Source organism: Pseudoalteromonas sp. T1lg76, assembly GCF_002964725.1.
Classification (GTDB): domain Bacteria; phylum Pseudomonadota; class Gammaproteobacteria; order Enterobacterales; family Alteromonadaceae; genus Pseudoalteromonas.
In genome coordinates this window covers 1-57,671 of record NZ_PQCE01000023.1, presented here as the reverse complement: position 1 = coordinate 57,671, position 57,671 = coordinate 1, and the positions used below count along the sequence as shown (strand labels likewise).

Genomic DNA, 57,671 nt, shown 5'->3' with positions numbered 1-57,671 from the left:
TTTATCACTTCTGTAATACCTTCTACAGCTTTGAAAGCACTTACTCACCTTTTCCGTTAAAACTCCCCACAGCTCTCTGTGGTGCGATCTTGTCGCGTTGGCGACCCAACGAGATCTCCAATCTCAGCCTTTTTGGGTTCGCCGTGACGAGCATTTTCACATTGATTTTAAAGCGTCTTATCAGTGAATGTCGTCGAAATAGAGCAAATTTGAATGTCTACTTAAAAGCGATGCTGTCACCTAAAGTTAATGTTTTCTTTATTTTCACACGACAGCATTTTAATGGAGTGCATCGCCGATGCAGTTTGGAGCAAATTTGAATGTCTAAGTGGAATTAAGTATGTCGTCTAAATTGTATGAATCTCCAATTTTGGCTGGACATTCAAATTTACTCATCCACGTTGTGTTTTAAATCATAAATTCGGTAAGAGCTTAATAAAATTGACTAAACAGCCACTTAGCGCCAATCTAACGAGATTGTCCCCGACGTTAAAACGCTTATGCCTGAGCTGAAGATCCCCACGAATATTCCCCGTACCCATAGTCGCTTTGGCCGTTGGCTGGGTACCAAGGTGCTGAACTGGTTTGGTTGGCAGGTGGTGGGGGAGTTTCCCGAGCATGGCAAGTTTGTCGCCGCGGTGGCGCCTCACACCTCAAACTGGGATTTTGTTATCGCCATCGCGGTGAAAATGCACTTGCAGGTGCGGATCCGCTTTTTAGGTAAGCACAGTATTTTTGTCTGGCCTTTGGCGCCCTTGTTACGAAAGTGGGGTGGTATTCCTGTCGACAGACGCTCTTCCCATGGCGTGGTGGCCCAGGTGAAGACTCTGTTTGATAACAGCGACGCGCTGATCCTCGGCTTGGCGCCTGAGGGCACCCGCAAATATACGCCGCAATGGAAAAGTGGTTTTCTGCATATCGCCAAGGCGGCAAAGGTTCCCGTGGTGCCCATGGCGCTGGATTACAGTAAAAAGCAGTTTGTGATCATGGCACCGTTAGAGGTTGGAGAAGATATAGATACAACCCTGGCTCAGGTAAAGGCCCTGTTTCCCGCCGAGATGGCGAAATATCCCCAGCAGGTATCGGGCATCAAGTAACACTAAAGTCAGTGGTGTTTTTACATACAGCAAGCGCTATGATGATGAGAAAATAATAATAAATTAGCCCGTTATGTTCTCGATTGGTGTGATAAGCCTGATTGCCCTGGCCTACCTTGGGGTCTTGTTCGCCGTGGCCTGGTATGCGGATAAATTCAAGCACCGCGCCAGTGCTTGGGTTTATGGTCTGTCGCTCGGGGTGTATTGTACCTCCTGGGCGTTTTACGGCACCACGGCGCAGGCCGCCAATAACGGTTGGTGGCTGGCTCCCACCTATACCGGCACCATCTTACTCTTTATATTTGGCTGGCAAATCTATACCCGCATCGCCACCATCTGTCGCCAGCAGCAACTGACCTCCATGGCCGACTTTATTGCCACCCGTTATGGTCAGTCATCCAGTTTGTCGGGCCTGGTGTCACTGATTTCGGTGATCGCCATAGTGCCCTATATCGCTCTGCAGCTAAATGCCACCAGTGCCAGTATCACTATGCTCACCGAGGTGGAGCGCGGGCAAAACGACTATTTCTATCAGGACAGTACCTTTTATATCACCCTGACCCTGGCGCTGTTTGCCATTTTATTCGGAGCGCGAAGGGTACGTCCCAGTGAGCACAATCCGGGCTTGATGGCCTCCATCGCCTTTGAGTCCGTGGTCAAGTTGCTGGCCTTCGTCGGTGTGGGTTTATTTATTTGCTTTGGGTTATTTGACTCGCCTCAGGCCATTTTTGCGGCGGCGCAACAGCAAGAGATAGCGGCGCAGATGCAAACCACCGCCAGTCCGGGTTATGTGTATTGGGTGCATGTGTTGCTCGGCTTATTGGCGACCTTGTGTTTACCACGCCAGTTTCATACCGCTTTTATTGAGCATGATAATGAGCAGCAACTGGCTACCTCGCGCTGGCTGTTCCCCCTTTATCTGTTGCTGATTAACCTCTTTATTTTGCCCATCGCCTATGCGGGCTTGGTGTATTTTCAGGGTCAGGATGTGGGCTACGACATCTTTGTGCTGGCCCTGCCCATTGCCGCCGAGGCACCCTGGGTGTCGCTGTTGGCCTTCTTGGGGGGCTTTTCTGCGGCGACCAGCATGGTGATCGTCTCCACCATAGTCTTGTCTATCATGATCACCAACGACTTTATTAACCAGTTTTTGCTGCGCCGCTCACAGCTGAGTTCGTCCCACCGCGGCCTCTCCAAGTTTAAATTACTACAGGCGCGTCGGGTGGTGATCGTGGTGATCCTGCTACTCAGTTATGCCAGCCACCGGGTACTGGCCGAGGGTAATACCCTGGCCAATATGGGTCTGATGTCTTTTACCCTGGTGGCCCAATTTGCCCCGGCTATGATCATCGGCCTGTGGTGGTCTAAGGCCTCGTGTCGCGGCGCCCAGCTGGGTATTTTAAGCGGCTCGGCGATTTGGTTTTACACCCTGCTGTTGCCAAGCGTGTATAGCGCCCTGTATGGCGAGGCCGTCTGGCTGAACGAGGGGCCTTGGCAGATTTCCTGGTTGGCGCCCAACGATCTGTTTTCCTTGGGTCTGGAGCCTTTAACCCAGGCCGTGCTGCTGTCTTTGGGTGTGAACACATTTGTGTATTTGCTGGTGCCCTTTATCAGCGCGGCGCAGCTGGCCGAGCGCCTGCAAAGCAATAAGTTTATTCTGCGTGGCGTTGAAGAGCGTGACGCCAATATCGCCCTTAGCTATCAAGAGCTGGCGCTGCTATTACAACGTTTTAGCGAGCCGGAACGGGCCGCCGAGCTGGTAGAAAAATACTTCCCCGCCGCCCGCAATCTTTGGAAGGAGCAGGCGCCCACCACGGTGGAAGAGCGGGTCGAGCGGGAAATGTCGGCCCTGGTCGGTGGTGCCTCGGCGCGGCTGATCCTCGATGTGGCTAAGGATGAAAAACGCCAGCCCTTTGAGCAGGTGGCGGAGTTTGTCGATGAGGCCTCCCAGGTACTGCGCTTTAACCGGGATCTATTGCAGGCCACCATAGAAAACATAGAGCAGGGTATTAGTGTGGTCGACAGCGACCTCAAACTTGTGGCCTGGAATCAGGGCTATCAGGAGATGTTTGCCTATCCAAAAGACATGCTGGCGGTAGGGCGACCCGTGGCCGAGCTGATCCGCTTTAATGCCGAGCGTGGCCTGTTTGAATGCCAGCAAATCGAGGCGGAGGTAAGCAAACGCATAGCCCACCTGCGCCGTGGCAGTGCCTATAAATATCGCCGTGAGCACAATGATGGCCGGGTCTTCGAGATGCAGGGTAACCCCTTGCCCGGCGGCGGTTTTGTTACTACTTACACAGATATCAGCGACTTTGTGCAACAGCAACGTGAGTTAGAGCTGGCCAACCTGAATCTGGAAGAGAAAATAGCCGCTCGTACCAGTGAGTTGGTGGCCACTAACTATGCCCTGGTAGCGGCCAAGCGTGAGGCGGAATCGGCTACGGAAAGTAAGACCCGATTTTTCGCCGCCGCCAGTCATGATCTGTTACAGCCCTTTAATGCCGCTAGTTTATTTTGCTCGCTGATGAGCGAAAAGGCGCAGGGCTCGGAATTGGCCGAGCTGGCGCAGAATATTCGCAACTCCCTGGCCAGTGCGGAGGACCTGCTGTCGAGCATCTTACAGCTCACCAAGCTGGAGTCCGGCTCCTTTAAAATCAATAATACAGACTTCTCCCTGACCAGCCTGTTACAACCCCTTGCCAATGAATACGGGGCCCTGGCCAAAGACAAGGGCCTGGCATTTCGCCTGCAGGGCGCCGAGGTAATGCTGAAAACGGACAAGGCGCTGCTCAAGCGGGTGCTGAGCAACCTGTTGAGTAACGCCATTCGCTATACCGAGCGGGGCGAAATCCGAGTGCTGTGCGAGTGTCATGGTCAGCAGTTATCCATTATGGTGGAGGACACGGGAGCCGGTATAGCCAAGCAAGATCAGGAACTGATTTTTGAGGAATTTAAACAGTTGCAGGGTAAGGAGCAGGCTCAGGGCCTGGGTTTGGGACTGGCCATTAGCAAGCGTATTTGTGCCGCTCTGGATATTAATATGACGCTGGGTTCACAGCTCGGCAAGGGCACTCAGTTTACCCTCAACCTGCCATGCTCTAGCCAGGTGCAAAACATAGCGCCAGAGTTCAATGAGCTCAAAGGGCAGGATAATCAACTGGCGGGTCTGCGCATCTGGCTGCTCGATAATGATGACAACGTGTTACAGGCGCTGTCTCAGGTGCTCCAGAATTGGGGATGCAGCGTGGCGCTGGCCAATGATCAGGCGCAGTTGGCGGAGTTGGTCAATGGCGGTGACGCGGATATTCTGATTGCCGACTACCAGCTCGATGATGGCGTCACCGGCTTGCAGGTGATCCAGGCTTTAGGCTTGGAGGAGATGGCAATCGTGATCAACACCGCCAACCATGACGAGGCCATTCGTGAGCGCGTCAGTGATTGCGGTTATCCGCTACTTTATAAACCACTAAAAACGCCCGCGCTCAAGCGTATGCTTAAGCGTTTAAAGCCGAAATAATCTAAATGAGGCGGGCCGAGAGTTACAACTCTTGGCTCATACAGGCTTCGTCATCCGCATCACACATCAGGCCAAAGGTGGCGATGTCACTGGCATCTGGTTCTTTACCTAGTAAGTGTGCAGCGAAGGTTAAAAACAAATCGTTTTGTAGCAGGGTGACCATTTCCATATGATTCAGCCCCGGATATTCATGAAGTCGCCAAGCTTTTGATTTAATGCCCTGCCAATTTTGTGCGGGCGTTACTGTATCGCTAGACGAAATATAAATATGAGCAGGCGTCGCTGAGTTAGTTGCAGCACGTGTGATATCAATGTCTTGTGGCGAGAGTTGTGCTCTTTGATGCACAAGCCCAACCGCTTCTTTCAACGTCTCTTGTGAAACAAAGAATCTGTAGTACGAGTCTCGTGCCAAAACGTTCCACACACCCAAAGCCGATTGCTCAAAGTTAGTCATGGGCGCCACAAGGTGCAGTTCGGCATTCTCTACGTGCTGTGCAACTGCATGTGCAGCCACCGCACCCATTGAAAAACCGATCAGTTTTACATTTTTAGGCTGTTCACGATTAATCATAGAAATAATTGGTGAGACGCTATCTAGGCCAAATTGAAAATGTTCGGATTTTTCGGCACTTTCAATAATAAGCACATCTGCTCCCGACTCTAGATAAAGCCATTCAGCCATGATGGCGAGAATTTCACTAGGTTGTCCGTAACCAGGGAAGATAATCGCCACTTCATTAGCTGGGCTTTTTTGTGTGCCATATTCATTTTTTTTGCGCACATATCGCCAAACTTTATGATTTTCATTCACCTTGACTACATATTTCAGCGAGGTAGAAGTTGCAGTCGTAGAGGGAGCCAAAGTAAATACACCAACACAGTGGCCTTGTTCATCACAAATGGATTTGGATTGAGTGAGCTCATCCAAATTACCTGGTATCGACGGAGCTTTTAAACTTGTAATTTCGTCAGCAACATAAGAAGCGCAACCGCTCAAGCACAAGAGGGCGAGCGGGAGCGAAAGCTTTATCCATAACGGCATGATCTAATTCCATTTATTTTTTTGTCTGTTTTTAGTACAGCTCAGATTAGCGTATCGATAAAGAAGCACACAAGCGCTTTTTGCGGGAGCGCAGTGAGAAAGCAAGAAGCCTAACAGCATAAGCTCCATTGAATGACGAGAATGATTCCTGCTGTATTGCAATGGACGGCAAAGGTCATGAGTCATTTTGGCTTTTTTTGATGAGCGAGATACAGGCATGCTTTTGCACCCCCAAACAGGTGGTGAAAACGCAGTTAACTATATTATTTAGATGAGGAAGTTAGCCTTGCTCGCTTTCGGCCACTGTGGCCATTTGCTTGAATAAAATGCCCGCCTGAGTGCGGTTGTAGACATTGAGCTTTTTCAAAATGGCCGAGACATGCTGCTTAATGGTGGTTTCCTGAATCGACATGGCATAGGCAATTTGCTTATTGAGCATGCCATCGGCGATCATGCTCAGTACCCGATACTGCTGTGGGGTGAGCTTTTCCAGGTTACGGGCAAACTGGGCCTGCTCACTGTTGTCGTCGGTGCAAATTTCCGTTTGTGGCGGTAACCAGTTTTCCCCTTCGATAACCTGGGCTATGGCTTCACTGATCACATCCAGGGATGAAGACTTGGGAATATAGGCACTGGCACCGAGCGCCATGGCTTGTTCAATTATGCTGGGATGTTCATTGGCGGAGACCATGATCACCAGAATATCCGGGTATTGATTGCGCAGTCGCGCTAAGCCTTCCAGGCCTTGAGCACCGGGAATGGTGAGATCTAAAAACACCAGTTCAATCTCCGGATGGACGACAAGGGCACTAAACAGCTCCGATAGATCGCTGGCTTCTAAAATTGGCTCATCGGCCATGGCCTGAGCGGCGGCTTGTTTGAGGGCGCTGCGAAATAACGGGTGATCATCGGCGATAATGGCTTGCACACTGGGCATCCTAAGTTGACTCCATCTTCCTCGTTATAGGGGATTTTATTAGTCGCGGCAAGGGCCTGCGTTAAGTTGCATATGGAAAGGCGGCCATTTGAAACCGGGGGAGGGCTGGCCGCCTTGATACGCAAGAAAGGTTAGAAGTTATAACCCACGGTGAGCGACACGGTGCGCGGGTCACCAAAGTAGCCGATCAAGGTGTTATCGCCACCCAGACCCGGGGTGTACTTACTGACATCCGTGGGATCAGACGCATCCGGGGTGACAAACTGATAGCCGCCGATCATATATTCTTCATCCGTTAAGTTCTTGCCATGGAGGCCAACACGCCAGTGGCCGTCAGTGCTGTACCAGTTAACGCTGAGGTTAAGCAGGCCATAGCTGTCCTGGCTGAGCAGGCTGTCTTCTTCGAATAACACATAGTCGCCACGGTAGTAGTAGTTAGTGTTAAACACCCAGTCACCATGGTCAGTGTATAAGCGATAGGTCGCACCCAGGTTAAAGGTAAGATCCGGGGTGTTTGAGATGCTAAAGCGGTCCGACTTATCAAAGGCTTCGCCGCTAACAGGGTCCGTATCTAACACCTCTTCGAAATCGGAGTCGATATAGCCCATTGACGCATCAAATGTCAGGGCGTCGGTGGCGACATAGTTCAGCTCCACTTCCACCCCGTCCGCCGAGGATTTACCTATATTGCCCAGACGCTGATTAAGCACCGCCGAGCTATCGCCGGGCAGTACTGAAATATACTGGCGGTCTTCATGATCTAAGGTAAAGAAGGTGATATTGGCGCGCAGGTTGTCATTCCATTCACTCTTCATACCCAGCTCGTAAGAATCCACGATTTCCGGGTTGGCCGCAGGCTCTGCGCTGCTTGCACGGGGGTTAAAGGTGCCCGATTTAAAGCCCTGAGCGTAACTGGCGAAGAACATGATGTCGTTATTGTATTGATACTCGACGCCGACACGCGGGGTAAAGCGTGACCAATCTTCTTCATCGTCCAATACGCGATTTTCTTCAAAGTCTGGGCGTTCATAGCCGGGTACCCAGCCAGATTCTGGATAGAGGGTGGCAACCAGGGCGGTGTTATTGACGTAGGCTTCTTTCTTATCCTTGGTATAACGGGCCCCCAGGGTTAATGACCATTGCTCGCTTAGATCCACACTACCCTGAATGTAGGCGGCCTTGCTGGTGGAGTTGCTGCAACCGCTAATTTCGCGGGTGAAGCTAGGGAGTGGGACGCCAACGCCGAGTTTATCGAGCTGCGCGCCCACTTCTAAAATGGCATCGAATACGCCGCATGATTCACCGTCGTAATAGTACAAACCGGACACCAGCTTGTAGTTGTCGCCCTGATGGTTCAGTTGCAGCTCGTGGGTGGTTTGCTCGTCATCATAGATGGCGGGCACATCAAAAATACGTAACGCGGTATTATCAAAGTCGATATTGGTTGGCGAATAACTGTCGCGCTTCGCGCCTATATATTTAAACGAGGTGTCGTCGCTCATGTCCCAGCGTGCGGTCAGGCTATAGCCTTCCAGCTCCACCTTGTTCCAGGTCGGCATACTGGTGTAAGAGTCATAGACATCATCCGGCACTGGGGCATCGGTCAGTATGCTGGGTAATAAGCGATAGCCGCCTTTGGCGTTGGAGTCATCATCGGTTTTATCCCAGCCGAGGCGGAAGAACAGATCTTCCGTGGGGCGATATTCCAGGGTCAGGCGCGCTGCGGTAAGATCCTTGTTGTAGTTTTCCTTATCCTGACCATCCAGATCCGACACCAGGAAATCACCAAAACCGTCGCGGTTTAAGGTGGCAAAGCCGTAACCAACGTAAAGCTGCTCGTCAATCAGTGGAATTTGCCCGGTGATCTTCAAATCTCTTTGGTTGTAGCTGCCCACAGTACCCTGGATATCAAAGGTCATATCGCCGGTCATTTCCTTGGTGACATACTTCACCGCGCCGCCAATGGTGTTTTTACCGTAGAGTGTCCCCTGTGGGCCACGTAATACTTCAATTTGCTGGACATCCAATAAATCCAGCACCGCACCCTGAGGGCGAGCCACGTAGACATCATCTATGTAGATACCCACACCCGGCTCATAACCCCACAGCGGGTCCTGCTGACCTACACCGCGAATAAAGGCGGTGATGGTGGAGTTGGTACCGCGGCTGGCCTGCAAGGTGGTGTTGGGTGAAAACTGCTGTACCTCGGTCATCACCGAAATACCGTTTTCCTGTAATTGCGCGGCGCCGATAGAGGTCACGGCCACCGGCACTTCTTGCAGGTTCTCGACCGTTTTACGGGCGGTAACCTCGATGCGTTCCAGCTCGGCTTTTTTTACTTCTTCTTCTGCCAAGGCCGTTGGGCTTGCCAGTGCACTTGTGAGTGCCGCCCCAATCGCTAAGGCTAGACTAGAGCGGCGTAGACTGTATGTGTTCATCCTGTATCCCCTGTTATTGTCGTTGTCCGTGCGCCGGTATTGTTATGGGTCGTCACGGTATGGGTTTGTTTTAAAAATATTAATTAACTGTGACTTTAGGGGAAAAATGCGACGAGGGGGTTAGTACCTTAGTACTATCGCCGCTACAGCCCTTTATTTATGGGGTATAGAGCAATTCTATAACCTTAGTACTATGTATTTTAACGGATTGTGGGGCCACACTGATTGCCAGTGTTGTTAACAGAAACAGCTGCTATGCTAGCTCTGATAACTAAAACAATAATAATTCGAGGAGCACTTCTATGCTCAGTATGATTGGCCTTATCGGCGGTCTGGTACTACTTATCATTCTTACCCTGCGTGGCGTAAACCTGTTTATTGCCGCCCCCTTGTGTGCCCTGTTGGTGGCGCTGAGCGGCAATATGGCGCTCTTTCCCGGTGAGAATGTGTCTTTAGACTTTGTCAGCACTTATATGAACGGCTTTGCCGGTTTCCTCAGTGCCTGGTTCTTTATGTTCTTGCTCGGCTCCCTGTTCGGCAAGTTTATGGAAGACAGTGGCGCCGCGGACAGCGTTGCCCGTGCCATAGTCAACAAGCTGGGCATGAAGCACGCGGTACTGGCCGTGGTGATTGCCTGTGCGGTACTGACCTATGGTGGTGTCAGCGTCTTTATCGTCGCCTTTTCCGTGTATCCCATGGCCTTGAGCCTGTTTAAAGACGCCAACCTGCCACGGCGCTTTATTCCCGCGACCCTGGCCTTTGGCTCGGTGACCTTTACCATGACCTCGGCGGGCTCGCCGGAGATTCAAAACTGGATCCCCATCAAATATCTGGGCACCTCGCCCTATGCGGCCTGGGAAGTCAGTTTGTTCGTTGCTGTGTTTATGGCCATCGCCGGTTACTGGTGGCTGAAGAAGATGATCACCAAGGCGGTAGCTAACGGCGAGTGTTTCGAGGCTCGTGAAGATGATCCGGAAATTCCCGAGCGCGACTATCCGCACCCAATCACCGGGGTGATCCCGCTGCTGGTGGTGCTGCTTTTATCCTTCACCTTGCACGATGTATTTCAGCAAAGTGCGTTGATTGTGGCGCTATTAGGCGGCGTTTTGACGCTATTGATCATCAACTTCAAGCATTTCCACAATCTAGCGGGGGCCATTAACGAAGGCACAACCGGGGCGCTGGTGGCCATAGGCAACACCAGTGCCGTGGTGGGCTTTGGTGCGGTGGCCAAAAACACCGAGGCATTTCAGGTGGCGGTGGAAGTCATGACCAATATGCCGGGCAACGAATTGCTCGGCGCGGCAGTGGCCGTTAGTGTGATTGCCGGTTTGACCGGCTCGGCATCAGGCGGTCAGGCCATAGCCCTGCCGTTAGTAGCGCCTCATTACCTGGATGCCGGTGTTAACCCGGAGCAATTACACCGGGTGGTGGCGATCAGTTCCGGGGCATTGGATACCTTGCCGCACAACGGTTATGTGGTGACCACTATCCGTGCCATCTGTAAAGAGACGCACCAGCGTGCCTACTGGTCTATGGCCGCATTAACGGCCGTGGTGCCGCTGATTGGCGTTGCCCTTGCATTAGCCCTATTTATCTTATTTTAAGGAACGAACAAGATGTCTATGTTACGAGTTATTGGTGTTGTCTTAATTGTTGTAAGCCAGTGGGCCTGGGCTCAGGGCGAGCCTCTGCTGGTGGAAAAACAGCGTTTCGCCTTTGCAAATTACACCACGGAGTCGGGCGTCACCTTGCCCGAGGTGCAGGTGGGGTGGGAGAGCTACGGCACCCTTAATGAAGCCAAGGACAATGTGATTTTGATCACCCATTTCTTCTCCGGCACCTCCCATGCGGCGGGTAAATACAGCGCGGATGATGCTTTGCCCGGGTATTGGGATGCCATTATCGGTCCGGGTAAGGCCATAGACACCAACAAGTTTTTTGTGATCAGCTCGGACACCCTGGTTAACGCCAACTGGCACGATAAAAACGTGATCACCACGGGCCCGGCCTCCATCAATCCGAAAACCGGTAAGCCCTATGGCCTGGATTTCCCCGTGGTCACCATAGGCGACTTTGTCGAAGTGCAAAAACGTTTGCTCGACAGCCTGGGGATTGAAACACTCCACGCCGTCATTGGCGCTTCCATGGGCTCTTTCCAGGCGCTGGAGTGGTCGGTGCGTTACCCAGACAAGGTTGAGCGACTGGTTCATGTGATTGGTGCGGCGAAAATGGATGCCTGGACGGTACCTGCGCTGGAGAAGTGGGCCTTGCCTATTCGCCTGGACGCAAACTGGAATAACGGCAATTACTATGAGGGTGAGCGCCCGCTGGCCGGTGTAACCGCCACCATGCTTAACATCACCCAGGACGCCATGCACCCGGAAAGTTATAAGGCCAGCTTCCCGAACTTTAAAGTGCAGGACGAGGGCGCGAAAAAAGACATACGCATCCTGCCAGCCATCAACCAGACCCTGCATGAGCGTGCCCTGGCTCGAGCGCAAACCCAGGATGCCAACCATATTCTCTATTTGGTACGCGCCTCGCAACTATACAGCGCCGGCATGCAGGAAGACCTAAACGCAGCGGCACAAAAAATTAAGGCCAAGGTGCTGCTTATGCCCGCCAGTAACGACTTGTTGTTACGCCCAGGCCCGGTGCGCGCGTTTGCCAAGCTGCTTAAAGAGCAAGAGAAAGATGTAAAAATCGAGGAAATTGAGGGTATCTGGGGTCATCTTGACGGTATTTTTTCCATTCAAACCAAGGCCCAGGTGATCGCCGAATTCTTAGCGGAGTAATTATGAGCAAACGAATTTTAATTACCGGTGCCGCCAGTGGCATTGGCCGCTATGTGGCGGAACACCTGGGCAAACAAGGCCATGAGATCTTACTGACCGATCTCGATGGTGAGCGCGCCAAGGCCGAGGCCGAACTGCTCCAACAGCAGGGCATTCGTGCCCAGGGCCTGGCGCTGAATGTGGCGGATCTTGCCTCCCTCGGGGACTTTATTGCCAGGCAGCCGACCATAGATGTGCTGATCAATAACGCCGGTGTTCAATACGTTGAGCGTCTAGACGACTACCCCTTGGATAAATGGCAGCTGTTGCAGGATGTGCTGCTCAATGGCCCGGCCATGCTCACCAAGGCTGTGCTCCCGGCGATGCGAGAGCAAAACTTTGGCCGTATTATCAATATCGGCTCTATTCATGCCCAGGTGGCCTCCAAGTATAAGTCGGCCTATGTGTCGGCTAAGCATGGCCTTATTGGTTTGGGCAAGGTGCTGGCGCTGGAGACCGGGGATGTGGATATCACGGTCAATACCATTTGCCCGGCCTATGTAAAAACACCCTTGGTCGAGGCGCAAATAGCCAGCCAGGCCAAACAGCATGGCATCACGGAGCAGGAGGTGATCGACACCATAATGCTGGCCCCCATGCCTAAAAAGGCCTTTATCGGCCTGGATGAAATCGCCCACACCGTTGACTTTTTAATGGCGGATGCGGCGCGCAATATTACTGCCCAAGCCATCGCCCTTGATGGCGGCTGGACGGCGCAATAGGAGAGAAGATGGCAGGTTTTAATAAGGTAGTGAACAGCTACGGTGAAGCTATGGCGGGCCTCGAAGACAATATGACGGTTATCGCCGGCGGTTTTGGCCTTTGCGGTATTCCCGAGGGCTTGATTAAAGAAATCAAAAACAAGGGCACCACCGGTCTGACGGTGGTTTCCAATAACTGCGGCGTCGACGGTTTTGGTTTAGGCATATTGCTTGAAGATAAGCAGATCCACAAAATGGTGGCCTCTTATGTGGGTGAAAACTCCTTGTTCGAGCAGCAATTGCTGAGCGGTGAGCTGGTGGTGGAGTTAACCCCTCAGGGCACCCTGGCGGAGAAAATGCGTGCCGGTGGCGCCGGCATCCCCGCGTTTTACACCGCAACCGGAGTAGGCACAGTGGTGGCCGAAGGCAAGGACATCAAGCAGTTTGCTGGCCGCGACTATGTGCTTGAGCCCAGTATTGTCGGCGACTTTGCCATAGTGAAGGCGTGGAAGGCGGATCGCTACGGCAACTGCATCTATCGTCATACGGCGATGAATTTTAACCCCATGGCCGCCACCGCTGGCAAGATCACCGTGGTTGAGGCGGAAGAAATCGTCGAGCCCGGGGAGCTGGAGCCCAGTCAAATTCACACCCCGGGTATTTATGTACAACGCGTGATTCAAGGTCAGTTTGAAAAGCGCATCGAAAAACGTACGGTGCGAGGAGCATAACCATGGCACTGACACGAGAGCAAATGGCGCAGCGCGTCGCCCAGGAATTACGCGACGGTTATTATGTGAACCTCGGCATAGGCATTCCTACCCTGGTTGCCAACTATGTGCCCAAAGGCATAGATGTGATGCTGCAATCGGAAAACGGCTTGCTGGGCATGGGCGAATATCCGCTTGAGGCACAAGTGGATGCGGACATGATCAACGCCGGTAAGGAAACCGTGACCGCCCGCACCGGTGCTGCGATTTTTAACTCCGCCGAAAGCTTTGCCATGATCCGCGGTGGTCATGTGGACTTAACCGTGTTGGGCGCCTTCGAAGTGGACCAAAACGGCAACATCGCCAGTTGGATGATCCCCGGCAAGCTGGTCAAAGGCATGGGCGGCGCCATGGACCTGGTGGCGGGCGCCAAAAATATTATCTGTACCATGACTCATGCCAGCAAGCATGGCGACTCAAAACTGCTGACCCAGTGTTCACTGCCGCTGACGGGCGTGGCGTGTATCAATAAGGTGATCACCGACCTGGCGCTGCTGGAAATTAAGGACGGTGCGTTTCACCTGCTTGAACGCGCTCCCGGCGTAACTGTGGAAGAGATTAAAGCAAAAACCCAGGGCAAGCTCATCTGCCCGGAACAGGTGCCTGAGATGCAGTTTTAGGTTTCTCCCGATTCTAAATTGCACGACCAAACACCCAGCTAGCCTGCTCTGCTGGGTGTTTTTATGAATTCATCACAAACCGACACAAACGCAAGCTGAGGGGTTTCAAGCAGGAGGTGTGCTAAGGTTTAAGGGCTATTAACCAAGGTGCGACAGAGATCTAAATGAATAATGTCATTCTCGAGTCTGTTATCACTTGCCCAGCGTGCGGCGCAAAGAAGCGGGAAACCATGCCAACGGATGCGTGCCAATTTTATTATGAGTGCTCGTCTTGCCACACCCTGTTAAAGCCTTTACCCGGTGACTGCTGCGTGTATTGCTCATATGGCTCGGTTAAATGCCCACCGATACAAAAAGATGGCAGGTGCTGCGGTTAATAACACTCAAATAAAATCGGGCAGCGATTGCCACGGCTATAGCCTAGATTCCCCCCTTGTAAAAGCTGCTTACATTTTATTCGGTGCAACCCCTGTTTAATTCCGTCATGCTAGGTCCATCAAGAAAAAGGAGAAAGCACAATGCGATGTCATGAAGTTGATTATGAAATTATCGGCCATTCGATGCAGATGGTGGAAGTGGAACTGGACCCAGGTGAGGCGGTGATCGCCGAAGCAGGGGCGATGAACTACCTTGAAGACGGCATTCAATATGAAGCCAAAATGGGTGATGGCTCACAGGTCAATCAAGGCTTTATGAGCAAGCTGTTTAGTGCCGGTAAGCGCATGATCACAGGTGAATCCCTGTTTATGACCCACTTTACCAATCAGGGCATGGGTAAAAAACGCGTTGCCTTTGCCGCTCCTTTCCCGGGCAGTATTGTGCCCTTAAATATGGCCGAGTTGGGTGAGCAGGTGTTCTTACAAAAAGACTCCTTCTTGTGCGCGGCACTGGGCACCGAGGTCAATATCGCCTTTCAGCGTAAATTAGGAGCCGGTTTCTTTGGCGGCGAGGGCTTTATTTTGCAGCGCTTGGAAGGCGACGGTATGGCCTTCGCCCATGCCGGCGGCACTGTGGTTGAGAAACAGCTTAACGGTGAAACACTGCGTCTCGATACCGGTTGTGTGGTTGGCTTTACCGGTGGTATCGAATTTGATATCGAGCGGGTGAAGGGGTTACGCTCTATGTTCTTTGGCGGTGAAGGCTTGTTCCTCACCACGCTGCGCGGCCACGGCACCGTGTGGATCCAAAGCCTGCCATTCTCACGCTTGGCCGATCGTGTGCTTGAGCACGCGCCTAGAGCCGGGGGTGCACGCCAGGGCGAGGGCTCGGTCCTTGGCGGCATCGGCGATATGATAGGCGGCGATTAATTCACGCCGCCTCGCCTTACTTACTGGCAATGCCGCACAGGTATTGCCATTCTTCCTCGGTGACCGGCATCACGGACAAGCGCCCGGATTTTTTCAGCGCCAGCTCTTCGATGGCCGGGTCGGCCTTGATCGCCTGCAGGGTCACCGGCTTGTTAAAGGTTTCCCTGTACTGCACATCGACACTAAACCAGCGTGGTGCCTCGGCCGTGGCTTTAGGGTCATAGTAATCGCCACTGGCATCGTATTGTGATGGATCCGCATAGGGGCCGTTCACTATCTCGGCCACGCCGACTATGGCCGGTACCTTGCAGCTTGAATGATAGATAAACACCTTGTCGCCCACCTTCATGCCATCGCGAATAAAATTACGGGCCTGATAATTACGTACGCCATCCCACACCGTGGTGCCGTTCGGCGCCGCTTTTAGGTCTGCTAATGAAAATGCATCGGGCTCTGTTTTGAGTAGCCAATAAGCCATGTTGGGTCCTGTGCTGAGCTAGGTAATCGGGTTCATTGTATAGTATTATCATTGTATTAGCTGCAATGTGGAAATGAGGACACAATGAGCCAAGCATTAGATAATTTATTGTCGCTGTTAAAACTGGAAGAAATCGAGTTGGGCCTGTATCGCGGTGCCAGCCAGGACCTGGGTTTTAAGGCCGTTTTTGGCGGTCAGGTTATGGGTCAGGCACTCTCGGCGGCGAAGGAAACCCTGCCCGAAGGGCGCGTGGTGCATTCCCTGCATTCCTATTTTTTACGCCCCGGCGATGCCTCGCGTCCCATTGTGTATGATGTGGAAAACATCCGCGACGGTAAGAGCCTGAGCACCCGCCGTGTCAGTGCCATTCAGTACGGCAAGCCGATTTTCTATATGACTGCCTCTTTCTCCGGCGACGCCCAGGGCCTGGAACACCAAAGCACCATGCCGGATGTGCCGGCACCGGAAGGCCTGCGTTCGGCATTGGAATTTTACCAAGAGCATGCGCACCAAATTCCCGAGCCTATTCGTAACAAGTTTATCAGCGAAAAGCCCATCGACATGCGCCCGGTGAATTTCCAAAACCCCTTTAAGCCGCAGGTGGCCGAGCCGATTAAGCATATCTGGTTTAAGACCAATGGCGAGATGCCGGACGACCAGCGTATTCACAACTATTTGCTGGCCTATGCGTCGGACTTCGAGTTTTTACCAACAGCACTTCAGCCGCACGGTAAGTCCTTTATGCACCCAAAAATGCAGGTAGCCACTATCGATCACTCCATGTGGTTCCACCGTCCATTCCGCATGGACGAATGGATGCTCTACAGCGTGGACAGCCCCAGCGCCAGCTGTGGCCGCGGCCTGGTGCGCGGCCAGTTTTTTGACCGCAAGGGCAATCTGGTTGCTTCTACCATTCAAGAAGGTGTGATGCGCGAGCGCTAGGGGGTTAAAACTGCCGCGCTCATCATGACGGCGTTAAAAATCGCTTTAAAGTCTTCGCGATACCTGTAGGTCAGGTTTCAACCTGACAATTCTCGTCGCCCAACGCGACAAGATCTATCAGCGACCACCGCTGTCTGCAGTTCGACAAACAAAACCGCCATAGTCAGGCTAAAGCCTGACTTACAAACTCAAAAGGCATGCGCGACTTATCACGTAGCCACCACAGTGCTTTTTCCTTGATAGCTCTGATGTCGCCAAAGTGTTGCGCGGCATACAAATGGAGTTGCGTGCTAAAATCAGGAACAAATTTACATCTGGTTGATATTTATGCTATCAAACAAGGGGAGCTAGGAATTCTGGCTTTTTGTTAAAAATAAAAAAGGGAATTTTTATATGGTACTTAGTAATTCTATATCCCGCCCCATTGTATTTCTAGCATTGAGCTTATTGTGCTTATTTCACTTCCCCGCAAACGGGCAAGCGTCTGGTGAAAAAGTAAAAAGTGCACAGATTGGTTTTTGTGAAAACTGCACTGATACGGAAGTCATCAACCTAGTCAAAAGCTGGTCTAAACCACACTCAAATCCGACTCAATGCACTGGTGGACTTAGAGTTGGTGATTGTCAGCTCAATGATGACAATCTTGAGGTGCACTGGTTTTATGTAATAGATACAGCAAATAACAAGAAATATAAGTATGTCGCTAATGTGTATCCCTTTACTGAGGTCTTAATCCCTCAAAATAACGACTTGGCTAAGGATGATATTAGTTTCATGGAGAGTTTTGAGCAGTACTTCAAGCGCTTGAATGTAGCAATTGACGATATGCAGACAGTTTCCCATCAATTTTTGCCAGCATCACTTTTAAATTCGAATTTATACGGTACTTCCATAGGTGTTGATAACAATTTGTCGAGCACTCAATCAATCGATCCAGGCCTGGAAATAAATTGTGCATTAAAGGAAAACCAGTCTCAGTTCTACGGGCTATTTGTGAATGATAGAACTGGGTTGTATGACCTACAAAAACGTGCAAACGATTTTTTTCGGAATAACTTTAATGATGTTGCATCTTGGGATTTTAGCGCAAGTTTGGCACTGGATGGTGTGTTAAAACGTATTATGGCGCAGGGTGAAGTCGAGATGAAACGAACAGAAAAGGAACCTGTTATTCCGCAAATGTATGTGGTTGAGCTTAATGGTGGGCAGGGAGGAAGAATCGTGTATGATATTGCTTTCCCTAAAAAGGGTATTGTCAGCACAGCTATCATGAAATTCAATGAGGAATGGTCTCAAGATGCCCAAGGCCAAACCATAAATCAGAGTATTGCGCGACTCAAAGAAGGGAGAGTAGGTTTTATAAAAAATCCATGTGATGCGCAAGCCTTAGCTAAATTGGCGGTGCAGAATGGTTACGCTCCAAGCTCTTCTGCGGGGGGAGGCGGTGCAGGGGTTATAGGTGAAGATTGGGCTCCGGGAAACCAATGCAACCAGTTGCCATATTATTACACCGAAGCCAGATATATTTATACGGTTATTCGTCAACCTGACGGCTCGACTTATATAGATGTACAGACTCAGTTCCAGGAAAAGGTGACTAGAATAGGATGTGATTGAAGCCTGTTAAAAATCTGAGATCGAAAGCGCGAATCTAAACGGGAAGGGGTGATACCTGTTAGTTTGGTGGGGCTTGACTTGGTTTTACAGCGCTGTAATTGCGTGCAATAAAAAATTAATATAACTTGTTGATATTATTTGACTTGATGGTAAAAGGCTGGCTGGGAGAGTTACGCTAAAACGTAATAAAAAAACTAGTTCTTGTTAGATGCAAGACCTGACCCCGATATCTTCGACTTTAAGTGGTAGTAAAATTACTTTGCTATCACTTAAATTTTGGGTGAATGTAAAATGACGATTTCGTATAAGAAAATGTATTTGCTGATTTTTTTATTTTGTTCAATGAGCTCTGAAATCTTGTTAGCAAATGAGTATATGCCTTTTATTAAAGAAAAAAGTTTTCAAGAGCTAAATCATGAATCAATAATAAGAAAAGGCCATTGTTTGAGTGGTTTATTTAACAATTATAAAGACTGGAGAAAAGAACTGGTCGCTCTTGGAAGAGTTACTGACAAAGAATTTGAAAAAAGACTGACTGAAAAAGAGTACGACTATTACAAGTCATCAGTGAACTGTGCTTCTATTATTTATAAAGTTCAAAATTATTATGTTCGCGGTTTTGTTCTTTATCCAAAAGAGCAAAGGCTTTCTAGGTTGCCAGCTATTGTTTTTAACCGAGGAGGCAGTGATTTGCATCGCCATACAATAAAGGTTGGGGATTTATTTTTACTACCGTACCAGCTTGCGGCAGCTGGAAATGTTGTCATTGCCAGCCAGTACGGTGGTGCTCAAGTTTGGCCTGAAGATAGAGAGTTTGACATTGGAGTAGATGAATTTGGCGGGCAAGAATTACAAGACGTGCTTGCTTTGGTGTCAATTTTAAAGTCAATGCCAATGGTAGACATTGAAAAGCTGGGAATGGTTGGCTGGAGTCGAGGCTCTATGATGTCTATGTTGGCATTAAAAAACGGTGAAAAAATAAAAAGCATGGTTATAGGTGGATCATTGGTTGATTTATCTGCAACGGTAAAAGAAAGGCCTGAGTTTGAACAGCAGGTTTTAAAAAGGTTAATTCCAATGTACGCAAATAATAAAGACAAGGAGCTTTTTAATCGTTCTGCAATCAATTGGTATAAAGAGTTGCCTAGCATTCCACTTCTTATGCTGCATGGAGAAGATGACCAATATGTAAATCCAGAGCATGCAAGGCTATTTCATTCGTTATTTTCAGAGCAAAATAAACAAGCTAAATATATTGAATATCCAAATGGATCGCATACCTTGATAGAGCAGAGTGATAAGGTTCAAAGAGAAATAATTAACTGGTTTGCGAATACTCTTTGATTTAAAGGCGGTAAGAGCTTTACGTGCTTCGCGAGTTAATATTGCATGAAGGGGTTAGGCCTTGTTTTTTGCACATTGTGCATATTGGGCAGTTCAAAACCGGACCCGCTTAGACTTTTGCTGTCCATGGCGGCAAAGCCTCGCCTACAACCACAAACTCCAACCCACCTCAAGAACTCCGGAGTGTCGGGGCGCCTTTGGGGGCTGTCGCCACCGCGACAATATCTTTTAAATTAACACCGCTGTCGGCGCAGAGCACCGACCTACAAACCGCAGTAGGCGGCCAGACAAAATCAATATGCCCGCAAGGCTAGAGCCTCACCTACAACAAACTCTAACCCACCTCAAGAACACCGATGTGTCAGTGAATTCCCCTTACATTGCATCCGAAGCGTGATGCGAGAAGAGTAATCAGCCCGCTAGGCTGAAAGCGGAAACAAGAGAGTGAACAATTTCACTTTAGCCGCTTGAAGGCGACGAGCTCTGCGAGGAGGGGGGCCGCGGGCGAAAACATGCCCAGTACATGGATGTGCTGTGCATGTTGGTTACGTTCATTTCGAGTATAGCGTTGAGGAAAGAATGCAATGTCGGGATAGGGGGGATTCCAAAGGGGTAATCGTATCATTTCCCTTTTGGGTGTCGTCGCCACCGCGACATGATCTATCAATAACCATCGCTGTCGGCGCAGAGCACCGACCTACAAAGAACGCCACAGTCTCCGGCTCAACAAATCTAACAGGTATTGCCCGTTCCCCCTGACATTTGCGCTGAGCATGTGGGGTGAGTAGCACAACTTGACCTTGGATGGTCAAGTTAAGCGAATCGAGGCAAGGATAGCCGAGTTTCGCTGCGTGCGTTAGTCACACAACACGCGCAAGCAATTAGCAAATGTTGGGGCGCCCTAGGAGTTGTTAGAGGAAATGGGCGCGCATTTCCTCTGACCCGAAGTCGGCGGCCCGACAAAATCTATCAATTACCACCATAGTCGGCGCAGAGCACCGACCTACAAAAAACGCCATAGTCGGCGGCCCGACGACCTAGAAAGGCCTAAGCCTGACCTGCATGCATCGTCGCTATGGCATCACTAATCGACTGCCACAACCTGGCCGGCAGCAACTGCTGCAGATCCTGATAGAGGGCAACCAGCTCGTCGGTATGGGCGAGGGCGTTGTCGCGCTGATGCACCAAGCCCTGCTCTTTAAGGCTGGTAATAAAGCCGGTCAGTACCTTCTTATCAAAGAATTCCGGGCTCTTAATGCCATGCAAGGTGCCCAGGCGGTTAGCGATTACGGCGCCTTCTTTTTCCAGCTCAGATGGGCTCATATCGCCGCTTTGGCTTAATAAGCCTATAACTATGGCGTAGCGCAGCAGGGTGTGGTGTACCACCTTGCCGAGCATTTCCAGCGTCGCCTGGTTGTCACCCGCTTTGATCACTTCTAGCTGCTCGCCATGCTGGCGAATAAGGCCCTGTTCGGCAAAGCTGGCGAGAATCTTGTCGATGTAGCCTTCGTTCAGCTCGGGCAGGAACCATTCCTTGGCAAACAAGGGGTAGAGGCGTTGAACCTGTGCCTTGCACTCGCTAACAGTGATGCTGTGGTGGTTAAACAGCTGCTGGGCGATGACGCTGGGCACCGCAAACAGGTGCAGCACATTGTTGCGGTAGTAGTTAAACAGGGTGCGCTCTTTTTCTTTAATGGCAATGATGTCGCCAAACGGGTCGTTGACCACATCAAACTTATTGAGCGTCAGCGCGTGTTCGAGCAGCTCGGCGCTGTTTTGCTGGGGCAGGGTTAACTTGTCGCTGAGCGGCGCATCGCGGTGCAGGCGCAGATAGAAATCCATCTGCTCCAACAGTTGTGACTTACTGAGCGCAAACTGATCATTGGTTAACAAGATGGTGGCCAGCAGGTTCACTGAGTTCAATGCCGCGGCACTGTTGATATTCAGCATGATCTCGTCGGCCAGATTGCTGACCTGTTTACCCAGCCAGGCGGGTTTTTGCACATCCGTGGGGTGAATCGCCTCGCGCCAGTTCGGCTGCTGCTCATTGAGGAACTGGTTGATATTGATGGGCGCACCAAAGTTCACGTTGCCGCGACCATAGTTCTTGAGGTTTTTAATGGCCTTGAAAATACCCAGCACGGACTCGTTCTTTTTATTGTCGCCGGCCAGTTCTTTTAAGTAGGTGTTGATCTCCATCACATGCTCATAGCCGATATACACGGGCACTATGCTGATTGGGCGGTCAATGCCGCGCAGCATGGCCTGCAGGGTCATGGCCAGCATGCCTGTTTTTGGTGGCAACAGGCGACCGGTGCGGCTACGCCCACCTTCGGTGTAGAACTTCACCGAGTAACCCTTAATAAAGAGCTGGCTCAGGTATTCCTTAAACACTGCCGAGTACAGCTTATTACCGCTGAAGGAGCGGCGAATAAAGAAGGCGCCGCTGCGGCGGAATATGGGCCCGGCGGGGAAGAAATTCAGGTTAATACCGGCGGCGATATGCGGCGGCACCAGGCCCTGGTGATAAATTACATAGGTCAGCAGCAGGTAATCCATATGGCTGCGGTGGCAGGGCACATAGATGATCTCATGACCCTTGTCGGTCAGCTCGCGCACTTGCTCGGCATAGTTCACATCGATGCCGTTATAAAGCTTGTTCCACAGCCAGGTAAGAATGCGGTCGCCAACACGCACCATGGCATCCGAGTAGTGGGCGGCGATCTCATCGAGCAGACGCAGGGCGTTTTGACGCGCTTCTTCATGGCTCAAGCCCTTCGCCTTGGCTTCATCGGCAATGGCTTTTTTAATGGCGGGTGAGGCCAGCAGAGAGTTAAACAGGGCTTCGCGCGACGGCAGTTTGGGGCTGGTGGCGGCGAGCTTTTGGCGACGGAAATGCACCCGGGCCACGCGCAGCAGTTTTTGCGGCAGCTCGTCCTTATCGCCCTTATCGTGCACCAACTGGGTTAAATCCAGGGGCTGACTAAAGCGAATAAGGTTATCGCGACCGGAAAACAAGACCACAAAAAACTTGCGGAATCGGCTTGGCGTCAGGGAATGAGAGATCAGCGTGCCTAAGCCCGGCTTTTCTTTACCCGGGTTGCGGCCCCAAAGAATGGTGACCGGAATAATCTGGATTTTTTGCTCTGGCTGTTTGGCCAGGGCATCGAAAATCGCCTTGCCCTGTTGCAGGGCGCAACTGGGACGGCTTTTATTACCAAATAAAGGTGGCGGATTCTGAATACCGATAAAGCGCGGCAGCTCGGTGTCGGCCAGATTCTGCTCCTGAGTTGGGTCGGGTAAACCCAGTTTGCGGCATACCTTAGCCAGGGCGGCGATATCAAGGCGCGAGTTTAAGCGGCCAATGTAGAAGGTCGGTACCGAGGTATCGAGCTCAAAGTCGGCGATCGGCTGCTGCGGCAGCACCTTGGATCGGACACAAATGGCATTTAAGCAGCGGGCCAGAAAGTCGACGCTGCGGTTTAAAATCTTCATTTACACTCACTCGCTTAACCACATTACCAAGGGGCAATAACAGATCAGGTAATGTCGAATACCAATTAATTAATACCTTGCACCATCCAGCGCGTTAAACGACGTCCTGGCTTGGTTAAAAATTATTTATACAGAACAACTATATACCATAATTTTAGCCTTGCTATCCCGCGTCTCTATCCGACACTATGGCCGCTTACTTTATTAATGCAATTGGTATCAGAAAACACAAAAAAGGGCGTAAATGATACCAAGTTATAACTGGACTGACCATTTCTGTAAGCCGACTTTGCGCCTGACCTGAGCTTGCGCCCTAAAGGTGTCGCCTAGCTTTATCGCTATGAGATATTGCGCGGTACACAAAATGATCAGGCCTTAAGCTTGCTGTCAGTTAAAAATCTAGATAATTACGACTAATGGTTGCGATAAACGCACCAGGCTCGGTATTTAGTCGTATCCCTGAGGCTGAATTCTGTGTTACGGCAGGCAAGAAGGATGGATACGCGGCGCTTGTCGAGCATTTCGTCCTTCTTGTCCACTGTACCCATCCCCCGCTGAAAAAACTGTTGCATTTATCACCAATCTCTCTATAATACGCAGACTTTCTTTGCCTTAGGTGTCTCACCAAGGACTTGGAAAGCTAGATATAGCTTGGATTTCAAGCATAAACAGGAGCTCCGATTTGGAGCTCAATGGTAGAAAATAAAAGGACAACCGACTTCTTAGTAGTAAGTAAGTTTCGGGTGTTTTTTTATGCTCTTTTTAAATGCTCTTTTTATTGAGGTTTTAGAATGTCAAATCAACGCATTCGCATTCGCCTAAAAGCTTTTGACCACCGTTTGATTGACCAATCAACGGCGGAAATTGTGGAAACTGCGAAACGCACAGGTGCTCAGGTACGTGGTCCAATCCCACTTCCTACACGCAAAGAACGTTTCACTGTATTGATTTCTCCGCACGTTAACAAAGACGCGCGTGATCAGTACGAGATCCGCACCCACAAACGTCTGATCGACATCGTAGAACCAACAGACAAGACTGTAGACGCTCTAATGCGCCTAGACCTTGCTGCTGGTGTTGATGTTCAAATCAGCCTGGGTTAATCGGAAGATTAGAGAGGTTTTAGGAAAATGGCATTAGGTCTAGTCGGTCGTAAAGTGGGCATGACTCGTATCTTCACTGAAGATGGCGTATCTATCCCAGTAACCGTAATCGAAGCGACTCCTAACCGTGTTACGCAGATCAAATCTGACGCAACAGACGGTTATAACGCGCTTCAAGTAACCGCAGGCGAGAAAAAAGCTAGCCGTGTAAACAAACCAGCAGCGGGTCACTTCGCTAAAGCTGGCGTTGAAGCGGGTCGTGGTCTGTGGGAATTCCGTCTTAATGGCGGTGAAGGCGACTTCGAAGTTGGTAACGAAATCACTGTTGAAGTATTCAACGAAGTGACCAAAGTTGACGTTACCGGTACTTCTAAAGGTAAAGGTTTCCAAGGTGGTGTTAAGCGCTGGAACTTCAGCATGCAAGACGCTACACACGGTAACTCTTTGTCTCACCGTGCTCCTGGTTCAATCGGTCAAAACCAATCACCTGGTAAGGTGTTTAAAGGTAAGAAAATGGCCGGTCACATGGGTGCTGAGCGTGTAACTACTCAGAACCTTGAACTAGTACGTGTTGACGCTGAGCGTAATCTGCTTCTAGTTAAAGGTGCAGTACCTGGCGCTATCGGCGGTGACGTTATCGTTAAACCAGCTGTTAAAGCATAAGCCTGGAGATTTAGTGATGGAATTAGCAATTAAAGACGCGTCAGGCGCTCTTGAAGTTTCCGAAGCTACTTTTGGACGTGAGTTTAACGAAGCATTAGTACACCAAGTAGTTGTTGCTTACGCAGCAGGTGCTCGTCAAGGTACTAAAGCTCAGAAGACACGTTCTGAAGTAAGCGGTGGCGGTAAGAAGCCATGGCGTCAAAAAGGTACTGGCCGTGCACGTGCTGGTACAATCCGTAGCCCAATCTGGCGCAGCGGTGGTGTGACTTTTGCAGCTAAGCCGCAAGATCACAGCCAAAAAGTAAACCGTAAGATGTATCGCGGTGCGATCAAGAGCATCTTATCTGAGCTTGTTCGTCAAGAGCGTTTAGTTGTAGTTGAGAACTTCGGTATCGAAGCTCCTAAGACTAAAGCCCTTGTAGCTAAGCTTAAAGAGCTTGAGCTTAAAGACGTACTAATCGTGACTGAAGAAGTAGAAGAGAATCTATTCCTTGCAGCACGTAACCTATACAAGGTTGACGTACGTGACGTAGCTGGCATCGACCCAGTAAGCCTAATCGCTTTCGATAAGGTTGTTATGACTAAGGGTGCTGTAAAGCAACTTGAGGAGGCGCTAGCATGATCCGTGAAGAACGTCTTTTAAAAGTAATCCTTGCTCCACATATCTCTGAGAAGAGCACTGTATCTGCTGAAGATAACAACACGATTGTTTTCAAAGTACTTAAAGATGCAACTAAAGCTGACGTTAAAGCAGCTGTAGAAAAGCTTTTCGAAGTAGAAGTAACTGGTGTTCGCACACTTAATGTTAAGGGTAAAACAAAGCGTACTGGTATGCGTTTCGGTCGTCGTAGCGACTGGAAGAAAGCCTACGTTACTCTTAAAGAAGGTAGCGAGCTAGACTTTGTCGGCGGCGCCGAGTAATAAGGGGAGTTAGAATTATGGCACTTCAAAAGTGTAAACCAACTTCTGCGGGTCGTCGTCACGTCGTTAAAGTGGTTAACCCTGATCTACACAAGGGTAAGCCATACGCTCCGCTTCTAGAGAAGAACTCTAAGACCGGTGGTCGTAACAACAAAGGTCGTATCACGGTTCGTCATATCGGTGGTGGTCACAAGCATCATTACCGTGTAATTGACTTTAAACGCACTAAAGATGGCATTCCAGCTAAAGTAGAGCGTCTAGAGTATGATCCAAACCGTAGCGCGAACATCGCCTTGGTTTGTTATGCCGACGGTGAGCGTCGTTACATCATCGCTCCTAAGGGTCTTAAAGCAGGTGATCAAATCCAGTCTGGTGTTGATGCACCAATCAAAGCTGGTAACACCTTACCTATGCGCAACATGCCTGTAGGTTCGACTGTACACAACGTAGAGCTTAAGCCTGGCAAAGGTGCACAGATTGCACGTTCTGCAGGCGCTTACGTACAAATCCTAGCACGTGAAGGTCAATACGTGACTCTACGTCTTCGTTCAGGCGAAGTTCGTAAAGTACTAGCTGACTGTCGCGCAACTCTAGGTGAAGTAGGTAATGCTGAGCACATGCTACGTTCACTTGGTAAAGCCGGTGCAAACCGCTGGCGTGGTATCCGTCCGACCGTTCGTGGTGTTGCCATGAACCCGGTAGATCACCCGCACGGTGGTGGTGAAGGTCGTACTTCTGGTGGTCGTCACCCTGTATCTCCATGGGGCGTACCTACCAAAGGTTACAAGACTCGTAAGAACAAGCGTACTGATAAGTTTATCGTACGTCGTCGTACTAAATAATAGTTGAGGAATAGCCATGCCACGTTCTCTCAAGAAAGGTCCATTTATTGACCTGCACTTGCTGAAGAAGGTAGAGAAAGCGTTGGAAAGCGGTGACAAGAAGCCAATTAAAACTTGGAGCCGTCGTTCAATGATCATACCTAACATGATCGGATTGACCATCGCTGTCCATAATGGTCGTCAGCACGTTCCTGTGTTTGTCACAGACGAAATGATCGGTCACAAACTGGGTGAATTCGCACCTACACGTACTTATCGCGGCCACGCTGCTGATAAGAAAGCTAAGAAACGTTAATCGGAGGTTATGATGGAAGCATTAGCTAAACACAAATTCGCCTCTGGTTCGGCGCAAAAAGCACGTCTAGTTGCAGACCAAATCCGTGGACTACCGGTAGATCGCGCCCTAGAAATCCTGGCGTACAGCCCTAAGAAAGCGGCTGCATTAGTTAAGAAAGTACTTGAGTCTGCTATCGCGAACGCGGAGCACAACGAAGGTGCTGACATTGATGAGCTTGTAGTAGCGAAAGTATTTGTAGACGAAGGTCCTACAATGAAACGCATCATGCCTCGTGCTAAAGGACGCGCTGACCGCATCCTTAAGCGTACAAGCCACATCACTGTTGTGGTTTCGGATAACTAGGAGATATAAGTAATGGGACAAAAAGTTCATCCTACTGGTATTCGCCTAGGTATCTCTAAACCATGGGTTTCTACCTGGTACGCGAATACAAAAGATTACTCTGAGCAGCTTTTTGGCGATCACAAAGTACGTTCTTACCTTACTAAGGAACTTAAGAACGCTTCTGTGGCTAAAATCGTTATCGAGCGCCCAGCTAAATCTATCCGTGTAACAATTCACACAGCTCGTCCTGGTGTTGTTATCGGTAAGAAAGGCGAAGACGTTGAAAAGCTACGTCAAGCTGTAACTAAAATCGCTGGTGTACCGGCTCAGATCAATATTTCTGAAGTTCGTAAGCCAGAGCTTGATGCACAACTAGTAGCTGACGGTATTGCGTCACAGCTAGAGCGTCGTGTTATGTTCCGTCGCGCTATGAAGCGTTCGGTACAAAACGCAATGCGCTTAGGTGCAAAGGGTATCAAAGTTGAAGTAAGCGGTCGTCTAGGCGGCGCAGAAATCGCACGTTCTGAGTGGTACCGTGAAGGTCGTGTACCTCTACACACTCTTCGTGCTGATATCGATTACGCAACTTCTGAAGCTGCAACCACTTACGGCATTATCGGTGTTAAAGTATGGATCTTCAAAGGCGAAGTTATTGGTGGTCTTCCACTAGTACAAGAGCAAGAGAAGCCTGCTAAACGTGGCCCGAAGAAAGCCAAGAAAAGTGCTAAGTAGGAGTAGCGAATAATGTTACAGCCAAAACGTACAAAATTCCGTAAGATGCACAAAGGCCGCAACCGTGGTCTTGCGCAAAACGGTAACAAAGTAAGCTTCGGTACTTTCGGTCTTAAGGCTACTGGTCGTGGCCGTATGACTGCTCGTCAAATCGAAGCAGCTCGTCGTGCTATGACACGTCACATCAAGCGTCAAGGTAAAATCTGGATCCGTGTGTTCCCAGACAAGCCAATCACAAACAAACCGCTTGAAGTTCGTATGGGTAAAGGTAAAGGTTCTGTTGAATACTGGGTTGCTGAAATTCAGCCTGGTAAAGTACTTTACGAAATGGAAGGTGTTTCAGAAGAGCTTGCTCGTGAAGCATTCAACCTAGCGTCTCGTAAATTACCATTCAAAACCACTTTTGTAACTCGGACGGTGATGTAATGAAAGCTAGCGAACTTAAAGACAAAAGCGTAGAAGAGCTTAACGCTGAACTTATTGAACTTCTTCGTGAGCAGTTTAACCTGCGCATGCAAGCAAGCACTGGTCAGCTAGCTCAATCTCATTTGCTACGTAAAGTACGTCGCGATATCGCGCGTGTTAAAACGGTTATTAACCAGAAGGCAGGTGCATAATGAGCGATAAGATCCGTACTCTACAAGGCCGTGTAATCAGCGACAAGATGGACAAGTCTTTCACTGTTGCTGTAGCCCGTTACGTGAAGCACCCTATCTATGGGAAATTCATCAAACGTACTACTAAGTTGCACGTACATGATGAGAACAACACTGCCATGACTGGCGACACAGTTACTATCCGTGAGTGTGCGCCTATCTCTAAGACTAAGTCTTGGACTTTGGTAGATGTTATCGAGCGTCCGAAGAAAGCTTAATTTTTAATTAAGTCTATTTGGACCTAAAAAGCCCCGGCATCTGCCGGGGCTTTTTGTCATCTGCACTTCATAAACTTGCTCTAGGATGCGCCCTCTATGGATGCAATGTGAGTAAGTCATGCCTGAGAACAAAGAGCCGATTTTGATCATTGGCAATGCGCCTATCACCGCAGACATCCGTACCCAGGTGGAGTCCTATACCCGGGTGGTGCGTTTTAACTTTTGTGCCGGTATGCCCAAGCATCTTGGCCGCAAATGCACCGATCTCTGGATCAGTGGCCGTGGTCGCCAAGCCCATAAACTAGTGCATTCACATTTGGATATAGATGCCCAGCAACTGCTTAGCCTAGTGATCACAGACCCACCCCCTAACCCAGTTACACAGACGTGCTTCGGTCTCCTTGGTCGCCAAGGCAGCTTGGATCATGGTGAAGCGCTGATGGCTAAGTTTGCTGCAGCACAATCTAGAATAAGAATAACGGCGGCGGCAAGACAACAGCTCTTAGCCGAGTTGTTACGTTTAGGGCAACCCCAGTGCAAACCCAAATGGCCAAGCTCAGGCACTCAGGCCATTGCCCATTTCGTCGCAACCGGGGCGCCGGTGCATATCACAGGCTTTGGCTTTCAAGGCTGGAAGCGCCACCCCTGGCAATTGGAGCAACGCTATGTGGCCAAGCTGCAAGAGCAGGGTAAGCTGAGCTATTTGTGTTAATGGAATAAAAAAGCCGTGCTAGGCACGGCTTAATCTGACTTAGGAGCGCAGCATTTGCCTCAGCACATACTGCAAAATGCCGCCGTGCTTGTAATACTCCCATTCTTTCGGGGTATCGATACGCACATCGACCCTAAACTTGGTTTGCTGTCCGTCCTCGTTGGTAGCGACAATTTCCAGCTCCTTGGCTTTATCGCACAGGCCATTAATATCAAAGGTTTCCTTGCCGGTTAACCCGAGCTCTTCATGGCCTTCACCCGCTTTAAACTGCAGGGGCAGTACCCCCATGCCAATAAGGTTTGAGCGGTGGATACGCTCATAGCTTTTGGCGATCACCGCTTTGATACCAAGCAATAGCGAGCCCTTGGCCGCCCAGTCCCGCGAAGAGCCAGTGCCATATTCGGCCCCGGCCAACACCACCAAAGGTGTATCATTTTTTTGGTAATGTATGGCCGCATCATAAATACTGGTAAGCTTATCTTCTGGCTGGGTTCTGGTAATGCCTCCCTCGGTACCGGGGGCGAGCTGGTTACGTAGGCGCACATTAGCGAAGGTACCGCGCATCATCACCTCGTGGTTACCGCGGCGCGAGCCATAGGAGTTAAAGTCTCCTTGTGATACACCATGTTCAAGCAGATACTCTCCCGCAGGAGCATCGGCCTTAATCGCTCCGGCCGGGGAGATATGATCTGTGGTGACAGAGTCGCCCAGTTTCGCCAAACAACGGGCCCCGGCTATGCTGGGTAGACCCGGTGGCTCCTTGCTCATGCCATCAAAGAAGGGCGCCTTGCGAATATAGGTGGATGCCTCATCCCATTGATAGCGCTTAGCCTCGGGCACAGCGATAGTGCGCCAGCGCTCATCGCCCTTGTAAACATCGGCGTAGCTTTTCGCAAACATCTCCTTGGTGACCGTAGACTTCACCAGCTCCGCCACCTCGCTCACCGAGGGCCAGAGATCTTTAAGGTAAACATCGCGGCCTTGCTCGTCTTGCGTCAGTGGCTCGTTATACACATCGATATCGGTGCGCCCGGCAATGGCATAGGCGACCACCAGAGGCGGCGAGGCGAGGAAGTTCATCTTCACATCCTGATGAATGCGCCCTTCAAAGTTGCGGTTGCCGGAGAGAATCGAGCTGACGATCAATTTATGATCAATGATGGCCTGGTGAATTTCATCGGCGAGTGGCCCGGAATTACCAATACAGGTGGTGCAGCCATAGCCGACCAGGTTAAAGCCCAATGCTTCTAAGTCATCCATAAGCCCGGCTTTTTTTAAGTAGTCGGTGACCACTTGTGAGCCCGGCGCCAGGGAGGTTTTTACCCAGGGCTTCACATTCAGTCCCAGCTCCTTGGCTTTTTTAGCAACCAGTCCGGCGGCGAGGATCACACTGGGGTTCGAGGTATTGGTGCAACTGGTGATGGCGGCGATGACACAGGCGCCGTCGCTAAGCTCAAACTCCTCACCGTTAAACTTAACCTTGGCAATGCCGCAGGTATTTGCTGCGGTTTTGGATTGTCTTGGCTGCCCACCCTCGGAAACAATGCGGGCTTCATCTTCCATCCCCAGTGCAGTTTTCTCGGCTCGCTCATCTTCAAAGTGACGTAAATGTGCGCTAATGATCTTGCCGGCTTCATCAAGCGGGATACGATCCTGCGGTCGTTTTGGTCCCGCCAGGCTCGGTACCACTGTACCTAAATCCAGTTCTACGGTGTCGCTGTAAAGGAATTCGTCGCCGGCCTCACGCCACATTCCCTGATGCTTGGCATACGCCTCAATTAGGGCTATTTGCTCGTCACTGCGATTGGTGAGTTTAAGATACTCAATGGTTTCCTGGTCGATGGGGAAGATGCCGCAGGTGGCACCATACTCCGGCGCCATATTGGCTATGGTTGCTCTGTCAGCCAACGGCAAGTCGGCCAGGCCATCACCATAGAATTCCACAAACTTGCCGACCACGCCTTTTTCGCGCAGCATTTGTGTCACGGTTAATACCAGATCCGTGGCTGTGGTGCCTTCGGGCAGTGCGCCCTTGAGTTTAAAGCCGACTACCTGGGGGATCAGTAAGCTGATGGGTTGGCCGAGCATGGCGGCCTCGGCCTCAATGCCGCCCACACCCCAGCCGAGAATGCCCAGGCCATTGATCATTGTGGTGTGCGAGTCGGTGCCGACCAGGCTGTCCGGGTAGGCGAAGGTGTGTCCCTGCTCCTCATTTTCAAACACCACCCGGGCCAGGTACTCCAGGTTTACCTGATGCACTATACCGGTGGCCGGAGGCACTACGGTGAGGTTATCAAAGGCCGTTTGCCCCCAGCGTAAAAATTCGTAGCGTTCCTTATTGCGCTGGTATTCCAGTTTGGCATTGATATCGAAGGCGCCGTTGTTGCCATAGCTGTCGACCTGCACCGAGTGATCGATCACCAGCTCCGCCGGTGACAGGGGATTGATCTTGCTGGGGTCGCCACCGAGTTGCTCCATGGCATCACGCATCGCGGCTAAATCTACAATAGCGGGCACCCCGGTGAAGTCCTGCATCACCACCCGTGCCGGCGTAAAGGCCACCTCTTTACTCGGTTCGGCTTGTGGTTGCCAATCAAGTAAGGCCTGAATATCGTCTTTGTGGATGTTCTCGCCATCTTCGTGGCGCAGCAGGTTTTCCAGTAAAATCTTTAACGAGAATGGCAGGCGCTTGGCTTTATCGCCTAAGCTTGCTAACGAGTGAATATGATATTGCTTGGCGTTGACGGTAAGCTGTGCAAGCGTGTTAAAGCTGTTCTTCATTCAATACCCCTTTTGCTCTTGGCGCATGACACAATCGCACAGTGCGATTATTTGATGCGTAAAGTTCCTTGCGGCTGAATTTTAGCCACATTTAAGAGCTTGGGGATATTTGCGTGTTTTTCAACCTGTCAGGGCAGGAAACTTTGTAACTCGCCCTGCGAACTTACCCGAATGAAATGGGCTTACGGCCGGTGTTTTCGTCGCGGTTAGAGGTTTTCTTCTTGGCTTTTTTGGCTGCAGCGGGTTTCGCTGCTTGCTTCGCGGGTGCCGCTTGCTTTGCCTTGGGAGCTTTTGGCGCAGGGGCTTTGTGTTGCTCGCGCTGCACCATATTTTCCGCAGCGCTCATTAAAAAGATGTCGCCGTCGAAGTGCACCGTATCACCGGCATAGATTTTTTTTCGCTTTTGCGTGCACAACTCGCCGTTAACGCCCACATAACCGTCGGCAATCAATAACTTGGCATGGCCACCGCCCTCTGCGAGGTCGAGCACCTTAAGTAGCTTACAAAGCTCTATGGGTTCTTCTTCAAGTTCAACTTCAATAATATCGTCGTGCATGCTGTTGGGGCGCTTGTTGCCTAGTTGGTGGCCATTATACCCCAAGCCTGGCGGCAAGCATCGCAAAAAGACAAAACTTTTGTCGCCGCCCGTAGTCCAATTCATAAATTTGTCATACAAAAGCCTACAATAGGGGCCTGGTCGTGATGAGCGGCCAGCCAAGATCTATAGGAGAATAAGATGGGTGCAAGACAAGCGGTTTTTGAGGAATTTTTAGGCCATAAATATGCACATCATTGCAGTGCCGAGCAGGTGCGCACGGCCATTACCGATGCTATTAAGCTCTCAGGTGCGCATGGCGAGCAATACTTTGCACTGCTATCGCGCTTTAACGATAACCATAACCGTATTCTCTATCAGGGTCGCAGCGCCGAGCCCTTCTTGGAGTTTTGCCAGCATAAGCTGTTTAAAGAAATCACCTATGACAAGACCAGCGTCCGAGCCTGGGCCCAAGGTCGTGGCCTTGAACTGAGCCTGTGAAGGTTATTCAGAAAACGAAAAAAGCAGCCTAGGCTGCTTTTTTTAACTTTCAATTCGACGTAGCGGGCTGCTTAGGATTGCAGGGCACTGACAATAAAGAAAGGATTGAGATAGCTTTCTTTTTGATTGTATTTAAGAGGCGCTCCGTCAACCGTAGTCACAGTGGCACCGGCGATGACGGCCACCGCATGTCCGGCACCTGTATCCCACTCTGACGTCGGTCCTAAACGCGGGTAAATATCGGCGGCGCCTTCGGCTACCAAGCACAGCTTCAGCGAGCTGCCTTTGGGTACCATATCCACTTCGTCAAACTGCTTTAGGAAGTTGGCCAGTTGCTCGGACGGGTGCGAGCGACTGCCGACCACGCGGATCACGCCCTTATTTTCCTTCTTAGTCACCTTCAGCTCGATGCGCGCTTCGCCAACCTGCTTAAAGGCACCTATATCCTGGGTGGCCAGATAGGTGACCCCGATCGCCGGGGCATCGACCACGCCCAGTACTGGCTCGCCGTTTTCAATCAGGGCGATATTAATGGTGAATTCGCCGTTTTTCTTAATAAATTCCTTGGTGCCGTCAATGGGGTCGACCAGCCAGTAACGTTGCCATTGCTGTCGCTCCTGCCAGCTAATGGCGGCGCTCTCTTCACTCAGCACTGGCAGCTTAGGCGTGATTTTCTCCAGCCCAGCAAGGATCACCTTGTGAGCGGCCAAGTCGGCATCGGTGACCGGGCTTTTATCGTCTTTATACTCGACGTTAAAGTCCTTGTTATAGATGCGCATGGCCGCTTGTCCGGCGTCTTGCGCCAGTTGCACAACCTGTTCTAGCAGTTCTGGAGAAGTCATTGGCTATCCTATTATATTTTTGCCGCGCAAATAGGCGATAAGTTGCGCCACGCAGCCGTCTATATCCTGTGTTGAAGTATCCAGGGTGAGCTCAGGGTTACGCGGCACCTCATAGTCAGAGTCAATGCCGGTAAAATGAGCGATTTCACCTGCCCGCGCTTTCTTATACAAGCCCTTCGGGTCGCGCTGTTCGCAGGTGGTCAAAGGTGTATCTAAATACACTTCGATAAACTCGGCTTCACCCACCAGATTACGTACCATATCTCTTTCTTCCTGAAATGGGGAAATAAACGCGGTGAGTACAATTAATCCGGCATCGACCATAAGCTTAGCGGTTTCACCGACGCGGCGAATATTTTCTTTGCGATCGGCGTCGCTAAAGCCAAGATCGCCGCACAGGCCGTGGCGGACATTATCGCCATCAAGCAAATAGGTGTGCTGGCCCAACTCATGCAACTTGGCTTCCAAGGCGCCGGCTATGGTGCTTTTGCCCGAGCCGGAAAAGCCGGTAAACCACAGAATGCAGCTTTTATGGCCATTTTGCTGTTGTCTTTTTTGCTTATCGACACCGTGTTGGTGCCACACTATGTTTTCATCCATTCTCAGGTCTCGATCTTAAAACTCAAATACATAACCAATCAGTGACAGTACCACGGCGGCATAGGCCAAAGACATTATCACACCTAGGCGGGCAAAGTCGGCAAAGCGATACTGGCCGGCGTTCATCACTATCATATTGGTTTGGTAGCTATATGGGCTGATAAAGGCGGCGCTGGCGCCATAGGCCACCGTCATGGCGAAAGGCATCAGGCTTACCTCTAAGGAGCTGGCCAGGCCATAGGCGAGCGGGAACATCAGCGCCGCAGCGGCATTATTGGTGATCAGCTCGGTCAGTAGCACGGTCAGCACATACACCAGTACCAGGGCCATAAAGGGGGTGAGCCCCTGATGCTCTCCCAGCCAGTGCTGCAAAGCCAGCTCGGCACCTGAGCCGCTAAAGGCATTGGCCAGGCCCAGGGCTGAGGCGATAATGATCACCAGCTCAAAGGGAAAACGACGTTTTAATTCCTGGCCGTCGAGCACCTTGGTGGCCAACAGCAGGGCGACAAACACCAATAAGCCCTGTACCAGGGGCACTAAGGCGGTGGCGGCCAGGGCAATGACTGCGGCAAAGCCACCGAGCAGGGCGAATTCGCTAACGCGATTATAGGCCTTGGCGACACTGTGCTCGCTGACAAAGTAAAAGTTCTTATCCAGGTTGTTGCGGTTTTGAAAGTCGCGGCCCACCGCCAGCATCAGCCGGTCGCCGGGACGTATGGCAACCTCGCCCAGCTTGCCAGAGAGGCGTCCACGGTTGCGGTGGATCGCTACCACGGCGGCATCGAATTTGGCGCGAAAACCCACGTCCTTTAAGGTCTGGCCCACCAGGGTCGAGGTATGGGTGACTATGACTTCTTGCAGGTTTGAGCTCAGTAAACCATTGCTGTCGGCGAACAGGGTGATCCCGGGAATGCGCTGCAGGGCGGTCACGCTCTGCACATTGCCGGTAAAAATCAGTTTGTCGCCGGCGCGTACCTTGTTTTGTGGGCGAACCGGGCTGATCAAACGCTTTTCTCGGACTATTTCCACCAAGAAGAGGTCGTCCAAATCGCGCAGACCATTTTTTTCTATGCTTTTGCCAATCAGGGGGGAGTCTGGATTGACCTTGGCTTCAAGCAGGTACTCCTTGTGTTCGCCTTCAACCCTGGGGTAGTCGGGCAGCAGCTTATGGCAAAAGATCAGCAAGAGGACGCCCACCAGAGTGACGGCCAGACCTATGGGTAAAAAGCTAAACATGGCCAGGCTCAGGCCATCATATTGTTGGGTAAAACTATTGACGATGAGATTGGTGGAAGTACCAACGAGCGTAGTCGTGCCGCCCAAAATGGCCGCATACGACAGTGGGATCAACAACTTAGAAGGTGCATGATGCTTATTGCGGGTCAGTGGCCCAACTAAAGAGGCGACCACGGCGGTATTATTTAAAAACGCCGATGCCGCTGCCGTCAGCGTACTTACCTTGATAATGCTTAATTTCAAGGAAGGGTCGACGATGCGCTTGGCCAAAATCTGCAACAAGGAGGTACGCTCCAGGGCGATGGAGACCAGCATCAACAACACCAGGCTCACCAGCCCGGTGTTGGTAAAGTTGCCCAGCAGGGTTGGGGTATCCACATACCCTAGGGTATAGCAGCCGAGTAATGCGCTGAAAAACAGGGTCGCCGGGCGCACATGGGTCAAAACCAAGGCGGCAAATAAGGCGGCTATTATCAGCACATAAAAAACGGCATCCATGGCTTAACGCAACTTACTGATGTCTAGTGCTTGCCAATGCGGGAAGTGCTTACGCACCAGGGCATTTAGCTCAACTTCAAAGTCGCTGAACTGACTTGCTTGTTGCTCCTGCGTAGCTGCTAATACCTGCTCAACCATACCCGCACCCACGGTCAGGTTAGACAGGCGGTCGATCAGGATAAAGGCACCTGTTTCGCGGTTATTGCGATACACATCCGCTAGCAAGGGTTCGGTCAAATCCACAGTCACTATGGCAATCTCGTTAAGCTGCAGCTTGTCCGCCTCGCCATGGGCCAAGGTATTTACGTCTATGGTGTGATCTATGCGTGAGATCACCGCCGCAGTTTTCTTGGCACCTAGCTTAAGGTTATAGGTTTTGCCGACAACCAAAGGCTCTTCGTGCATCCATACCAGTTTGGCTTGCAACTGGTTGGTCGCCACCGAAGTGGAAGCGCTCGGTACGATCACATCGCCGCGACTGATATCTATCTCGTCGTTCAAGGTCATGGTGATCGCCTGGCCGGCTTCTGCGCTCTCCAGGTTGCCGTCGAAGGTGACCAGTTCCTTGATGCTGGAGGTTTTACCCGAAGGCAGTACCTTCACTGCATCGCCAACCTTAAACTCGCCCGAGGTGATAGTGCCCTGGAAACCACGGAAATCAAGGTTAGGGCGTACCACATACTGCACCGGCAGGCGGGCTTCAAAGCCATTATTGGTGGCTGCCGCCGGAGAATCTTCCAGCAACTCAAGTAAGGGCTTATCCGTGTAATACGGCGTGTGCTCGGAGCGAGTCACCACGTTGTCGCCTTTAAGGGCTGACATGGGCACAAACTTGATATCGCTGACATTCAGCTGCTCGGCAAACTTAAGGTAATCGGCCTTGATCTTTTCGTACACAGTTTCATCGAAGCCGACGATATCCATTTTGTTGATGGCTACCACAAACTGCTCGATACCAAGTGAGTCACAGATAAAGCTGTGGCGCTTGGTTTGCACCTGTACACCATAGCGGGCATCAACCAGAATAATCGCCAGATCACTGGTTGACGCGCCGGTCACCATGTTCCGGGTGTATTGCTCGTGTCCCGGGGTGTCGGCAATAATAAACTTGCGCTTGGCGGTGGAGAAATAGCGATAGGCCACATCTATGGTGATGCCTTGCTCGCGCTCTGCCTGCAGGCCATCAACCAGAAGGGCTAAATCCAGCTCTTCACCGGCGTTACCCACCTTTTCATTGTCTTTATGCAGTGCCGCCAGTTGATCTTCATAGATCTGGTGGCTGTCGTGTAACAAACGGCCGATCAGCGTCGATTTACCATCGTCAACGCTGCCACAGGTCAACAGGCGCAACAGGCTTTTGTCTTGTTGGCGCGTTAAATAGGCCTCTATGCCTAATTCTTTTACTTCATTGGCAGTTGCTGACATTAGAAATAGCCCTCACGTTTTTTCTTCTCCATGGAACCGGCGGAATCGTGATCGATTACGCGGCCCTCACGCTCCGATGATGTCGACAGCAGCATCTCTTCGATAATGCCGGTCAGGGTATTGGCTTCGGATTCCACCGCGCCGGTAAGCGGGTAGCAACCCAGGGTACGAAAACGCACCGACTTCAGCTGCGGCTGCTCGCCTTCGTTCAGTGGCATACGCTCATCGTCGACCATGATCAGGGTGCCGTTACGCTCAACCACGGGGCGTGGCTGGGCCAGGTAAAGTGGCACGATTTCGATATTTTCCTGGTAGATGTACTGCCAGATATCCAGCTCGGTCCAGTTCGACAACGGGAACACACGGATGCTTTCGCCCTGGTTCACTTCGCCGTTATAGGTATTCCACAGCTCCGGACGCTGGTTTTTCGGATCCCATCTATGGTGCTTATCGCGGAACGAATAGACGCGCTCCTTGGCGCGGGATTTCTCCTCGTCACGGCGCGCGCCACCGAAGGCTGCATCAAAACCATACTGATTAAGCGCCTGCTTCAGACCCTGGGTCTTCATGATGTCGGTGTGCTTGCTGGAGCCGTGTACGAAGGGGCTGATATTGATTGCCAAACCTTCGGGGTTTTTATGTACCAGCAGGTCAAAGCCGTATTCTTTGGCCATGCGATCACGAAACTCAATCATCTCGCGAAATTTCCAGTCGGTATCTACATGCAACAAGGGGAAGGGGATCTTCGCCGGAAAGAAAGCCTTACGGGCCAAGTGTAATAGCACCGAGGAGTCTTTACCTATGGAGTAAAGCATTACCGGGTTTTCAAATTCAGCCGCGACTTCGCGGATAATTTTGATGCTTTCAGCTTCAAGCTGCTGAAGATGTGTTAAAGCCATAGCTTTGTTCCTGCCTAAACTCTTAATAAATTTGCCATAGGGTGTTATGCCACATCGGTCAGGGGCTGCGCCAGGCTGCTGGTTTGCGCGGTATTGCCAAACCAGGCCAACTGCCGATGTAATGAGGCTACTTCACCTACTATGAGTAAGGCCGGTGACTGAATATTATGTTGAGTCACCAACTCGTCTAACTGTGCCAGGGTGCCCGTAACCACGCGCTGTTCTTTGCGCGTGCCGTTTTCTACTATGGCCACCGGTGTTGCCGGGCTGCGGCCATGGTCAATAAGTTGTGCCTTGATATCCGGAGATTTCATCACCCCCATGTAAATCGCCAGGGTTTGATTGGGCTTAGCAAGGGACTGCCAATCCAGCTCCTGACCCTCTTTTTTACAGTGGCCGGTTACAAACTGAATGCTCTGCGCGTGATCCCTGTGGGTCAGCGGAATACCGGCGTAAGCGCTACAGCCCGCTGCGGCGGTAATGCCTGGGACGATTTGATAGCTGACGCCATGCTCGGCCAGTACCTGCACTTCTTCGCCACCGCGACCATAAATAAAGGGGTCGCCGCCCTTAATACGGCAGACTTTTTTGCCTTGCTGCGCCAGCTCTACCAGGATTTCATTGGTGCGCTCTTGCGGCACGCTGTGATCACCGGCGCGCTTGCCCACACAAATAAGGTCGGCATCGCGGCGTACCAGCTCCATAATTTCGTCGGACACCAGGTAGTCGTAAACCACCACATCGGCCTGCTGCATTAGCTGTAAGGCTTTGAGCGTCAATAATTCCGGGTCGCCTGGGCCGGCGCCAATCACATACACCTCGCCCTTGGGCGCTGGGGTGTCATTCAGCATTTGCTGCAGTTGCGTATAGGCCTGTTCTTCATTGCCTTTTTGCACTTCACTCACCACATTGGAGTCAAACACCTGCTCCCAAAACTGACGGCGGTCGGCAAAGTGGGTAAAGCGCTGCTTTACCTGCGAACGAAAACGACCGACCAGATTGGCCAATGGGCCAATGTGCTGTGGGATCAAGGTCTCAAGTTTTTCCCGCAGACGTCTTGCCAGTACAGGCGCAGTGCCGGCACTTGAAATAGCGATAGTCACCGGGCTGCGGTCAACAATCGATGGGAAAATAAAGCTGCACTTGGGCTGATCATCGACCACATTAACGAAAATGTGCTGTTCATCGGCGGCCGTTTGTACCTGGGCATTGACCGTTTCACTGTCGGTAGCGGCGATCACCAGCATAAAGCCCTTTAGCTGCTCGGCGTTAAATTCGGCGCGAATCAGGGTGATTTTTTGTGCTTGTGCCAAGTTCTCTAGTTGCGTGCAAAATTCAGGCGCGATCAGCGTCAGTTTGGCACCCGCCTTGAGCATGGCCGTTGCCTTACGCAGGGCCACTTCGCCGCCGCCTACGACCAGTACCGGCTTATTATCTAATTTTGTGAATATGGGAAAATATTGCACGCGTTACCACCTGTTCCAAGCAACTAAAAAATAGCGAACCCTAAGATTCGTTAGAGCTGCAAAGCATAATGCCAGCCCCAATGGTTAAAAAATAATTTGTTCCAAGCTTATATAACCAAAAGTTATATGTTGACTTTAGAAATGGCTTAAGCCAATAAAAATAAAGCGTTAACGGAGTTTTATAAAACAGCCGGGAAGGGGATTTAAGAATTCCGTTTGAATGTTAGTATAGGTGTAGCGGAAAAAGGAGGGTGTGGAAATGAGTGCAGCAGATGACGCCTTGCGGGCATTGGCCTGTTTGGATTTTACGCGTTTGGATGAGCGGGATGAGGAGCAAGATATCAAAGCGTTTTTGCAGCAGTTGTCGGCGGATAAGCCCTTACCTGCGGCGATTTGCATCTATTCGCAGTGGTTAACCTATGTGCGCGCCTATATGCAGATGCACTTTTCTCAGCCCCCTGCCTTGGCGACCGTGACCAATTTTCCACATGGCGATCAGCCTTTAGATGAAGTGTTACGCGAAACCGAGTTGGCACTGGCCCTGGGCGCCGATGAAATCGATTTGGTCCTGCCCTATAAGCGTTTGCAGGCGGGGGATGAGCAAACGCCCTTGGATTATGTGCGCCGTTCAAAAGAGCTGTGTGCTGGTCGAGCGCGACTTAAGGTGATCATCGAAAGTGGCGAGCTCAGTTTGCCTCAGGTAGCGCAGGCGACCCGCATTGCCATCGCCGGTGGCGCCGATTTTGTCAAAACCAGCACAGGCAAGGTGGTGGTCAATGCCACTTATGAAGCCGTGGCCGTGATGCTGACGGAAATAAAGCAAAGCGGCCAGGATGTAGGGCTTAAGGTTTCCGGCGGTGTCAGAACCCTGGCACAGGCGCAGCAGTATATGGCTTTGGCCGATAAAGTAATGGGCGAGTCCTGGCTGACTCCCGCTCATTTTCGTTTTGGCGCTTCGGCGCTTTTAGAAGACTTGTATCGCGCCTTATGACAGACAGCGAAACAGAAAAATTACAATTAGAGCATGAAGCGGCGCGGCTTTTTTTGCGTGCTTATGAGCGCACCTATCATACGCCGATGCGCCATATCTGGCATAATGAGCCGGCCAAGCCCGACGTCAGCTGTTATATGGACGAAGAGCGTCTGGACATAGAGATCGCCCACCTGTATGCCAATGAACACGAGGCCATGGCGGTGTTGGGGCGGGTGTTGGGTCTGGATATCCAACGCCAACTGGCACAACTGGCTTTGAATCCGAGCTCGGAGCAACTGTCCTTTGCCCTGGGCCGATTGTTAAGCGCCAAAGCCAGCAAAAAATACGACAGTAAGCGAGTATGGCTGCTGATCCGCAATGCCAGCACACTATGGCAAAGAGAGGACTTTATTGCCGTTTTGCGTACTTTACCGGTGCCAAAGACGCATCAGTTTGAGCAAATCTGGTTGTTAAGCGATTGGCGTGGCGAAGAGCAACCTCTGCTGCTATACAAAGATTGAACGGACTAAAAGCGCGCAATTAATTTTATATGTGGCTGGCTTTTACTCTTGTGTTAGCGCGGTTGGTCAGTATAATGGGCATCCACTTTGCAGGGGCGTAGTTCCAATTGGTAGAACAGCGGTCTCCAAAACCGACGGTTGGGAGTTCGAATCTCTCCGCCCCTGCCACTTTTCAGCTAGTAAGTCTAAGTTTAAAAATCTGTTTTAAAAGCAATTTTTTAAGGTTAGATTTGGATAGATTTACCCTGTCAAGTGACGGGGTTGTTGTGTCTGTATTTAAGGTATCAGGAATTATGAGTGCAAATGTAGAAAACCCGTCAAGCTCGATGGACTGGGTAAAGTGGCTATTCGCCATTGCGTTACTGGTAGCAGCGGTAGTAGGTAACACCGTATATGGTGAAGAGTCTGCACTACTTAGAGCTATCGGTGTTGTTGCGGCAGTGGCTATCTCCTTAGCGGTAGCGGCGACCACAGAAAAGGGTCGTAACTTTATCAATTTCGCTAAAGAAGCACGCATCGAAGTACGTAAAGTGGTTTGGCCTACGCGTCAGGAAACCATACACACTACCTTCATCGTAATGATTGCAACAGTTATCATGGCACTAATCCTTTGGGGATTGGACGGAATTTTATTCCGAGTAGTAGGCTTTTTAACTGGGTTGGAGATCTAGTCCCATGACGGAAGAGAACAAAGAAAAGAAATTACGCTGGTATGTGATTCAGGCTTTCTCAGGTTTTGAGAAGCGTGTAGCACAAACCATCAAAGAGCACATTCAAATCCAGGGTCTGGAAGACAGCTTTGGTGAAGTGCTAGTACCTACTGAAGAAGTAGTGGAAATGCGCGCCGGTCAAAAGCGCAAATCAGAGCGTAAGTTCTTCCCAGGCTATGTTCTGGTTGAAATGGACATGAACGATGCCAGCTGGCACTTAGTGAACAGCACGCCTCGCGTGATGGGCTTTATCGGCGGTACTTCTGACCGTCCAGCGCCAATCAGCAAAAAAGAAGCGGATCGTATTCTTAACCGTCTACAAGAAAATGCCGAAGCGCCTAAGCCTGCGACTCTGTTCGAGCCGGGTGAAGTGGTACGTGTAGTTGATGGTCCTTTCGCCGACTTCAACGGTGTTGTTGAAGAAGTGGATTACGAGAAAAGCCGCGTAAAAGTATCTGTACTTATCTTCGGTCGTTCGACGCCGGTTGAGCTGGAGTTCAGCCAGGTAGAGCAAGACAAATAATTTGTCTACTTAAACGACAAAATCGTATTGAAAAAGGCCGCTGATTAACTTATAATCAGCGGCCTTTTTGTATTCGTGCTCGGTGTTCTGCACTTTAGTATGGGCAAAAAGCGCACTAAATTTTTAAATTGGGAAGCCGCTTGAGTACGCGTCCTCGCGCGCACGAGGCTAAGACCCACCTAACGAGGTATAATCATGGCTAAAAAAGTTGAAGCTTTAATCAAGCTACAAGTTGCTGCTGGTATGGCTAACCCTAGTCCACCAGTAGGTCCTGCTCTAGGTCAACACGGTGTTAACATCATGGAATTCTGTAAAGCGTTCAACGCCCGTACAGAATCACTAGAGAAAGGCGCTCCGGTTCCTGTAATCATCTCTGTTTACGGCGACCGTTCATTCACGTTTGAAATGAAGACACCACCTGCTGCTTACCTTCTTAAGAAAGCTGCTGGTATCAAGTCTGGTTCAGGCCGTCCTAATACTGAAAAAGTAGGTACTGTTACTCGTGCTCAACTAGAAGAAATCGTTGAGATGAAGAAACCTGACCTTACAGCGGCCGACATGGACGCTGCGGTACGCACTATCGCAGGTTCTGCGCGTGCAATGGGCTTGAACGTAGAGGACTAAGATAATGGCAAAACTAACTAAACGTATGCGTACTATCCGCGAGAAAGTGGAAGTAACTAAAGATTACGAAATCAACGAAGCTGTAGCGCTTCTTAAAGAGCTAGCGACTGCTAAGTTCGTTGAAAGTGTTGACGTTGCTGTTAACCTTGGTATCGATGCACGTAAATCTGACCAGAACGTACGTGGCGCAACTGTTCTTCCTCACGGTACTGGCCGTGACGTTCGCGTAGCTGTATTCACCGCTGGTGCAAATGCAGAAGCAGCGAAAGAAGCTGGTGCTGACATCGTAGGTATGGAAGATCTTGCTGAACTAGTTAAGAAAGGCGAGATGAACTTCGACGTAGTTGTTGCTTCTCCAGATGCAATGCGCGTTGTTGGTCAACTAGGTCAAATCCTAGGTCCACGTGGTCTTATGCCTAACCCTAAAACTGGTACTGTAACTCCTAACGTTGCAGAAGCAGTTAAAAATGCTAAAGCTGGTCAGGTTCGTTACCGTAACGACAAGAACGGCATCATCCACACTACTATCGGTAAAGTGGATTTCACAGCTGAGCAACTACAAGAAAACCTTGAGTCTCTAATCGTAGCGCTTAAGAAAGCTAAGCCTTCTCAAGCGAAAGGTACTTTCATCAAGAAAGTAAGCATCTCTACGACTATGGGCGCAGGTGTTTCTGTTGACCAAAACTCTCTAAGCACGCAAGTATCGTAATTAAAGAGTTTACGTGGCGCGATTTTTATACTATAATTTCGCGCCATTTTGTTGAGAAAACGTCTCAACAAAACAACAAATTCGGGTTGAAGCCAAGTTAAATTGGCTTCCGTCCAAGACCGTAGGTGCAGTGTTTCATTGCTTAATCTCCTACGTAGACGGTGTGAATCCCAGCTAGATTTTTCCTAATCTTCTGGCTCTCGCCGTAACAAGCAACTCCGCTAATTGATTGGTGGAGTAGAGTAAAACTGAGGGATGTAAGTTCCTCACAACCAGGAGTAACACCCATGGCTTTAAACCTTCAAGACAAAAAAGCAATTGTTGCTGAAGTCAACGAAGCTGCCAAAGGTGCTCTATCTGCAGTTGTTGCAGATTCTCGTGGTGTAACAGTAGACGCTATCACAGGCCTTCGTAAAGAAGCTCGTGCAGCTGGTGTATGGATGAAAGTTGTTCGTAACACCCTAGCTCGCCGTGCTGTTGAAGGTACTGAATACGAGTGTCTAACCGAATCACTAGTAGGCCCAAGCCTAATCGCTTTCTCTTCAGAGCACCCAGGTGCTGCTGCGCGTATCTTCAAAGATTTCGCCAAGAAGCACGAAGCGTTTGAGCTTAAAACGGCCGCTTTTGACGGTTCACTAGTTGATGTAGATATGCTTGCTAAGCTACCTACATACGACGAAGCTGTTGCACGTCTAATGAGCGCTATGAAAGAAGCTTCTGCGGGCAAGCTGGCAAAAACTCTTGCTGCAGTTCGCGACCAGAAACAAGAACAAGCTGCTTAATTTTTATTTATAAGCTATTGTTCTTTATCGGTGTATTGAATTTAATGAACCGCAAGGTTCGAGAATATTAGGAAATTTACAATGTCTGTAACTAAAGACCAAATCCTTGACGCTATTGCTGAAATGTCAGTAATGGAAGTTGTTGAACTAGTTGAAGCAATGGAAGAAAAGTTCGGCGTAACTGCAGCTGCTGCTGTTGTTGCTGCTGGTCCTGCTGAAGCTGCTGAAGAGAAGACTGAGTTCGACGTAATCCTAGCTGGCGCTGGCGCTAACAAAGTTGCTGCTATCAAAGCAGTACGTGGCGCTACAGGTCTTGGCCTTAAAGAAGCGAAAGCTCTTGTTGAATCAGCTCCTGCACCTATCAAAGAAGGTGTATCTAAGGAAGAAGCTGAAGCACTTAAGAAAGATCTTGAAGAAGCTGGTGCTGAAGTTGAGATCAAGTAATCTAGCATACGCTAGGTTCGCTGCCTGAGAAATCAGGCAAGGGCTGGTGATTATTTAATCACCGGCCCTTTTGCGCTATAGAGAGAAAATCCACTGTTGCGCTCTCTATAATCAAATTTCACTATTATTATCAATTAGTTACACCAATTATTGGCAATAGCAGTGACATTTGGACGCAACTCTAAATGTTGTAGAAATTGGCATATCGTCAATGAAGTCCTGTTCTTACAAGAACAGGTAGGGTCAAAGATCAGCAAGCTGAGGAACCCCATGGCTTACTCTTATTCTGAAAAGAAACGTATCCGTAAGGATTTTGGTAAACGTCCACAGGTGTTGGATGTGCCTTTCTTACTGCAGATGCAGCTAGAATCGTTTAAAAAATTCTTAACGCCGGACGCTGACGGTGATTTCGGTTTGGAAGCAGCTTTCCGTTCCGTTTTCCCGATTAAAAGCTACTCGGGCAATTCTGAGCTTCAATACGTAAGTTATCGTATTGGTGAGCCAGTATTCGACGTTAAAGAATGTCAAATTCGCGGCGTGACATATTCTGCTCCACTTCGCGTGAAACTTCGTCTAGTGCTTATGGACAAAGAAGCACCTGGCACTGTTAAAGACATCAAAGAGCAAGAAGTTTACATGGGCGAGATTCCGCTCATGACCGACACAGGTACCTTTGTTATCAATGGTACTGAGCGTGTTATTGTTTCTCAGCTACACCGTTCACCTGGTGTATTCTTTGATAACGACCGTGGTAAAACCCACTCGTCGGGCAAGGTTCTTTATAACGCCCGCGTTATCCCTTACCGTGGTTCTTGGCTCGACTTCGAATTCGATGCTAAAGATAACCTGTATGTACGTATTGACCGTCGTCGTAAACTTCCTGCGTCGATCATTCTGCGTGCCCTTGATTTCTCAACTGAAGAAATCCTAAACATCTTCTTTGAAACCACGACCTTTGAAGTGACTGACGGTAAAGTTCTTATGGAACTTGTGCCTTCGCGTCTGCGTGGTGAAACCGCTGCTTTTGAAATCAAGAGCGAAGACGGTGAAGTATTGGTTGAGCAAGGCCGCCGTGTAACTGCGCGTCATATCAAAACCATCGAGAAAAAAGGCATCGACCAGTTAGAAGTACCACACGAGTACATCATTGGCCGCGTACTAGCTAAAAACTACTTCGATGAGTCTACTGGTGAAGTAATCGCCAACGCTAACGACGAGCTATCGCTAGAGCTGATGGCTGAGCTTGTTAAAGCAGGTCACACTAAGATCGCAACTCTGTACATCAATGATGTAGACAGCGGTGCTTACATGTCAGATACGGTACGTATCGACTCAACGAACAACCGCCTAGAAGCACTTGTGGAAATTTACCGCATGATGCGCCCTGGTGAGCCACCAACAAAAGAAGCGGCCGAAGCTCTATTCGACAACCTATTCTTCTCTGATGAGCGCTATGATCTATCAACCGTAGGTCGTATGAAGTTCAACAGCCGTGTTGGTTACGATTCAGACGAAGGTCCGGGTACGCTTTCTAAAGAAGATATCGTTTCGGTAATGAAGGTACTTATCGACATCCGTAACGGTAAAGGCGATGTGGATGATATCGACCACCTAGGTAACCGTCGTATTCGTTCTGTGGGCGAAATGGCTGAGAACCAATTCCGTGTTGGTCTAGTACGTGTTGAGCGTGCGGTACGTGAGCGCCTAAGCCTTGGCGATCTTGATGCCATCATGCCACAAGACCTGATCAACGCTAAGCCTATCTCGGCTGCGGTTAAAGAATTCTTTGGTTCATCACAGCTTTCACAGTTTATGGACCAGAACAACCCGCTTTCAGAAGTAACGCACAAGCGTCGTATTTCTGCATTAGGTCCGGGCGGTCTAACGCGTGAGCGTGCAGGCTTCGAAGTACGTGACGTACACGTAACGCACTACGGTCGCGTATGTCCAATCGAAACGCCTGAAGGTCCAAACATCGGTCTAATCAACTCATTGTCTACGTACGCACGTACCAATGACTTCGGTTTCCTAGAAACACCTTACCGTAAAGTGGTAGATGGCTCTGTAACTGATGATGTTGATTACCTATCTGCTATCGAAGAAGGTCAATTCGTAATCGCTCAGGCAAACGTTGACTTGAACGATAACAACGAATTCATTGAAGAACTGGTTACTTGTCGTCACAAAGGTGAATCAACCTTGATGCCGCGCGAAGACATCCAATATATGGACGTATCGCCACAACAGGTTATCTCAGTAGCTGCTGCCCTTATCCCATTCCTAGAGCACGATGATGCGAACCGTGCATTGATGGGATCGAACATGCAACGTCAGGCTGTTCCTACACTACGCGCCGATAAGCCGCTAGTAGGTACAGGTATCGAGCTTACACTTGCCAAAGACTCAGGTGTAACTATCGTTGCTAAGCGTGGTGGTGTGGTTGATTACGCTGATGCGAGCCGTATCGTTATCAACGTAAACGAAGATGAGCGTGTACCTGGTGAAGCCGGTATCGACATCTACAACCTGACTAAGTACACCCGTTCTAACCAGAACACCTGTATTAACCAAAAGCCAACTTGTATGGTTGGTGAGCCAATCGTACGTGGTGACGTACTAGCCGACGGTCCTTCAACAGACCTAGGTGACCTGGCACTTGGTCAAAACTTACGCGTGGCATTCATGCCTTGGAATGGTTACAACTTCGAGGATTCAATCCTACTTTCAGAGAACGTTGTAAAAGAAGATCGTCTAACGACTATCCACATCCAAGAGCTTCAGTGTATTGCTCGTGATACCAAGCTTGGGCCGGAAGAAATCACAGCCGATATCCCGAACGTGGGTGAATCTGCACTAGGCAAGCTGGATGAGTCTGGCGTTGTTTACATCGGTGCGGAAGTGAAAGGCGGTGACATCCTAGTAGGTAAAGTAACTCCGAAAGGCGAAACCCAGCTTACTCCAGAAGAGAAGCTACTGCGCGCCATCTTTGGTGAGAAAGCGTCTGACGTTAAAGACAGCTCGCTACGCGTACCTAACTCTGTATCTGGTACTGTTATCGACGTACAGGTCTTCACCCGTGACGGTGTAGAAAAAGACAAGCGTGCGCTTGAAATCGAAGAAATGCAGCTGCGTGAAGCCAAGAAAGACTTCAACGAAGAGTTCAAGATCCTTGAAGAAGGTGTATTGAGCCGTGCTCGCAAGCTTCTTACCGATTCAGGTGTAGACGCCGCCAAGCTAGCCGGTCTTGCTGCTGACAAGATCCTAACGCAAAGCCTGGCCGAAGAAGACAAGCAAGCTGAACTAGAGCAACTTGCTGCTCAGTACGAAGAGCTTAAGGCCGAGTACGACAAGAAATTTGAAACCAAGCGTCGCAAGATCACTCAAGGTGATGACTTAGCGCCGGGCGTATTGAAGATTGTGAAGGTTTACCTAGCGGTTAAACGTCGCATCCAGCCAGGTGATAAGATGGCGGGTCGTCACGGTAACAAGGGTGTTATCTCGACTATCGTACCTGTAGAAGACATGCCTTACGATGACAAGGGCCGTACCGTAGATATCGTGTTGAACCCACTGGGTGTACCATCACGTATGAACATCGGTCAGATCCTTGAAACCCATATGGGCCTAGCGGCACGTGGTATCGGTGAGCGTATCGAAGAAATGATGAAAGAGCAGCGTGAACTTCACGAGCTGCGCGAATTCATCAAGAAAGCGTACGAGCTAGGTGAATGTCGTCAGAAAGTAGACATCGACACCTTCTCAGATGACGAAGTTCGTCGTCTAGCCGAGCACCTTAAAGGCGGTCTACCAATCGCAACTCCGGCCTTCGATGGCGCTAAAGAAAGCGAAATCAAAGAGCTATTGGAGCTAGGTGGCTACCCATCAAGCGGTCAGGTAACCCTGTATGACGGTCGTACCGGTGACCAGTTTGAGCGTCAAGTAACCGTAGGTTACATGTACATGCTGAAACTGAACCACCTTGTTGATGACAAGATGCACGCCCGTTCAACTGGTTCTTACAGCCTAGTAACGCAGCAGCCTCTGGGTGGTAAAGCTCAGTTCGGTGGTCAGCGCTTCGGTGAGATGGAAGTATGGGCACTTGAAGCGTACGGCGCAGCCTACACGCTACAAGAGATGTTGACGGTGAAGTCGGATGACGTGAACGGTCGTACCAAGATGTATAAGAACATCGTTGATGGCAACCACAAGATGGAGCCAGGTATGCCGGAATCATTCAACGTATTGTTGAAAGAAATCCGTTCACTCGGTATCAACATCGAGCTTGAAGAAGAATAAGCCGGTTGGGCGCATAGTGCGCCCACTACCTGCAAAAAGAATGAATGGGCGGATTTCTGCCCTCGAGATTAACCTCCGACAGGAGAGCTAAGGTGAAAGACTTACTTAAGTTTCTGAAGCAACAAAATAAGACCGAAGAATTCGACGCAATTCGCATTGGTCTTGCTTCGCCAGACATGGTGCGTTCATGGTCATTCGGTGAAGTAAAGAAACCTGAGACCATTAACTACCGTACTTTCAAGCCTGAGCGTGACGGCTTATTCTGTGCCCGTATCTTCGGCCCAGTGAAAGACTATGAGTGTTTGTGTGGTAAATACAAGCGCTTAAAACACCGTGGTGTTATCTGTGAAAAATGTGGCGTTGAAGTAACGCTGACTAAAGTACGTCGTGACCGTATGGGTCACATCGAGCTTGCAAGCCCAGTAGCCCACATCTGGTTCTTGAAATCACTACCGTCTCGTATCGGCTTAATGCTTGATATGACGCTACGTGACATCGAGCGCGTACTGTACTTCGAATCATTCGTTGTGACCGAGCCTGGCATGACTACGCTTGAGCGTGGCCAGCTACTAGGCGAAGAAGAGTACTTGGATGCGCTTGAAGAGCACGGCGACGAGTTCGAAGCTAAGATGGGTGCAGAAGCTGTACTTGATCTGCTACGTGAACTGGACCTGGGTCAGCTGATCGCAGAAATGCGTGAAGAGCTACCTACTATCAACTCAGAAACTAAGCGTAAGAAAATTACTAAGCGCTTGAAGTTGATGGAATCATTCCACCAGTCTGGTAACAACCCAGAGTGGATGATCATGACTGTTCTTCCGGTTTTACCACCAGATCTACGTCCTCTAGTACCACTAGACGGCGGTCGTTTTGCGACCTCTGATCTGAACGACCTATACCGTCGTGTTATCAACCGTAACAACCGTTTGAAGCGTCTTCTTGACCTAGCGGCACCAGACATCATCGTACGCAACGAAAAGCGTATGCTTCAAGAAGCGGTCGATGCGCTACTTGATAATGGTCGTCGTGGCCGTGCGATCACAGGTTCTAACAAGCGTCCTCTTAAGTCGCTTGCAGACATGATCAAGGGTAAGCAAGGTCGTTTCCGTCAAAACCTTCTAGGTAAGCGTGTTGACTACTCAGGCCGTTCTGTAATCACCGTAGGTCCGACACTGAAACTACACCAGTGTGGTCTTCCTAAGAAAATGGCACTTGAGCTATTCAAGCCATTCATCTACGGCAAACTAGAGCGCCGCGGTATGGCGACAACCATCAAAGCTGCGAAGAAGATGGTTGAGCGTGAAGTACCAGAGGTTTGGGACGTACTAGACGAAGTAATTCGTGAACACCCAGTGCTACTTAACCGTGCACCTACACTTCACCGTTTGGGTATCCAGGCGTTTGAGCCGGTACTAATCGAAGGTAAAGCGATTCACCTGCACCCACTAGTGTGTGCGGCGTATAACGCTGACTTCGACGGTGACCAAATGGCGGTTCACGTACCATTGACGCTAGAAGCGCAGCTAGAAGCGCGTGCGTTGATGATGTCAACCAACAACATTCTTTCGCCTGCGAACGGTGAGCCAATCATCGTACCTTCACAGGACGTTGTATTGGGTCTTTACTACATGACCCGTGATCGCATCAATGCCAAAGGTGAAGGCCTGGTATTTAAAGACGCGAAAGAAGCTGAAAAAGCATACCGTACCGGCGTTGCGCAACTACACGCACGCGTAAAAGTACGTATGACGCAAACAGTGATTGCCGAAGACGGTACTTCAAGTGAAGTAACTGGCATCGTTGAAACCACTGTAGGTCGTGCAATCTTCTCATTAATCATGCCACAAGGCTTACCGTTTGAGTTGGTTAACCGCCCACTTGGTAAGAAGCAAATCTCTGGCATGCTGAACGAGTGTTACCGTCTACTAGGTCTTAAAGATACCGTTATCTTTGCCGACCAGGTTATGTACACCGGTTTCCACTACGCGATGAAGTCGGGTGTGTCTATCGGTATCAATGACATGGAAATTCCACCGGTTAAAGCTGAGATCATCGAAGCGGCCGAGGAAGAAGTTGCTGAAATCAACCAGCAGTTCCAGTCAGGTCTTGTAACCGCCGGTGAAAAGTACAACAAGGTTATCGATATCTGGTCACGTGTGAACGAAAACCTTTCACGCGAAATGATGGCTAACCTGTCAAAAGACACTGTAATCAACGCTGACGGCGTTGAAGAAGAGCAAGACTCATTCAACTCAGTGTTTATGATGGCCGACTCGGGCGCTCGTGGTAGTGCTGCTCAGATCCGTCAGTTGGCGGGTATGCGTGGTCTAATGGCACGTCCGGATGGTTCAATCATCGAAACACCAATCACGGCTAACTTCCGTGAAGGTCTGAACGTACTTCAGTACTTCATCTCGACCCACGGTGCGCGTAAAGGTCTTGCCGATACCGCATTGAAGACAGCGAACTCGGGTTACCTAACGCGTCGTCTAGTAGACGTAGCGCAAGACTTGGTAATCAACGAAGTAGACTGTGGTACCGAAGATGGTCTAACCATGAAGCCGCTAATCGAAGGTGGTGACGTAGTTGAGCCGCTACGCGAGCGTGTACTAGGTCGTGTGGTTGCTGAAGACGTGGTTATCCCAGGTACTGATACTGTACTAGTTGAGCGTAACATCATGCTTGACGAGAAACTGTGTGACCTTCTAGAAGAGCACTCAGTGGACGAAGTACGCGTACGTTCTGTTATCACCTGTGACAACGACTTCGGCGTATGTTCGAACTGTTACGGTCGTGACCTTGCCCGTGGCCACCGCATCAATGCGGGTGAAGCGGTCGGTGTTATCGCGGCACAGTCAATCGGTGAGCCGGGTACACAGCTTACGATGCGTACCTTCCACATCGGTGGTGCGGCATCTCGAGCGTCAGCAGAGAACAGCGTACAAGTTAAGAACAACGGTCGTCTTAAGCTGCACAATGCGAAATTCGTATTGAACACTGAAGGCAAGATTGTAATCACTTCACGTTCAACTGAAATCACCATCATCGATGAGCATGGTCGTGAGAAAGAGCGTTATAAAGTACCTTACGGTGCAGTACTAACTGTACAAGACGGTGCGGAAGTGAAGGGTAACGACATAGTTGCTATGTGGGACCCGCACAGTCACCCAATTATTATCGAACACGAGTCAAAAGTGTCGTTCAGCGACATCGACGATTCGAACACAGAAACGCAGACAGATGATCTGACTGGCCTAACACGTGTGGTTATTAAAGACCTTGCGAAAGTTAACGCCAAAGAGCCTAAGCTAATCATTGAAAATGAAGAGCGTGGCCTGCAGGAAATCCGCCTACCGTCATTCACCACTATCGAGGTGAGCGATGGTGCGACATCTAAACCAGGTGACGTATTAGCGCGTATTCCACAAGAAGGTTCGAAGACTCGAGACATCACCGGTGGTCTACCGCGCGTAGCGGACCTATTCGAAGCTCGTAAGCCGAAAGATCCAGCAATCCTTGCTGAAATCTCAGGTATGGTTAGCTTTGGTAAAGAGACCAAGGGTAAGAAACGTCTTGTGATCACACCGGAAGAGGGTGATGCATACGAAGAGATGATTCCTAAGTGGCGTCAGCTTAACGTGTTCGAAGGTGAAATCGTATCTAAAGGTGAAGTTATCGCCGATGGTCCGGAGTCTCCGCATGACATCCTTCGTCTACGTGGCGTAACCGATGTTGCTAACTACATCGTTAACGAAGTGCAAGACGTTTACCGTCTGCAAGGTGTAAAGATTAACGATAAGCACATTGAAACCGTGATCCGTCAGATGCTACGTAAGTGTCTGATCACTGACGGTGGTGACTCTGAATTCCTAGCCGGTGAGCAGGTTGAGGTAGCACGTGTAAACATTGCGAACCGTGACCTAGAAGAGCAAGGTAAGATCCCAGCTAAGTTTGAAATTCAGCTGATGGGTATTACCAAAGCGTCACTTGCTACAGAATCATTCATTTCTGCAGCCTCGTTCCAGGAGACCACGCGTGTCCTAACCGAAGCCGCTGTAAATGGTAAGAGCGATGAGCTACGTGGTCTGAAAGAGAACGTAATCGTGGGTCGTTTGATCCCAGCCGGTACCGGCTTTGCGTATCACCAAGATCGCGCTAATCGTCGCAAGCAAAATGCAGAGGACCTGCTAGAGCCAACAGTAAGTGCTGAAGAGGCAACTCAAGCGCTAACTGACGCCCTAAACGCAGATCTGTCTGGCGACCAAGAATAAACTTAATTTCATAATTAAGTCATGCCTGGAGTGGTAGAATGCTGCTCTGGGCATTGTTTTGGTTGACAGGCTAAACTTTGCTCATTAAAATTCCGCCACCCTTTTACTCGCTACAGTGACTGTTGCGGATAAATTGGGCGGAATTTTTAATTTCAGTAGTAATTTTAATTTTTCAGGAGCTATTTAATGGCAACTATTAACCAGCTAGTGCGCAAGCCACGTCGCAGCAAGGTTACCAAAAGTAACTCAGCCGCGCTAAAGGCATGTCCACAAAAGCGTGGTGTATGTACTCGTGTATATACTACTACTCCTAAGAAACCTAACTCGGCTCTACGTAAAGTAGCCCGTGTTCGTCTAACGAACGGTTTCGAAGTAACATCATACATCGGTGGTGAAGGTCACAACCTTCAAGAGCACAGTGTAATCCTAATCCGTGGTGGTCGTGTTAAAGACTTACCAGGTGTACGTTTCCACACTGTTCGCGGTGCACTTGACTGTGCAGGCGTAAATGACCGTAAACAAGGTCGTTCTAAGTACGGTGCAAAACGCCCTAAGGGCTAATGGTTCTCCGTTAGTAAGGCCAAGCACTTAAATTTTTAATAAATATTGTTTTGGGAATCTGTTCAAAAGACAGACCTGAAGATACCGGAGATTCAAAATGCCAAGAAGACGCGTTATAGGTCAACGTAAAATTCTTCCAGATCCTAAGTTCGGATCAGAATTACTTGCAAAGTTCGTCAACGTAGTAATGCTTGACGGCAAAAAATCTACTGCTGAAAAAATCGTATATGGTGCGCTAGACGTGGCTGCTGAGAAATCAGGCAAGTCGCACCTAGAAATCTTTGAAGCTGCACTTGAAAACGTTCGCCCACAGGTTGAGGTTAAATCTCGCCGTGTTGGTGGTTCAACGTACCAAGTACCAGTTGAAGTACGTCCAGTTCGTCGCAACGCACTAGGTATGCGTTGGTTAGTTGACGCTGCACGTAAGCGTGGCGAAAAATCTATGGGCCTTCGTCTGGCTCAAGAGATCGTTGACGCTGCTGAAAACAAAGGCACTGCGGTTAAGAAACGTGAAGACGTTCACCGTATGGCTGAAGCGAACAAAGCATTCGCTCATTACCGTTGGTAATCTGTCCTTAACCTTTAAGAGGATAATATGGCACGTACAACTCCAATTGAGCGCTACCGCAATATCGGTATTTGTGCTCACGTAGATGCGGGGAAAACCACCACTACGGAACGTGTACTTTTCTACACGGGCCTATCTCACAAAATCGGTGAGGTACATGATGGTGCCGCAACTATGGACTGGATGGAGCAAGAGCAGGAGCGTGGTATCACTATCACGTCTGCTGCGACTACTTGTTTCTGGAAGGGGATGGACGCGCAATTTGACGATCACCGCATCAACATCATAGACACTCCTGGACACGTAGACTTCACCATTGAAGTTGAGCGTTCACTGCGTGTACTAGATGGTGCCGTGGTCGTGCTTTGTGCCTCATCAGGTGTACAGCCACAGACAGAAACAGTTTGGCGCCAGGCCAACAAATACGAAGTTCCTCGTTTGATCTTCGTAAACAAGATGGACCGCATTGGCGCCGACTTTTTGTCGGTTGTAGATCAGGTGAAAACCCGCCTGGGTGCTACTCCTGTTCCCATTCAGCTGCCTATCGGTGCTGAAGAAGAATTTAAAGGTGTTATCGATCTTATCAAGATGAAAGTCATCAACTGGAACGACGAAGACCAGGGCATGACCTTCAGCTATGAAGAGATCCCGGCAGAACTTCAAGACCAAGCCGAAGAATACCGCTCTGAGCTAATCGAAGCGGCTGCGGAAGCGTCTGAAGAACTAATGGACAAATATTTAGAGGAAGGCGAGCTCAGCGAAGCTGAGATCAAAGAAGGCCTGCGCGCCCGCACCTTAGCGAACGACATCGTGCTAATGGCCTGCGGTAGTGCATTTAAAAACAAGGGTGTTCAAGCCGTGCTTGATGCCGTGGTTGAATACATGCCTTCACCAACCGAAGTCAAAGCAATCCAGGGTGTGTTAGAAGACGGTGTAACCGAAGACACGCGCCCAGCAGACGACAAAGCGCCATTCTCGGCCTTGGCGTTTAAGATTGCCACCGACCCCTTTGTTGGTACGCTAACCTTTTTCCGTGTTTACTCGGGCACAGTGGGCCAGGGTGATACGGTTTATAACCCAGTTAAATCAAAGCGTGAGCGCTTCGGTCGTATCGTTCAGATGCACGCAAACTCACGCGAAGAGATCAAAGAAGTTCGTGCCGGCGATATCGCCGCTGCGATTGGTCTCAAAGACGTTACAACAGGTGATACCCTGTGCGATGGTAATGCTCCTATTACGCTTGAGCGTATGGAATTCCCAGAGCCGGTAATCTCTGTTGCGGTAGAGCCAAAAACCAAGGCAGACCAGGACCGCATGGGCGTGGCGCTAGGTAAACTAGCGGCAGAAGACCCATCGTTCCGTGTACAGACCGACGAAGAATCTGGCCAGACTATTATCTCTGGTATGGGTGAACTTCACCTGGATATCATCGTCGATCGTATGAAACGTGAATTCAATGTTGAATGTAACGTTGGTAAGCCCCAGGTTGCCTATCGTGAAGCGATTCGTTCAACCGTTGAGGTTGAGGGTAAGTTTGTACGTCAATCGGGTGGTCGTGGTCAGTATGGTCACGTTTGGGTCAAACTTGAACCACTTGATATCAGTGATGATGACGCACCAACCTTCGAATTCGTTAACGAAATCGTCGGTGGTACGGTACCGAAGGAATACATTCCTGCGGTAGAAAAAGGTCTCCACGAGCAGATGGAGCAAGGTGTTCTTGCTGGTTATCCGCTACTGGGCGTAAAAGCGACACTTTTCGATGGTTCATTCCACGATGTCGACTCGAACGAAATGGCCTTTAAGATCGCTGGTGCACTGGCAATGCGTAAGGGTGCGCTTGAAGCAAGCCCGGTATTGTTAGAGCCTATCATGAAGGTTGAAGTGATCACTCCAGAAGCAAACATGGGTGATGTTGTAGGCGACCTAAACCGTCGCCGCGGTATGATCGATGGCATGGATGAGGCACCTGGCGGTTTGAAACAAATCAACGCCGAGGTTCCGCTTTCAGAAATGTTCGGTTATGCAACTGACTTACGTTCTGCCACGCAAGGTCGTGCCTCGTACTCGATGGAATTCCTCAAGTACGCAGAAGCGGCTAAAAACGTAGCAGAATCTATTATTGCAGCTCGCGCTGTTAAGTAATTTTAGTTCGGTCCGATCTTCGGGTCGGACTTTAATTTCTTTATAGGAATTTTTAAAATGGCAAAAGAAAAGTTTGAACGCGTAAAACCGCACGTAAACGTTGGTACAATCGGCCACGTTGACCACGGTAAAACAACTCTAACTGCA

The 57,671-nt window shown here is 50.0% G+C and carries 52 protein-coding genes and 1 tRNA gene; 40 read left to right on the top strand and 13 right to left on the bottom strand.

Annotated features, from left to right (window positions below; all coding sequences use genetic code 11):
* Window positions 1-500 precede the first annotated feature (500 nt).
* Both C2M35_RS09260 and C2M35_RS09255 read left to right on the top strand, forming a co-directional pair.
* Window positions 501-1,097, top strand: coding sequence for a 1-acyl-sn-glycerol-3-phosphate acyltransferase (locus tag C2M35_RS09260; protein ID WP_105199966.1), 597 nt, complete (start codon window positions 501-503; stop codon window positions 1,095-1,097).
* Window positions 1,098-1,170: 73 nt separating this feature from the next.
* Window positions 1,171-4,617 (top strand): PAS domain-containing hybrid sensor histidine kinase/response regulator, encoded by a 3,447-nt coding sequence (locus tag C2M35_RS09255; RefSeq protein ID WP_105265168.1) that lies wholly within the window; start codon window positions 1,171-1,173, stop codon window positions 4,615-4,617.
* Window positions 4,618-4,639: 22 nt separating this feature from the next.
* Here C2M35_RS09255 and C2M35_RS09250 read toward each other — a convergent pair whose 3' ends face one another.
* The 3 genes from C2M35_RS09250 to C2M35_RS09240 all read right to left on the bottom strand — a co-directional run bounded on the left by C2M35_RS09250 (window position 4,640) and on the right by C2M35_RS09240 (window position 9,034).
* Window positions 4,640-5,659 (bottom strand): hypothetical protein, encoded by a 1,020-nt coding sequence (locus C2M35_RS09250; RefSeq protein WP_158677951.1) that lies wholly within the window; start codon window positions 5,657-5,659, stop codon window positions 4,640-4,642.
* A 280-nt stretch (window positions 5,660-5,939) separates the two neighbouring features.
* Complete coding sequence (locus C2M35_RS09245; RefSeq protein ID WP_105265166.1) at window positions 5,940-6,596, bottom strand: response regulator; 657 nt, start codon at window positions 6,594-6,596, stop codon at window positions 5,940-5,942.
* A 131-nt stretch (window positions 6,597-6,727) separates the two neighbouring features.
* Window positions 6,728-9,034: a TonB-dependent receptor gene (locus C2M35_RS09240; RefSeq protein WP_105265165.1), complete on the bottom strand. Its 2,307-nt coding sequence runs from the start codon at window positions 9,032-9,034 to the stop codon at window positions 6,728-6,730.
* A 302-nt stretch (window positions 9,035-9,336) separates the two neighbouring features.
* On the opposite strand from C2M35_RS09240, the gene C2M35_RS09235 reads away from it, so the two are divergent.
* The 7 genes from C2M35_RS09235 to C2M35_RS09205 all read left to right on the top strand — a co-directional run bounded on the left by C2M35_RS09235 (window position 9,337) and on the right by C2M35_RS09205 (window position 15,269).
* Window positions 9,337-10,641 carry a GntP family permease gene (locus C2M35_RS09235; protein WP_105265164.1) on the top strand — a complete coding sequence of 435 codons (1,305 nt, stop codon included), beginning with the start codon at window positions 9,337-9,339 and terminating at the stop codon, window positions 10,639-10,641.
* Window positions 10,642-10,653: 12 nt separating this feature from the next.
* On the top strand, window positions 10,654-11,832 hold the full coding sequence (locus C2M35_RS09230) for an E22 family MetX-like putative esterase (RefSeq protein ID WP_199774409.1): 1,179 nt from the start codon (window positions 10,654-10,656) through the stop codon (window positions 11,830-11,832).
* 2 nt (window positions 11,833-11,834) lie between these two features.
* On the top strand, window positions 11,835-12,593 hold the full coding sequence (locus C2M35_RS09225) for a 3-hydroxybutyrate dehydrogenase (RefSeq protein WP_105265163.1): 759 nt from the start codon (window positions 11,835-11,837) through the stop codon (window positions 12,591-12,593).
* 8 nt (window positions 12,594-12,601) lie between these two features.
* Complete coding sequence (locus C2M35_RS09220) at window positions 12,602-13,303, top strand: CoA transferase subunit A (protein ID WP_105265162.1); 702 nt, start codon at window positions 12,602-12,604, stop codon at window positions 13,301-13,303.
* Between the two features lie 2 nt (window positions 13,304-13,305).
* Window positions 13,306-13,962, top strand: coding sequence for a CoA transferase subunit B (locus C2M35_RS09215; RefSeq protein ID WP_105199957.1), 657 nt, complete (start codon window positions 13,306-13,308; stop codon window positions 13,960-13,962).
* A gap of 164 nt (window positions 13,963-14,126) precedes the next feature.
* Window positions 14,127-14,339, top strand: a complete 213-nt coding sequence (locus tag C2M35_RS15795) for a GDCCVxC domain-containing (seleno)protein (protein ID WP_105265161.1) — start codon at window positions 14,127-14,129, stop codon at window positions 14,337-14,339.
* A 141-nt stretch (window positions 14,340-14,480) separates the two neighbouring features.
* Window positions 14,481-15,269, top strand: coding sequence for a TIGR00266 family protein (locus tag C2M35_RS09205; RefSeq protein ID WP_105189387.1), 789 nt, complete (start codon window positions 14,481-14,483; stop codon window positions 15,267-15,269).
* Between the two features lie 16 nt (window positions 15,270-15,285).
* On the opposite strand, the gene C2M35_RS09200 is transcribed toward C2M35_RS09205, so the two are convergent.
* Window positions 15,286-15,747, bottom strand: coding sequence for an EVE domain-containing protein (locus C2M35_RS09200; protein WP_105215024.1), 462 nt, complete (start codon window positions 15,745-15,747; stop codon window positions 15,286-15,288).
* A gap of 84 nt (window positions 15,748-15,831) precedes the next feature.
* On the opposite strand from C2M35_RS09200, the gene tesB reads away from it, so the two are divergent.
* The 3 genes from tesB (at window position 15,832) to C2M35_RS09185 (ending at window position 19,650) form a co-directional block, all read left to right on the top strand.
* Complete coding sequence (gene tesB / locus C2M35_RS09195; protein WP_105199954.1) at window positions 15,832-16,689, top strand: acyl-CoA thioesterase II; 858 nt, start codon at window positions 15,832-15,834, stop codon at window positions 16,687-16,689.
* A gap of 393 nt (window positions 16,690-17,082) precedes the next feature.
* Window positions 17,083-18,306: a hypothetical protein gene (locus C2M35_RS09190; RefSeq protein ID WP_105265160.1), complete on the top strand. Its 1,224-nt coding sequence runs from the start codon at window positions 17,083-17,085 to the stop codon at window positions 18,304-18,306.
* Window positions 18,307-18,597: 291 nt separating this feature from the next.
* The gene (locus tag C2M35_RS09185; protein WP_105265159.1) at window positions 18,598-19,650 is read left to right on the top strand and encodes an alpha/beta hydrolase family protein; all 1,053 of its coding nucleotides are present in this window, start codon (window positions 18,598-18,600) and stop codon (window positions 19,648-19,650) included.
* Window positions 19,651-20,697: 1,047 nt separating this feature from the next.
* On the opposite strand, the gene plsB is transcribed toward C2M35_RS09185, so the two are convergent.
* The gene (gene plsB, locus C2M35_RS09180; protein ID WP_105265158.1) at window positions 20,698-23,145 is read right to left on the bottom strand and encodes a glycerol-3-phosphate 1-O-acyltransferase PlsB; all 2,448 of its coding nucleotides are present in this window, start codon (window positions 23,143-23,145) and stop codon (window positions 20,698-20,700) included.
* A 791-nt stretch (window positions 23,146-23,936) separates the two neighbouring features.
* On the opposite strand from plsB, the gene rpsJ reads away from it, so the two are divergent.
* The 12 genes from rpsJ (at window position 23,937) to C2M35_RS09120 (ending at window position 29,614) form a co-directional block, all read left to right on the top strand.
* A complete protein-coding gene (rpsJ, locus tag C2M35_RS09175; protein WP_010376390.1) occupies window positions 23,937-24,248 on the top strand; it encodes a 30S ribosomal protein S10 in 312 nt (103 codons plus the stop codon).
* Between the two features lie 27 nt (window positions 24,249-24,275).
* Window positions 24,276-24,911 (top strand): 50S ribosomal protein L3, encoded by a 636-nt coding sequence (rplC, locus tag C2M35_RS09170; RefSeq protein ID WP_105215016.1) that lies wholly within the window; start codon window positions 24,276-24,278, stop codon window positions 24,909-24,911.
* Window positions 24,912-24,927: 16 nt separating this feature from the next.
* Window positions 24,928-25,533: a 50S ribosomal protein L4 gene (gene rplD, locus C2M35_RS09165; RefSeq protein WP_105189381.1), complete on the top strand. Its 606-nt coding sequence runs from the start codon at window positions 24,928-24,930 to the stop codon at window positions 25,531-25,533.
* Window positions 25,530-25,832 carry a 50S ribosomal protein L23 gene (gene rplW, locus C2M35_RS09160; protein WP_105199951.1) on the top strand — a complete coding sequence of 101 codons (303 nt, stop codon included), beginning with the start codon at window positions 25,530-25,532 and terminating at the stop codon, window positions 25,830-25,832. The genes rplD and rplW overlap by 4 nt, the downstream gene beginning before the upstream one ends.
* 17 nt (window positions 25,833-25,849) lie before the next feature.
* A complete protein-coding gene (gene rplB / locus C2M35_RS09155; RefSeq protein WP_105189379.1) occupies window positions 25,850-26,674 on the top strand; it encodes a 50S ribosomal protein L2 in 825 nt (274 codons plus the stop codon).
* Window positions 26,675-26,690: 16 nt separating this feature from the next.
* Window positions 26,691-26,969, top strand: a complete 279-nt coding sequence (gene rpsS, locus C2M35_RS09150; RefSeq protein WP_010367084.1) for a 30S ribosomal protein S19 — start codon at window positions 26,691-26,693, stop codon at window positions 26,967-26,969.
* A gap of 12 nt (window positions 26,970-26,981) precedes the next feature.
* Window positions 26,982-27,314 carry a 50S ribosomal protein L22 gene (gene rplV / locus C2M35_RS09145; protein ID WP_105189398.1) on the top strand — a complete coding sequence of 111 codons (333 nt, stop codon included), beginning with the start codon at window positions 26,982-26,984 and terminating at the stop codon, window positions 27,312-27,314.
* Between the two features lie 12 nt (window positions 27,315-27,326).
* Window positions 27,327-28,028: a 30S ribosomal protein S3 gene (rpsC, locus tag C2M35_RS09140; protein ID WP_105199950.1), complete on the top strand. Its 702-nt coding sequence runs from the start codon at window positions 27,327-27,329 to the stop codon at window positions 28,026-28,028.
* Window positions 28,029-28,040: 12 nt separating this feature from the next.
* On the top strand, window positions 28,041-28,454 hold the full coding sequence (gene rplP, locus C2M35_RS09135) for a 50S ribosomal protein L16 (protein WP_105199949.1): 414 nt from the start codon (window positions 28,041-28,043) through the stop codon (window positions 28,452-28,454).
* The gene (gene rpmC, locus C2M35_RS09130; protein ID WP_105189377.1) at window positions 28,454-28,645 is read left to right on the top strand and encodes a 50S ribosomal protein L29; all 192 of its coding nucleotides are present in this window, start codon (window positions 28,454-28,456) and stop codon (window positions 28,643-28,645) included. Before rplP ends, rpmC begins: the two co-directional genes overlap by 1 nt.
* Window positions 28,645-28,902: a 30S ribosomal protein S17 gene (gene rpsQ / locus C2M35_RS09125; RefSeq protein WP_105199948.1), complete on the top strand. Its 258-nt coding sequence runs from the start codon at window positions 28,645-28,647 to the stop codon at window positions 28,900-28,902. Before rpmC ends, rpsQ begins: the two co-directional genes overlap by 1 nt.
* A 118-nt stretch (window positions 28,903-29,020) precedes the next feature.
* Entirely contained in the window at window positions 29,021-29,614 is a 594-nt protein-coding gene (locus C2M35_RS09120; protein WP_105265157.1) for a hypothetical protein, read from the top strand.
* 39 nt (window positions 29,615-29,653) lie between these two features.
* Here C2M35_RS09120 and acnA read toward each other — a convergent pair whose 3' ends face one another.
* A complete protein-coding gene (gene acnA / locus C2M35_RS09115) occupies window positions 29,654-32,395 on the bottom strand; it encodes an aconitate hydratase AcnA (protein ID WP_105265156.1) in 2,742 nt (913 codons plus the stop codon).
* 163 nt (window positions 32,396-32,558) lie between these two features.
* Window positions 32,559-32,951: an RNA-binding S4 domain-containing protein gene (locus tag C2M35_RS09110; RefSeq protein WP_105265169.1), complete on the bottom strand. Its 393-nt coding sequence runs from the start codon at window positions 32,949-32,951 to the stop codon at window positions 32,559-32,561.
* 180 nt (window positions 32,952-33,131) lie between these two features.
* Between C2M35_RS09110 and C2M35_RS09105 the strand changes: the two genes are divergently transcribed.
* The gene (locus C2M35_RS09105) at window positions 33,132-33,431 is read left to right on the top strand and encodes a hypothetical protein (protein WP_105199945.1); all 300 of its coding nucleotides are present in this window, start codon (window positions 33,132-33,134) and stop codon (window positions 33,429-33,431) included.
* A gap of 71 nt (window positions 33,432-33,502) precedes the next feature.
* Here the strand turns inward: C2M35_RS09105 and cysQ are convergent, their stop codons facing one another.
* The 6 genes from cysQ to cysG are packed head-to-tail and all read right to left on the bottom strand — an operon-like array spanning window position 33,503 to window position 40,397.
* On the bottom strand, window positions 33,503-34,273 hold the full coding sequence (gene cysQ / locus C2M35_RS09100) for a 3'(2'),5'-bisphosphate nucleotidase CysQ (RefSeq protein WP_105265155.1): 771 nt from the start codon (window positions 34,271-34,273) through the stop codon (window positions 33,503-33,505).
* A gap of 3 nt (window positions 34,274-34,276) precedes the next feature.
* Window positions 34,277-34,873, bottom strand: a complete 597-nt coding sequence (cysC, locus tag C2M35_RS09095) for an adenylyl-sulfate kinase (RefSeq protein WP_105265154.1) — start codon at window positions 34,871-34,873, stop codon at window positions 34,277-34,279.
* A gap of 15 nt (window positions 34,874-34,888) precedes the next feature.
* A complete protein-coding gene (locus C2M35_RS09090; RefSeq protein WP_105265153.1) occupies window positions 34,889-36,607 on the bottom strand; it encodes an SLC13 family permease in 1,719 nt (572 codons plus the stop codon).
* Between the two features lie 3 nt (window positions 36,608-36,610).
* Window positions 36,611-38,032: a sulfate adenylyltransferase subunit CysN gene (gene cysN, locus C2M35_RS09085; RefSeq protein WP_105257856.1), complete on the bottom strand. Its 1,422-nt coding sequence runs from the start codon at window positions 38,030-38,032 to the stop codon at window positions 36,611-36,613.
* Window positions 38,032-38,931, bottom strand: coding sequence for a sulfate adenylyltransferase subunit CysD (cysD, locus tag C2M35_RS09080; protein ID WP_105199940.1), 900 nt, complete (start codon window positions 38,929-38,931; stop codon window positions 38,032-38,034). Before cysD ends, cysN begins: the two co-directional genes overlap by 1 nt.
* 44 nt (window positions 38,932-38,975) lie before the next feature.
* Window positions 38,976-40,397, bottom strand: a complete 1,422-nt coding sequence (gene cysG, locus C2M35_RS09075) for a siroheme synthase CysG (RefSeq protein ID WP_105257857.1) — start codon at window positions 40,395-40,397, stop codon at window positions 38,976-38,978.
* A gap of 259 nt (window positions 40,398-40,656) precedes the next feature.
* Here cysG and deoC point away from each other — a divergent pair, with 259 nt between their 5' ends.
* The 15 genes from deoC to C2M35_RS09000 form a co-directional block, all read left to right on the top strand.
* Complete coding sequence (gene deoC / locus C2M35_RS09070) at window positions 40,657-41,388, top strand: deoxyribose-phosphate aldolase (protein ID WP_105265152.1); 732 nt, start codon at window positions 40,657-40,659, stop codon at window positions 41,386-41,388.
* On the top strand, window positions 41,385-41,891 hold the full coding sequence (locus C2M35_RS09065; protein WP_105199937.1) for a hypothetical protein: 507 nt from the start codon (window positions 41,385-41,387) through the stop codon (window positions 41,889-41,891). Before deoC ends, C2M35_RS09065 begins: the two co-directional genes overlap by 4 nt.
* A gap of 91 nt (window positions 41,892-41,982) precedes the next feature.
* Window positions 41,983-42,059: transfer RNA gene (locus C2M35_RS09060), tRNA-Trp, on the top strand.
* Between the two features lie 125 nt (window positions 42,060-42,184).
* Window positions 42,185-42,562: a preprotein translocase subunit SecE gene (gene secE / locus C2M35_RS09055; protein ID WP_105199936.1), complete on the top strand. Its 378-nt coding sequence runs from the start codon at window positions 42,185-42,187 to the stop codon at window positions 42,560-42,562.
* 4 nt (window positions 42,563-42,566) lie between these two features.
* Complete coding sequence (gene nusG / locus C2M35_RS09050) at window positions 42,567-43,124, top strand: transcription termination/antitermination protein NusG (protein WP_105199935.1); 558 nt, start codon at window positions 42,567-42,569, stop codon at window positions 43,122-43,124.
* A 195-nt stretch (window positions 43,125-43,319) separates the two neighbouring features.
* Window positions 43,320-43,748, top strand: a complete 429-nt coding sequence (rplK, locus tag C2M35_RS09045; protein ID WP_105199934.1) for a 50S ribosomal protein L11 — start codon at window positions 43,320-43,322, stop codon at window positions 43,746-43,748.
* 4 nt (window positions 43,749-43,752) lie between these two features.
* Window positions 43,753-44,457, top strand: coding sequence for a 50S ribosomal protein L1 (rplA, locus tag C2M35_RS09040; protein WP_105199933.1), 705 nt, complete (start codon window positions 43,753-43,755; stop codon window positions 44,455-44,457).
* A 287-nt stretch (window positions 44,458-44,744) separates the two neighbouring features.
* Window positions 44,745-45,239: a 50S ribosomal protein L10 gene (rplJ, locus tag C2M35_RS09035; protein ID WP_105199932.1), complete on the top strand. Its 495-nt coding sequence runs from the start codon at window positions 44,745-44,747 to the stop codon at window positions 45,237-45,239.
* Between the two features lie 81 nt (window positions 45,240-45,320).
* Window positions 45,321-45,683, top strand: coding sequence for a 50S ribosomal protein L7/L12 (gene rplL, locus C2M35_RS09030; protein WP_105189354.1), 363 nt, complete (start codon window positions 45,321-45,323; stop codon window positions 45,681-45,683).
* 270 nt (window positions 45,684-45,953) lie between these two features.
* On the top strand, window positions 45,954-49,979 hold the full coding sequence (gene rpoB / locus C2M35_RS09025) for a DNA-directed RNA polymerase subunit beta (RefSeq protein WP_105199931.1): 4,026 nt from the start codon (window positions 45,954-45,956) through the stop codon (window positions 49,977-49,979).
* A gap of 92 nt (window positions 49,980-50,071) precedes the next feature.
* Entirely contained in the window at window positions 50,072-54,250 is a 4,179-nt protein-coding gene (gene rpoC, locus C2M35_RS09020; RefSeq protein WP_105265151.1) for a DNA-directed RNA polymerase subunit beta', read from the top strand.
* Window positions 54,251-54,436: 186 nt separating this feature from the next.
* Window positions 54,437-54,811 (top strand): 30S ribosomal protein S12, encoded by a 375-nt coding sequence (rpsL, locus tag C2M35_RS09015; protein ID WP_010387308.1) that lies wholly within the window; start codon window positions 54,437-54,439, stop codon window positions 54,809-54,811.
* 97 nt (window positions 54,812-54,908) lie between these two features.
* Window positions 54,909-55,379 carry a 30S ribosomal protein S7 gene (gene rpsG / locus C2M35_RS09010; RefSeq protein ID WP_105199929.1) on the top strand — a complete coding sequence of 157 codons (471 nt, stop codon included), beginning with the start codon at window positions 54,909-54,911 and terminating at the stop codon, window positions 55,377-55,379.
* A 27-nt stretch (window positions 55,380-55,406) separates the two neighbouring features.
* Window positions 55,407-57,524 (top strand): elongation factor G, encoded by a 2,118-nt coding sequence (gene fusA / locus C2M35_RS09005; RefSeq protein ID WP_105199928.1) that lies wholly within the window; start codon window positions 55,407-55,409, stop codon window positions 57,522-57,524.
* Window positions 57,525-57,581: 57 nt separating this feature from the next.
* A partial coding sequence (locus tag C2M35_RS09000; protein WP_233997923.1) for a GTP-binding protein occupies window positions 57,582-57,671 on the top strand: 90 nt, incomplete at its 3' end.

What these genes read in the sequence shown, in the direction of transcription:
- C2M35_RS09260 (WP_105199966.1), top strand. Translation starts at nt 501, where the DNA reads ATGCCTGAGCTGAAGATCCCCACGAATATTCCCCGTACCCATAGTCGC.
- C2M35_RS09255 (WP_105265168.1), top strand. Translation starts at nt 1,171, where the DNA reads ATGTTCTCGATTGGTGTGATAAGCCTGATTGCCCTGGCCTACCTTGGG.
- C2M35_RS09250 (WP_158677951.1), bottom strand. Translation starts at nt 5,659, where the DNA reads ATGCCGTTATGGATAAAGCTTTCGCTCCCGCTCGCCCTCTTGTGCTTG.
- C2M35_RS09245 (WP_105265166.1), bottom strand. Translation starts at nt 6,596, where the DNA reads ATGCCCAGTGTGCAAGCCATTATCGCCGATGATCACCCGTTATTTCGC.
- C2M35_RS09240 (WP_105265165.1), bottom strand. Translation starts at nt 9,034, where the DNA reads ATGAACACATACAGTCTACGCCGCTCTAGTCTAGCCTTAGCGATTGGG.
- C2M35_RS09235 (WP_105265164.1), top strand. Translation starts at nt 9,337, where the DNA reads ATGCTCAGTATGATTGGCCTTATCGGCGGTCTGGTACTACTTATCATT.
- C2M35_RS09230 (WP_199774409.1), top strand. Translation starts at nt 10,654, where the DNA reads ATGTCTATGTTACGAGTTATTGGTGTTGTCTTAATTGTTGTAAGCCAG.
- C2M35_RS09225 (WP_105265163.1), top strand. Translation starts at nt 11,835, where the DNA reads ATGAGCAAACGAATTTTAATTACCGGTGCCGCCAGTGGCATTGGCCGC.
- C2M35_RS09220 (WP_105265162.1), top strand. Translation starts at nt 12,602, where the DNA reads ATGGCAGGTTTTAATAAGGTAGTGAACAGCTACGGTGAAGCTATGGCG.
- C2M35_RS09215 (WP_105199957.1), top strand. Translation starts at nt 13,306, where the DNA reads ATGGCACTGACACGAGAGCAAATGGCGCAGCGCGTCGCCCAGGAATTA.
- C2M35_RS15795 (WP_105265161.1), top strand. Translation starts at nt 14,127, where the DNA reads ATGAATAATGTCATTCTCGAGTCTGTTATCACTTGCCCAGCGTGCGGC.
- C2M35_RS09205 (WP_105189387.1), top strand. Translation starts at nt 14,481, where the DNA reads ATGCGATGTCATGAAGTTGATTATGAAATTATCGGCCATTCGATGCAG.
- C2M35_RS09200 (WP_105215024.1), bottom strand. Translation starts at nt 15,747, where the DNA reads ATGGCTTATTGGCTACTCAAAACAGAGCCCGATGCATTTTCATTAGCA.
- tesB (WP_105199954.1), top strand. Translation starts at nt 15,832, where the DNA reads ATGAGCCAAGCATTAGATAATTTATTGTCGCTGTTAAAACTGGAAGAA.
- C2M35_RS09190 (WP_105265160.1), top strand. Translation starts at nt 17,083, where the DNA reads ATGGTACTTAGTAATTCTATATCCCGCCCCATTGTATTTCTAGCATTG.
- C2M35_RS09185 (WP_105265159.1), top strand. Translation starts at nt 18,598, where the DNA reads ATGACGATTTCGTATAAGAAAATGTATTTGCTGATTTTTTTATTTTGT.
- plsB (WP_105265158.1), bottom strand. Translation starts at nt 23,145, where the DNA reads ATGAAGATTTTAAACCGCAGCGTCGACTTTCTGGCCCGCTGCTTAAAT.
- rpsJ (WP_010376390.1), top strand. Translation starts at nt 23,937, where the DNA reads ATGTCAAATCAACGCATTCGCATTCGCCTAAAAGCTTTTGACCACCGT.
- rplC (WP_105215016.1), top strand. Translation starts at nt 24,276, where the DNA reads ATGGCATTAGGTCTAGTCGGTCGTAAAGTGGGCATGACTCGTATCTTC.
- rplD (WP_105189381.1), top strand. Translation starts at nt 24,928, where the DNA reads ATGGAATTAGCAATTAAAGACGCGTCAGGCGCTCTTGAAGTTTCCGAA.
- rplW (WP_105199951.1), top strand. Translation starts at nt 25,530, where the DNA reads ATGATCCGTGAAGAACGTCTTTTAAAAGTAATCCTTGCTCCACATATC.
- rplB (WP_105189379.1), top strand. Translation starts at nt 25,850, where the DNA reads ATGGCACTTCAAAAGTGTAAACCAACTTCTGCGGGTCGTCGTCACGTC.
- rpsS (WP_010367084.1), top strand. Translation starts at nt 26,691, where the DNA reads ATGCCACGTTCTCTCAAGAAAGGTCCATTTATTGACCTGCACTTGCTG.
- rplV (WP_105189398.1), top strand. Translation starts at nt 26,982, where the DNA reads ATGGAAGCATTAGCTAAACACAAATTCGCCTCTGGTTCGGCGCAAAAA.
- rpsC (WP_105199950.1), top strand. Translation starts at nt 27,327, where the DNA reads ATGGGACAAAAAGTTCATCCTACTGGTATTCGCCTAGGTATCTCTAAA.
- rplP (WP_105199949.1), top strand. Translation starts at nt 28,041, where the DNA reads ATGTTACAGCCAAAACGTACAAAATTCCGTAAGATGCACAAAGGCCGC.
- rpmC (WP_105189377.1), top strand. Translation starts at nt 28,454, where the DNA reads ATGAAAGCTAGCGAACTTAAAGACAAAAGCGTAGAAGAGCTTAACGCT.
- rpsQ (WP_105199948.1), top strand. Translation starts at nt 28,645, where the DNA reads ATGAGCGATAAGATCCGTACTCTACAAGGCCGTGTAATCAGCGACAAG.
- C2M35_RS09120 (WP_105265157.1), top strand. Translation starts at nt 29,021, where the DNA reads ATGCCTGAGAACAAAGAGCCGATTTTGATCATTGGCAATGCGCCTATC.
- acnA (WP_105265156.1), bottom strand. Translation starts at nt 32,395, where the DNA reads ATGAAGAACAGCTTTAACACGCTTGCACAGCTTACCGTCAACGCCAAG.
- C2M35_RS09110 (WP_105265169.1), bottom strand. Translation starts at nt 32,951, where the DNA reads ATGCACGACGATATTATTGAAGTTGAACTTGAAGAAGAACCCATAGAG.
- C2M35_RS09105 (WP_105199945.1), top strand. Translation starts at nt 33,132, where the DNA reads ATGGGTGCAAGACAAGCGGTTTTTGAGGAATTTTTAGGCCATAAATAT.
- cysQ (WP_105265155.1), bottom strand. Translation starts at nt 34,273, where the DNA reads ATGACTTCTCCAGAACTGCTAGAACAGGTTGTGCAACTGGCGCAAGAC.
- cysC (WP_105265154.1), bottom strand. Translation starts at nt 34,873, where the DNA reads ATGGATGAAAACATAGTGTGGCACCAACACGGTGTCGATAAGCAAAAA.
- C2M35_RS09090 (WP_105265153.1), bottom strand. Translation starts at nt 36,607, where the DNA reads ATGGATGCCGTTTTTTATGTGCTGATAATAGCCGCCTTATTTGCCGCC.
- cysN (WP_105257856.1), bottom strand. Translation starts at nt 38,032, where the DNA reads ATGTCAGCAACTGCCAATGAAGTAAAAGAATTAGGCATAGAGGCCTAT.
- cysD (WP_105199940.1), bottom strand. Translation starts at nt 38,931, where the DNA reads ATGGCTTTAACACATCTTCAGCAGCTTGAAGCTGAAAGCATCAAAATT.
- deoC (WP_105265152.1), top strand. Translation starts at nt 40,657, where the DNA reads ATGAGTGCAGCAGATGACGCCTTGCGGGCATTGGCCTGTTTGGATTTT.
- C2M35_RS09065 (WP_105199937.1), top strand. Translation starts at nt 41,385, where the DNA reads ATGACAGACAGCGAAACAGAAAAATTACAATTAGAGCATGAAGCGGCG.
- secE (WP_105199936.1), top strand. Translation starts at nt 42,185, where the DNA reads ATGAGTGCAAATGTAGAAAACCCGTCAAGCTCGATGGACTGGGTAAAG.
- nusG (WP_105199935.1), top strand. Translation starts at nt 42,567, where the DNA reads ATGACGGAAGAGAACAAAGAAAAGAAATTACGCTGGTATGTGATTCAG.
- rplK (WP_105199934.1), top strand. Translation starts at nt 43,320, where the DNA reads ATGGCTAAAAAAGTTGAAGCTTTAATCAAGCTACAAGTTGCTGCTGGT.
- rplA (WP_105199933.1), top strand. Translation starts at nt 43,753, where the DNA reads ATGGCAAAACTAACTAAACGTATGCGTACTATCCGCGAGAAAGTGGAA.
- rplJ (WP_105199932.1), top strand. Translation starts at nt 44,745, where the DNA reads ATGGCTTTAAACCTTCAAGACAAAAAAGCAATTGTTGCTGAAGTCAAC.
- rplL (WP_105189354.1), top strand. Translation starts at nt 45,321, where the DNA reads ATGTCTGTAACTAAAGACCAAATCCTTGACGCTATTGCTGAAATGTCA.
- rpoB (WP_105199931.1), top strand. Translation starts at nt 45,954, where the DNA reads ATGGCTTACTCTTATTCTGAAAAGAAACGTATCCGTAAGGATTTTGGT.
- rpsL (WP_010387308.1), top strand. Translation starts at nt 54,437, where the DNA reads ATGGCAACTATTAACCAGCTAGTGCGCAAGCCACGTCGCAGCAAGGTT.
- rpsG (WP_105199929.1), top strand. Translation starts at nt 54,909, where the DNA reads ATGCCAAGAAGACGCGTTATAGGTCAACGTAAAATTCTTCCAGATCCT.
- fusA (WP_105199928.1), top strand. Translation starts at nt 55,407, where the DNA reads ATGGCACGTACAACTCCAATTGAGCGCTACCGCAATATCGGTATTTGT.